The organism is Rheinheimera sp. EpRS3 (assembly GCF_001513785.1).
GTDB lineage: Bacteria > Pseudomonadota > Gammaproteobacteria > Enterobacterales > Alteromonadaceae > Alishewanella.
This window is the reverse complement of record NZ_LNQS01000007.1, coordinates 57,672-114,711: the sequence shown is the minus strand read 5'-3', so window position 1 is coordinate 114,711 and position 57,040 is coordinate 57,672. Positions and strand designations below refer to the sequence as shown.

Annotated in this window: 61 protein-coding genes (2 of these 61 only partly in view); 14 read left to right on the top strand and 47 right to left on the bottom strand. The window is 48.0% G+C overall.

Annotation, left to right across the window (positions count from 1 at the left end):
- The 6 genes from AR688_RS07785 to AR688_RS07760 all read right to left on the bottom strand — a co-directional run.
- On the bottom strand, positions 1–30 hold the beginning of the coding sequence (locus tag AR688_RS07785; RefSeq protein ID WP_156420251.1) for a hypothetical protein. It extends 315 nt beyond the left edge of the window; 30 of the gene's 345 nt are visible here — the first part of the coding sequence; the start codon lies at positions 28–30; its stop codon lies off the left edge, out of view.
- Positions 31–123: 93 nt separating this feature from the next.
- Entirely contained in the window at positions 124–534 is a 411-nt protein-coding gene (locus AR688_RS07780; RefSeq protein ID WP_068231624.1) for a hypothetical protein, read from the bottom strand.
- Positions 535–607: 73 nt separating this feature from the next.
- Positions 608–916 carry a hypothetical protein gene (locus tag AR688_RS07775; protein ID WP_156420250.1) on the bottom strand — a complete coding sequence of 103 codons (309 nt, stop codon included), beginning with the start codon at positions 914–916 and terminating at the stop codon, positions 608–610.
- 83 nt (positions 917–999) lie between these two features.
- Complete coding sequence (locus AR688_RS07770) at positions 1,000–1,557, bottom strand: GNAT family N-acetyltransferase (RefSeq protein ID WP_068231618.1); 558 nt, start codon at positions 1,555–1,557, stop codon at positions 1,000–1,002.
- Between the two features lie 99 nt (positions 1,558–1,656).
- Positions 1,657–1,962 (bottom strand): hypothetical protein, encoded by a 306-nt coding sequence (locus tag AR688_RS07765; RefSeq protein WP_068231615.1) that lies wholly within the window; start codon positions 1,960–1,962, stop codon positions 1,657–1,659.
- Positions 1,963–2,057: 95 nt separating this feature from the next.
- Entirely contained in the window at positions 2,058–2,867 is an 810-nt protein-coding gene (locus AR688_RS07760) for a hypothetical protein (RefSeq protein ID WP_197412164.1), read from the bottom strand.
- A gap of 262 nt (positions 2,868–3,129) precedes the next feature.
- On the opposite strand from AR688_RS07760, the gene AR688_RS07755 reads away from it, so the two are divergent.
- Positions 3,130–4,095: an integron integrase gene (locus AR688_RS07755; protein WP_068231611.1), complete on the top strand. Its 966-nt coding sequence runs from the start codon at positions 3,130–3,132 to the stop codon at positions 4,093–4,095.
- Positions 4,096–4,145: 50 nt separating this feature from the next.
- On the opposite strand, the gene prpF is transcribed toward AR688_RS07755, so the two are convergent.
- From prpF to yceD, 19 genes are all read right to left on the bottom strand, one after another.
- Positions 4,146–5,333: a 2-methylaconitate cis-trans isomerase PrpF gene (gene prpF, locus AR688_RS07750; RefSeq protein ID WP_068231608.1), complete on the bottom strand. Its 1,188-nt coding sequence runs from the start codon at positions 5,331–5,333 to the stop codon at positions 4,146–4,148.
- Between the two features lie 342 nt (positions 5,334–5,675).
- The gene (acnD, locus tag AR688_RS07745) at positions 5,676–8,264 is read right to left on the bottom strand and encodes a Fe/S-dependent 2-methylisocitrate dehydratase AcnD (RefSeq protein ID WP_068231605.1); all 2,589 of its coding nucleotides are present in this window, start codon (positions 8,262–8,264) and stop codon (positions 5,676–5,678) included.
- Between the two features lie 299 nt (positions 8,265–8,563).
- On the bottom strand, positions 8,564–9,691 hold the full coding sequence (gene prpC / locus AR688_RS07740; protein ID WP_068231602.1) for a bifunctional 2-methylcitrate synthase/citrate synthase: 1,128 nt from the start codon (positions 9,689–9,691) through the stop codon (positions 8,564–8,566).
- 52 nt (positions 9,692–9,743) lie between these two features.
- Positions 9,744–10,628 carry a methylisocitrate lyase gene (gene prpB / locus AR688_RS07735; RefSeq protein WP_068231601.1) on the bottom strand — a complete coding sequence of 295 codons (885 nt, stop codon included), beginning with the start codon at positions 10,626–10,628 and terminating at the stop codon, positions 9,744–9,746.
- Between the two features lies 1 nt (position 10,629).
- On the bottom strand, positions 10,630–11,307 hold the full coding sequence (locus tag AR688_RS07730) for a GntR family transcriptional regulator (RefSeq protein WP_068231600.1): 678 nt from the start codon (positions 11,305–11,307) through the stop codon (positions 10,630–10,632).
- Between the two features lie 527 nt (positions 11,308–11,834).
- Positions 11,835–12,617, bottom strand: a complete 783-nt coding sequence (locus tag AR688_RS07725) for a TatD family hydrolase (RefSeq protein WP_068231599.1) — start codon at positions 12,615–12,617, stop codon at positions 11,835–11,837.
- Between the two features lie 15 nt (positions 12,618–12,632).
- Complete coding sequence (locus AR688_RS07720) at positions 12,633–12,959, bottom strand: PilZ domain-containing protein (protein ID WP_068231597.1); 327 nt, start codon at positions 12,957–12,959, stop codon at positions 12,633–12,635.
- An 11-nt stretch (positions 12,960–12,970) separates the two neighbouring features.
- On the bottom strand, positions 12,971–13,864 hold the full coding sequence (gene holB, locus AR688_RS07715) for a DNA polymerase III subunit delta' (protein ID WP_068231594.1): 894 nt from the start codon (positions 13,862–13,864) through the stop codon (positions 12,971–12,973).
- On the bottom strand, positions 13,865–14,494 hold the full coding sequence (gene tmk / locus AR688_RS07710) for a dTMP kinase (RefSeq protein WP_068231591.1): 630 nt from the start codon (positions 14,492–14,494) through the stop codon (positions 13,865–13,867).
- Positions 14,491–15,504, bottom strand: coding sequence for an endolytic transglycosylase MltG (gene mltG / locus AR688_RS07705; RefSeq protein WP_068231589.1), 1,014 nt, complete (start codon positions 15,502–15,504; stop codon positions 14,491–14,493). The genes tmk and mltG overlap by 4 nt, the downstream gene beginning before the upstream one ends.
- On the bottom strand, positions 15,498–16,256 hold the full coding sequence (gene pabC, locus AR688_RS07700; protein ID WP_068231586.1) for an aminodeoxychorismate lyase: 759 nt from the start codon (positions 16,254–16,256) through the stop codon (positions 15,498–15,500). The genes mltG and pabC overlap by 7 nt, the downstream gene beginning before the upstream one ends.
- Positions 16,257–16,375: 119 nt before the next feature.
- The gene (gene fabF, locus AR688_RS07695) at positions 16,376–17,614 is read right to left on the bottom strand and encodes a beta-ketoacyl-ACP synthase II (protein WP_068232090.1); all 1,239 of its coding nucleotides are present in this window, start codon (positions 17,612–17,614) and stop codon (positions 16,376–16,378) included.
- Positions 17,615–17,694: 80 nt separating this feature from the next.
- The gene (gene acpP, locus AR688_RS07690) at positions 17,695–17,931 is read right to left on the bottom strand and encodes an acyl carrier protein (RefSeq protein WP_068231583.1); all 237 of its coding nucleotides are present in this window, start codon (positions 17,929–17,931) and stop codon (positions 17,695–17,697) included.
- Positions 17,932–18,067: 136 nt separating this feature from the next.
- Positions 18,068–18,814 (bottom strand): 3-oxoacyl-ACP reductase FabG, encoded by a 747-nt coding sequence (gene fabG / locus AR688_RS07685; RefSeq protein ID WP_082694710.1) that lies wholly within the window; start codon positions 18,812–18,814, stop codon positions 18,068–18,070.
- Between the two features lie 9 nt (positions 18,815–18,823).
- Entirely contained in the window at positions 18,824–19,759 is a 936-nt protein-coding gene (gene fabD / locus AR688_RS07680; RefSeq protein WP_082694709.1) for an ACP S-malonyltransferase, read from the bottom strand.
- Between the two features lie 36 nt (positions 19,760–19,795).
- Positions 19,796–20,755: a beta-ketoacyl-ACP synthase III gene (locus AR688_RS07675; RefSeq protein ID WP_068231581.1), complete on the bottom strand. Its 960-nt coding sequence runs from the start codon at positions 20,753–20,755 to the stop codon at positions 19,796–19,798.
- A gap of 6 nt (positions 20,756–20,761) precedes the next feature.
- Positions 20,762–21,802: a phosphate acyltransferase PlsX gene (gene plsX / locus AR688_RS07670; RefSeq protein ID WP_197412163.1), complete on the bottom strand. Its 1,041-nt coding sequence runs from the start codon at positions 21,800–21,802 to the stop codon at positions 20,762–20,764.
- A gap of 6 nt (positions 21,803–21,808) precedes the next feature.
- A complete protein-coding gene (gene rpmF, locus AR688_RS07665; RefSeq protein WP_008223049.1) occupies positions 21,809–21,973 on the bottom strand; it encodes a 50S ribosomal protein L32 in 165 nt (54 codons plus the stop codon).
- A gap of 16 nt (positions 21,974–21,989) precedes the next feature.
- On the bottom strand, positions 21,990–22,517 hold the full coding sequence (gene yceD / locus AR688_RS07660) for a 23S rRNA accumulation protein YceD (protein WP_068232080.1): 528 nt from the start codon (positions 22,515–22,517) through the stop codon (positions 21,990–21,992).
- A 129-nt stretch (positions 22,518–22,646) separates the two neighbouring features.
- Between yceD and AR688_RS07655 the strand changes: the two genes are divergently transcribed.
- Positions 22,647–23,246: a Maf family protein gene (locus tag AR688_RS07655; protein ID WP_068231578.1), complete on the top strand. Its 600-nt coding sequence runs from the start codon at positions 22,647–22,649 to the stop codon at positions 23,244–23,246.
- 204 nt (positions 23,247–23,450) lie between these two features.
- Here the strand turns inward: AR688_RS07655 and AR688_RS07650 are convergent, their stop codons facing one another.
- From AR688_RS07650 to AR688_RS20165, 3 genes are read right to left on the bottom strand one after another with little or no spacing between them, the layout of a single operon-like run.
- Positions 23,451–24,110 carry an HAD-IA family hydrolase gene (locus AR688_RS07650; RefSeq protein ID WP_068231575.1) on the bottom strand — a complete coding sequence of 220 codons (660 nt, stop codon included), beginning with the start codon at positions 24,108–24,110 and terminating at the stop codon, positions 23,451–23,453.
- 4 nt (positions 24,111–24,114) lie between these two features.
- On the bottom strand, positions 24,115–25,068 hold the full coding sequence (gene rluC, locus AR688_RS07645) for a 23S rRNA pseudouridine(955/2504/2580) synthase RluC (RefSeq protein ID WP_068231573.1): 954 nt from the start codon (positions 25,066–25,068) through the stop codon (positions 24,115–24,117).
- Positions 25,069–25,119: 51 nt separating this feature from the next.
- On the bottom strand, positions 25,120–25,518 hold the full coding sequence (locus AR688_RS20165) for a hypothetical protein (RefSeq protein ID WP_156420249.1): 399 nt from the start codon (positions 25,516–25,518) through the stop codon (positions 25,120–25,122).
- 50 nt (positions 25,519–25,568) lie between these two features.
- On the opposite strand from AR688_RS20165, the gene rne reads away from it, so the two are divergent.
- Positions 25,569–28,679: a ribonuclease E gene (gene rne / locus AR688_RS07640; RefSeq protein WP_197412162.1), complete on the top strand. Its 3,111-nt coding sequence runs from the start codon at positions 25,569–25,571 to the stop codon at positions 28,677–28,679.
- Between the two features lie 131 nt (positions 28,680–28,810).
- Here the strand turns inward: rne and AR688_RS07635 are convergent, their stop codons facing one another.
- Complete coding sequence (locus AR688_RS07635) at positions 28,811–29,962, bottom strand: DcaP family trimeric outer membrane transporter (RefSeq protein ID WP_068231568.1); 1,152 nt, start codon at positions 29,960–29,962, stop codon at positions 28,811–28,813.
- A 232-nt stretch (positions 29,963–30,194) separates the two neighbouring features.
- Between AR688_RS07635 and acs the strand changes: the two genes are divergently transcribed.
- Together acs and AR688_RS07625 are read left to right on the top strand one after the other, a co-directional pair.
- Positions 30,195–32,159, top strand: coding sequence for an acetate--CoA ligase (gene acs, locus AR688_RS07630; protein WP_068231565.1), 1,965 nt, complete (start codon positions 30,195–30,197; stop codon positions 32,157–32,159).
- Positions 32,160–32,279: 120 nt separating this feature from the next.
- Complete coding sequence (locus tag AR688_RS07625) at positions 32,280–32,960, top strand: LuxR C-terminal-related transcriptional regulator (protein WP_068231562.1); 681 nt, start codon at positions 32,280–32,282, stop codon at positions 32,958–32,960.
- A gap of 18 nt (positions 32,961–32,978) precedes the next feature.
- Here AR688_RS07625 and AR688_RS07620 read toward each other — a convergent pair whose 3' ends face one another.
- Entirely contained in the window at positions 32,979–36,545 is a 3,567-nt protein-coding gene (locus AR688_RS07620; protein WP_068231559.1) for a PAS domain-containing hybrid sensor histidine kinase/response regulator, read from the bottom strand.
- Between the two features lie 160 nt (positions 36,546–36,705).
- Between AR688_RS07620 and AR688_RS07615 the strand changes: the two genes are divergently transcribed.
- The 5 genes from AR688_RS07615 (at position 36,706) to AR688_RS07595 (ending at position 41,905) form a co-directional block, all read left to right on the top strand.
- Complete coding sequence (locus AR688_RS07615; RefSeq protein WP_068231556.1) at positions 36,706–36,969, top strand: DUF4212 domain-containing protein; 264 nt, start codon at positions 36,706–36,708, stop codon at positions 36,967–36,969.
- A 7-nt stretch (positions 36,970–36,976) separates the two neighbouring features.
- Positions 36,977–38,743: a sodium:solute symporter family protein gene (locus tag AR688_RS07610; protein WP_068231553.1), complete on the top strand. Its 1,767-nt coding sequence runs from the start codon at positions 36,977–36,979 to the stop codon at positions 38,741–38,743.
- A gap of 111 nt (positions 38,744–38,854) precedes the next feature.
- A complete protein-coding gene (locus tag AR688_RS07605; protein WP_068231550.1) occupies positions 38,855–39,373 on the top strand; it encodes a hypothetical protein in 519 nt (172 codons plus the stop codon).
- A gap of 41 nt (positions 39,374–39,414) precedes the next feature.
- Positions 39,415–41,241, top strand: coding sequence for a DUF294 nucleotidyltransferase-like domain-containing protein (locus tag AR688_RS07600; RefSeq protein ID WP_068231548.1), 1,827 nt, complete (start codon positions 39,415–39,417; stop codon positions 41,239–41,241).
- Between the two features lies 1 nt (position 41,242).
- A complete protein-coding gene (locus AR688_RS07595) occupies positions 41,243–41,905 on the top strand; it encodes an exonuclease domain-containing protein (protein WP_068231546.1) in 663 nt (220 codons plus the stop codon).
- A gap of 21 nt (positions 41,906–41,926) precedes the next feature.
- Here the strand turns inward: AR688_RS07595 and AR688_RS07590 are convergent, their stop codons facing one another.
- The 15 genes from AR688_RS07590 to AR688_RS07525 all read right to left on the bottom strand — a co-directional run bounded on the left by AR688_RS07590 (position 41,927) and on the right by AR688_RS07525 (position 51,346).
- Positions 41,927–42,751 (bottom strand): hypothetical protein, encoded by an 825-nt coding sequence (locus tag AR688_RS07590; RefSeq protein ID WP_068231543.1) that lies wholly within the window; start codon positions 42,749–42,751, stop codon positions 41,927–41,929.
- Positions 42,752–42,857: 106 nt separating this feature from the next.
- The gene (locus tag AR688_RS07585; protein ID WP_068231540.1) at positions 42,858–43,172 is read right to left on the bottom strand and encodes a hypothetical protein; all 315 of its coding nucleotides are present in this window, start codon (positions 43,170–43,172) and stop codon (positions 42,858–42,860) included.
- Between the two features lie 88 nt (positions 43,173–43,260).
- On the bottom strand, positions 43,261–43,773 hold the full coding sequence (locus tag AR688_RS07580; RefSeq protein WP_068231538.1) for a GNAT family N-acetyltransferase: 513 nt from the start codon (positions 43,771–43,773) through the stop codon (positions 43,261–43,263).
- Between the two features lie 48 nt (positions 43,774–43,821).
- Entirely contained in the window at positions 43,822–44,385 is a 564-nt protein-coding gene (locus AR688_RS07575; protein WP_068231531.1) for a sugar O-acetyltransferase, read from the bottom strand.
- Between the two features lie 74 nt (positions 44,386–44,459).
- Positions 44,460–44,603 (bottom strand): hypothetical protein, encoded by a 144-nt coding sequence (locus tag AR688_RS20160; RefSeq protein WP_156420248.1) that lies wholly within the window; start codon positions 44,601–44,603, stop codon positions 44,460–44,462.
- Positions 44,604–44,626: 23 nt separating this feature from the next.
- The gene (locus AR688_RS07570; protein ID WP_068231529.1) at positions 44,627–45,322 is read right to left on the bottom strand and encodes a hypothetical protein; all 696 of its coding nucleotides are present in this window, start codon (positions 45,320–45,322) and stop codon (positions 44,627–44,629) included.
- Positions 45,323–45,441: 119 nt separating this feature from the next.
- On the bottom strand, positions 45,442–45,948 hold the full coding sequence (locus AR688_RS07565; RefSeq protein WP_068231527.1) for a hypothetical protein: 507 nt from the start codon (positions 45,946–45,948) through the stop codon (positions 45,442–45,444).
- 127 nt (positions 45,949–46,075) lie between these two features.
- The gene (locus AR688_RS07560) at positions 46,076–46,396 is read right to left on the bottom strand and encodes a hypothetical protein (RefSeq protein WP_068231524.1); all 321 of its coding nucleotides are present in this window, start codon (positions 46,394–46,396) and stop codon (positions 46,076–46,078) included.
- Between the two features lie 103 nt (positions 46,397–46,499).
- Positions 46,500–46,931, bottom strand: a complete 432-nt coding sequence (locus AR688_RS07555) for a hypothetical protein (protein ID WP_068231521.1) — start codon at positions 46,929–46,931, stop codon at positions 46,500–46,502.
- Between the two features lie 226 nt (positions 46,932–47,157).
- Positions 47,158–47,718: an elongation factor P gene (gene efp / locus AR688_RS07550; RefSeq protein WP_218141359.1), complete on the bottom strand. Its 561-nt coding sequence runs from the start codon at positions 47,716–47,718 to the stop codon at positions 47,158–47,160.
- Between the two features lie 18 nt (positions 47,719–47,736).
- Entirely contained in the window at positions 47,737–48,906 is a 1,170-nt protein-coding gene (earP, locus tag AR688_RS07545) for an elongation factor P maturation arginine rhamnosyltransferase EarP (protein WP_068231515.1), read from the bottom strand.
- A gap of 11 nt (positions 48,907–48,917) precedes the next feature.
- Positions 48,918–49,292 (bottom strand): hypothetical protein, encoded by a 375-nt coding sequence (locus tag AR688_RS07540; protein ID WP_068231512.1) that lies wholly within the window; start codon positions 49,290–49,292, stop codon positions 48,918–48,920.
- Positions 49,292–49,849 (bottom strand): hypothetical protein, encoded by a 558-nt coding sequence (locus AR688_RS07535; RefSeq protein WP_231732017.1) that lies wholly within the window; start codon positions 49,847–49,849, stop codon positions 49,292–49,294. Before AR688_RS07535 ends, AR688_RS07540 begins: the two co-directional genes overlap by 1 nt.
- Positions 49,850–50,476, bottom strand: a complete 627-nt coding sequence (locus AR688_RS07530; RefSeq protein WP_231732016.1) for a LysE family translocator — start codon at positions 50,474–50,476, stop codon at positions 49,850–49,852.
- Between the two features lie 30 nt (positions 50,477–50,506).
- Positions 50,507–51,346 (bottom strand): transporter substrate-binding domain-containing protein, encoded by an 840-nt coding sequence (locus AR688_RS07525; protein WP_068231506.1) that lies wholly within the window; start codon positions 51,344–51,346, stop codon positions 50,507–50,509.
- A 138-nt stretch (positions 51,347–51,484) separates the two neighbouring features.
- Between AR688_RS07525 and AR688_RS07520 the strand changes: the two genes are divergently transcribed.
- Entirely contained in the window at positions 51,485–51,679 is a 195-nt protein-coding gene (locus AR688_RS07520) for a DUF3185 family protein (RefSeq protein ID WP_068231502.1), read from the top strand.
- Positions 51,680–51,739: 60 nt separating this feature from the next.
- Here the strand turns inward: AR688_RS07520 and glnS are convergent, their stop codons facing one another.
- Positions 51,740–53,407, bottom strand: a complete 1,668-nt coding sequence (glnS, locus tag AR688_RS07515; RefSeq protein WP_068232077.1) for a glutamine--tRNA ligase — start codon at positions 53,405–53,407, stop codon at positions 51,740–51,742.
- Between the two features lie 175 nt (positions 53,408–53,582).
- Complete coding sequence (locus AR688_RS07510) at positions 53,583–55,583, bottom strand: LTA synthase family protein (protein WP_068231499.1); 2,001 nt, start codon at positions 55,581–55,583, stop codon at positions 53,583–53,585.
- A gap of 365 nt (positions 55,584–55,948) precedes the next feature.
- Between AR688_RS07510 and AR688_RS07505 the strand changes: the two genes are divergently transcribed.
- The 3 genes in view from AR688_RS07505 to AR688_RS07495 are tightly spaced (at most 49 nt apart) and all read left to right on the top strand, a layout consistent with a single transcriptional unit that may run on beyond the window.
- Positions 55,949–56,266: a PepSY domain-containing protein gene (locus tag AR688_RS07505; RefSeq protein WP_197412161.1), complete on the top strand. Its 318-nt coding sequence runs from the start codon at positions 55,949–55,951 to the stop codon at positions 56,264–56,266.
- A gap of 49 nt (positions 56,267–56,315) precedes the next feature.
- Positions 56,316–56,786, top strand: coding sequence for a DUF2271 domain-containing protein (locus AR688_RS07500; RefSeq protein ID WP_068231497.1), 471 nt, complete (start codon positions 56,316–56,318; stop codon positions 56,784–56,786).
- 27 nt (positions 56,787–56,813) lie between these two features.
- Positions 56,814–57,040, top strand: the beginning of a protein-coding gene (locus AR688_RS07495; protein ID WP_068231494.1) for a PepSY domain-containing protein. Its footprint extends 1,975 nt past the window's final position; only the first 227 of its 2,202 coding nucleotides appear in the window; it begins with the start codon at positions 56,814–56,816; its stop codon lies beyond the right edge, outside the window.

Genomic DNA, 57,040 nt, shown 5'->3' with positions numbered 1-57,040 from the left:
GCATGCATAGCCAATTGTGATATCTTTCATGTGCATACTAGTGCCTAACGCTCGCAGCACAGGCCGAAACCCGCGCAGCGGGTGAGGTCCAGGCCACGCAGTGGCCGTTTGTGACTGCGCTTGTTAAATGTTTTGGCACCAAACATCTAATACCCCTTTTGTATATAAGCCTGAGTCGTTGGAGTAAATGCCATTGACCACCTCGCTCAAATTAGTTGAGTTTAGCTTGCAGGAAAAAGGCAATTTGCTATGAACCTGACTGACTGCCGATATTCGGACTTGCCCTGCTTGCTCATCGAACCATGAATAGAACACCATTTTTAGATCGTTGCTCTTTCGCTGGTAAAGGTTAGCGCAGCTATGCAAAAATCCTGTTAGTGACTCTTTGCCCCACTCTTGAAGCAAACCGCCGTTAACACCGAATGAAACCATATTTGCTCGAGCTCCATCATTGATCTGATCTGAGGTAGAAATCTTTGTTTCCTCGAGCTCTTCGAGCCACTTACTCAATGTGGAATGCATATTCTCTGACATTTAACGCCCGCCACAAACGCGAGCAACTTGTTGCGAGTCGAGCGCCCAAAGGGCGCGTTTTTGATGGCGATTGTTAGGCGATATCAAAACCCAAGCCACCGCTGAAAAAAAACAGAAATAGGGCTGTAAAATAGAAAACAGGCAACACATCCCAGTACCCGTAACTACCGCACAACTTCAGCCGTTTAAGTGCAAACCGAATAGATAAAATATATACGGCAAAATAAGACAAAATTAATAGTGCCACTAAAACCGCATTTATGGATTGTTCACGAGCAAAACCATAACCAAAAGCTAACCACATAAATAGAGCATATGTGGCAGCTGGTAGTAAGATGAAACCGCTAATCAGAAAAACTGCATTTCTTCCTAACCATGCCATAGCACTGACCTGCCTAACGACCCGCGCAAGCGCGCGAACTTGTGAGCGTCGCAGGGGCCGAAGGCTGCGATTGACGCGGCTTGTTATGTTGTACTGAACTCAGGTTGGAGCAAGCCGAAACACTTGAGATCATGAAACTTATTCTTCCAGTATCCACACTCACGCCGAAGCCCTTCTTCTTTAAACCCAAGCCGACGAAGCAATGATTCAGAGGCGTAATTGCCTGGCACTGTATCAGCTTGAATTCGATGTAACTCACCGCAAGCTAAGGCTCCGGAAAAACCAACACCAATAATGGCTCGCACGGCTTCTGAGGAATAACCTTGCCGCCAAAATTCGGGAAGCAGATCATAACCAATAACGGCATGACGCATTTTGCTGCTCCACGAGTTAAAACCGCAGGTGCCTATTAGTTGTTTAGATGACTTTAACCGGATCGCCCATCGAATGCCTTGCTGTTCCTCATATCTTGACTTAAAAAGATTAATTAAATGAGTCGCTTGGCTGTGTTCTCGAAACACATCTAAATCGTAGTACTCGACTACCGCTGGGTTGGAAAACAAATTGAACAAACCAGCGGCATCATCAACATGAAGTTCGGTAAGCAACAGCCGTTCAGTTTCTAATAATGGAAATGCCATCTAAATTCCTTTTTCAACATAACGCCCGCCACAAACGCGAGCAACTTGTTGCGAGTCGAGCGCCCATAGGGCGCGTTTTTGATGGCGCTTGTTAGGGCCTTACTGCTTTGGCGCATAAATAAAAACATAGCTGTGGATACCATTGCGTACAGTTTTGTTTCTTGGCGCTGGGTATATTTTAAAATCTTGGATTTTTAGCTCTGGTGTCCCTGTGCTATCAACAGCTCGTTGATGCAATGGAATTGTTGTCGCTAATCCCTTTAAATTTATAGCGTCCAGAGCTTCGATAAGCTTTTCATTCTGCGCTACTTCAAGAACAAAATCTCGCCCGTTGTCTGAAATGTGGTATTTCGCGGTACCATCACTTAGCCCGGCATCAAGCAGAATTTGACTTTCTACACTCATGTTTGACTCCTTAGCCCTAACGCAAAGCACACGGGCGACGAGCCGCGCAGCGGGTTGGCGTCCCAGCGACCAACGGGAGCGAGTGATGCGCCTTGTTAGCCATTAACTTGTTCATAACCATCACCGCTTTTTATAAATGTTCGCCTTTTAACACAAAGCGGCTCATCGATAAGCGCTTGAACCGGAATGATGCTACTTATGTCAGAAATATCACCAATTTCTAATTCAAATGCACCTTTGGAATTTAGACAATGATCTTCAACACCAAAAGAAATTCTAAACTCCATTTGCCAGGAGTATTTTGTGTCTTTTAGATATAAGCCAATTGGGCCAGAGTAATTTTCTAGTGACTTATAACCAACCAACCCATAGCCATCATGCAAAAGCTTAGAGCTAAAGGCACCAGAGACTTTTTTAAGTGCTTTGTTTATTCTTTCTGAAAAATCCCTAGGCTTGTTTATGAGAAGAATATGTGAGCCAAACTCAAGAAATCGTTCATCAAAATATATCTTATTGTCCACTTCGCCAGGTATTAAGCCATCTTCACCGTCAGAAAAAGCTCCCATACAAAATAACATTGTATTCTTAGCTCTTGGAAAATGAGCTGTAAGAACCGCTTCGGGACCCATATCTATTTCTTCATCATCAACTTTCAAAGATAACGTGGTGTGGCCCGTTGGGGTTTTGCCTGCTCGAAGTATCCCATAAACTTTCTCAAGCTCATCAGCTCGCAAAGCCAGAGTTCCCTCATCTTTTAAACTTGAAAAGTACTCGAGACTATTCATGTAGATAAGTCCCTTCTGCATTTGCACTAACCTGTCATATGAAGCAACTTTAAAAAGTAGCCAAAAATTCGTGCCAGGTTTGCTTGCAATAAAGCTTTTAAATTTATTTTCAGTTTCCATACAACCAACGAATCTATGTTTATAGAACCGGCTAACAGCTTTATAGTTTGGAGCGCACACGCTTTCACGCAGCGTTTGCTCCCTTCTATCTTTAATAATGAACAACAAGCTATCCAATAAAACCAATTAAATCAACAGATTTTTAACTTTAATATTGGCATTCGCTGTGGAAAGCGTGGCAAAACCTCGCGATTAATTTGCTAACAACGAATTAACCAACTACTGTTTATTTATCCATGTGAATTATTTAAAGGTGTTGGTTATGGCCTCGCCGTTTTTACAGTATATCGCTGAGTTTATGTATGCCCGCCGTTATGCCAAAAGAACGGTTGAAGGCTATGTGTACTGGATAAAAATGTATATCTTGTTCAACAAAAAACAGCATCCGGCACAGTTAACCGAACAGGATGTCGAGCGTTTTTTAACGTATTTGACTAATCAGCGTAATGTTGCACCACGCACTCAAGCATCGGCACTTAATGCCCTGAGCTTTCTGTATAAAGCCGTATTGCAAAAACCTTTGTCTTTAAACCTTAACTTTAATCGCTCACAGCTTGCACCCAAGCTGCCGGTAGTGCTAACCCGTAGCGAAATTGCGGCACTGCTAAGGGTTATTGAGCCACGTTATAAACTGCTGGCGCAGTTAATGTACGGTAGTGGTTTACGGTTAATGGAGGCTGTTAGGTTGCGCGTGCATGATATTGATTACGACTACCTGTCTGTAATGGTATGGCAGGGTAAAGGCAATAAAAACCGACGTACTACTCTGGCGCCGGAATTAGTTGTTTCGCTAAAACAGCAAAGCCAGCATGTGCTGCAGTATTTTCAGGCCGATTTGGCAAACCCTAATTATGCGGGTGTCTGGTTGCCTTATGCGCTGGGACGTAAGTACCCAAATGCGTCCAAAGAGCTCGGCTGGCAGTATTTGTTTCCGTCAATGCAGTTAAGCGTCGACCCCGACACTAAGCTACTGCGCCGCCACCATCTGGACGAGAGTTGCGTCAGGTGCGAAATTAAATTGGCAGCAAAAAAGGCAAGGATCTGCAAAAATGTTACCTGCCATATACTACGCCATTCCTTTGCTACACATTTATTGGAATCTGGCGCCGATATCCGCACTGTGCAAGAGCAATTAGGCCATACCGATGTGCGTACTACACAAATTTACACTCATGTACTAAACCGCGGTGCTGCTGGCGTAAAAAGCCCGCTGTCACAACTGCTGTAAAAAAGGGCGCCGAAGCGCCCTGATAACTTGCTAAATACTCACAGCATCAACTAGAAGCAATCGCCGGGCACCCGCACAAAACCTTCCATTAATACCCGCGCACTGCGGCTCATTATGGCTTTGGTTACTGTCCACTGCCCGTTTACCTGTGTTGCTGCTGCGCCTACCCGCAAGGTGCCGGACGGATGGCCAAAGCGCACGGCTTCACGCGCTGCGCCACCGGCAGCCAGGTTTACCAAGGTGCCGGGTATTGCTGCTGCAGTGCCAATGGCCACTGCGGCAGTGCCCATCATGGCGTGGTGCAGTTTGCCCATCGACAGCGCCCGTACCAAAAGATCGATATCATTGGCATTTACCTGCTTGCCGCTGGATGATACATAGCTTGCAGGAGGTGCCACAAAAGCAATTTTCGGCGTGTGCGCCCGGGCGGCAGCTTCACTAATATCGCTTATCAGGCCCATTTTTACCGCACCGTAGGCGCGGATGGTTTCAAAGCGTGTCAGTGCGGCGGCATCGCCGTTTATCGCATCTTGCAGCTCGGTGCCGCTGTAACCGATATCGGCGGCGTTCACAAAAATAGTCGGGATGCCGGCGTTAATCAGCGTAGCTTTAAAAGTGCCGATACCGGGCACTTCTAACTCATCTACCCGGTTGCCGGTGGGGAACATGGCACCACCGCCCTCGCCTGCATCGGCGGCCGGGTCTAAAAACTCAATTTGCACTTCTGCCGCAGGGAAAGTAACACCGTCCAGTTCAAAGTCACCGGTTTCCTGCACTTCGCCGTTGGTTATCGGTACATGAGCAATAATGGTTTTGTTGATATTCGCCTGCCAGATGCGCACCGTGCAGATGCCATTTTGTGGGATACACCCTTTGGCCACCAGGCCGTTGCTGATAGCAAATGACCCCACCGCCGCCGTTAAGTTGCCGCAGTTGCCGCTCCAGTCAATAAACGGCTTGTCTATCGCTACCTGGCCAAACAGGTAGTCAACGTCATGCTCAGGCTTGCTGCTTTGGCTTAAAATTACGGTTTTGCTGGTGCTGGAGGTAGCGCCGCCCATACCGTCGGTATGTTTACCATACGGATCGGGGCTGCCAATAACCCGTAGCAGCAGGTTGTCACGCGATGTGCCGGGCACTTGGGCGGCGGCTGGTAAGTCGTCCAGTTTAAAAAATACGCCTTTGCTGGTGCCGCCACGCATATAAGTAGCAGCGATTTTTATTTGTGGAGCTGTCATAGTTTTTGCCCAATGAAGTTTATGTTTATCGCGTGGAGTACGAGCCGAAAATCTCTTTCTACTCACCACAGCAACTCAGTCGTGCCAGCAGCACTCCTTCAAACACTCTGTGATGACATAAAGAGACATCGGCTCTCCCTCATCAAATTCGGAGTATAAATCCCTACTAGATTTCCGCTCTTTCTGGTCGATATCAGCTGAACGTGAAAGCGAAGGTTGGAATCCCCGAAAAGTCGACACAGAGTGTCTGAACGAGCGAGCCAGCAGCGAGAGAGTTGCTGTGGCGAGCTTTTCGGGGAGTTGCAACCGAAGCCCCAAAAGGACTCTGGCTATCCGTTACAGTTAAACCGCGCCCTGCAAAAAATCCTGCGCAAAGCGCTGCAGCACGCCGCCGGCTTCATAAATCGACAACTCTTCGGCTGTATCCAACCGGCATCTTACCGGCACCTCCAGCTTTTCGCCGTTCGTGCGGTGAATAACCAGCGTTAATGTGCTGCGTGGCGTACGCTCACCTGTTACATCGTAGGTTTCAGTGCCATCCAGCTGCAGCGTTTTGCGGTTAGTGCCCGGCATAAACTCCAGCGGCAGTACCCCCATGCCCACCAGGTTAGTACGGTGAATACGCTCAAAGCCTTCCGCTGCTATGGCTTCCACCCCGGCCAGCCGCACACCTTTTGCCGCCCAGTCTCGTGACGAGCCCTGGCCGTAATCGGCACCTGCAATAATAATTAACGGCTGCTTGCGCTGCATATAAGTTTCTATCGCTTCCCACATGCGGGTCACTTTGCCTTCCGGCTCCAGCCGTGCCAGCGAGCCTTGTTTTACCTTGCCATCAACCACAGCCATTTCATTAATCAGCTTGGGGTTGGCAAAAGTAGCGCGCTGCGCGGTTAAGTGATCGCCGCGATGGGTCGCGTAAGAGTTAAAATCTTCCTCCGGCAGGCCCATCTTGTGCAGGTATTCGCCGGCGGCGCTGTCTAGCATAATGGCGTTCGACGGTGATAAATGGTCGGTAGTAATGTTATCCGGCAACAGCGCCAGTGGCCGCATACCGGTTAAGCTGCGCTCGCCGGCCAGTACGCCTTCCCAATAAGGCGGGCGTCGGATATAAGTGCTTTGTGGTCGCCAGTCATAAAGTGGCGATACTTTGTCGCCGTAATCTACTTCTACGGCAAACATTGGCTCGTACACTTTACGGAACTGCTCCGGTTTTACGCTTTTGGCAACTACTGCATCGATTTCTGCATCGTCCGGCCAAATGTCTTTTAAGGTGATAGCATTGCCGGCGGCATCATAGCCTAATACATCTTTTTCGATATCAAAACGGATAGTACCGGCAATAGCATAAGCAACTACCAATGCAGGAGATGCCAAAAACGCTTGCTTGGCATACGGGTGAATACGGCCGTCAAAGTTACGGTTACCGGATAGCACTGCCGTAGCGTATAAGTCGCGTTCTATTACTTCTTTTTGAATAACCGGATCCAGTGCACCACTCATGCCGTTGCAGGTAGTACAGGCAAAGCCGACAATACCAAAACCCAGTTGCTCCAACTCGCTAAGCAAATGGCCTTCTTCTAAGTAAAGTTGTACGGCTTTGGAACCTGGCGCCAGTGAGGTTTTAACCCAGGGCTTACGTGTTAACCCCAACTTATTGGCGTTGCGGGCTAATAAGCCAGCAGCAATAACATTGCGCGGATTAGAGGTATTGGTGCAACTGGTAATAGCGGCAATGATCACCGCGCCGTCGGGCATTTTACCCTCTTCCAATACGTATTTACCGGCAATGCCTTTGGCAGTTAAGTCACTGGTCGACAACCGTGCATGCGGGTTAGATGGCCCGGCCATAGTGCGGCCAACGCCGGATAAATCAAACTTCAGCACCCGCTCGTACTCGGCAGTTATTAAGCTGTCGCTCCACAAACCGGCTTCTTTGGCGTAGGTTTCAACCAGCTTAACCTGCTCTGGCTCGCGGCCGGTTAAGGTTAAATAGTCCAGCGTTTGCTGGTCAATGCTAAACATCGCCGCTGTGGCACCGTATTCCGGCGTCATATTAGAGATAGTGGCCCTGTCGCCCAGGCTTAAGCTGCTGGCGCCTTCGCCATAAAACTCTAAATAGGCCGACACCACTTTTTCTTTGCGTAAAAACTCCGTCAGCGCCAGCACTATGTCGGTAGCCATTATGCCAGGCTGAGCTTTGCCAGTTAGCTCTACGCCGATAATATCCGGCAGGCGCATCCAGCTGGCACGGCCTAACATTACGCTTTCCGCTTCCAGGCCACCTACGCCAATAGCGATAACGCCCAGCGCATCGACATGCGGCGTATGGCTGTCGGTACCCACTAAGGTATCAGGGAAAGCAACGCCGTTTAAGGCGTGTACCACCGGCGACATCCGCTCTAAATTAATCTGGTGCATAATGCCGTTGCCAGGCGGTATAACATCGACATTTTTAAAGGCTTTTTTGGTCCAATTGATAAAGTGAAAACGATCGTCATTGCGTCTGTCTTCTATGGCACGGTTTTTTGCAAAGGCATCTTTTTCAAAGCCGCCATGCTCTACTGCTAAGGAGTGATCCACGATTAACTGGGTGGGCACTACCGGGTTTACTTTGGCCGGGTCGCCGCCTTTTTCGGCGATGGCATCACGCAGACCGGCTAAGTCGACCAGTGCGGTTTGGCCTAAAATATCGTGGCACACTACCCGGGCCGGGAACCACGGAAAGTCTAAATCACGTTTGCGGTAAATCAGCTGCTTTAAGGCATCAGTAAGCATGGCCGGGTCGCAGCGGCGCACTAAGTTTTCGGCATGCACGCGCGAGGTATAAGGCAGTTTGGCATAAGCGCCCGGTTCTATCGCATCGACAGCGGCCCGGGTGTCGAAGTAATCCAGCGCTGTGCCGGGCAGTTTTTTACGGTATTGGCTGTTCATAGTGTTTACCTGTTTGTCTTGGTTATGACCAGACTGTGGTGTAACGCACAAACCGGCTTGACCACACCAACACGCCGTAAACCCATCCCTGGGGGCTCGTCTCAGCCCGTCCGGGGCTTCAACGGTTGGTTTAGATCAAGCCGATTTGGCTTTATCACTTGTTGCTGATGCATTCTGCAATGTGAGGTTGGAACCCCGCTAGCGCAGCCACAGAGTGTCTGAGTCCTGCCGTAGGCATAAGGACGAGTTGCTGTGGCGAGCATGGCGGGTGTTGCAACCGATCACAGTTGCAACTTCACTTACCGTTGCGCTATCGGCTTTACGCTACGCGGCTCTACACCAACATAATCAGCACTTGGCCGGATAATACGGTTATCTGCGCGCTGCTCCATCACATGCGCGGCCCAGCCGGTTAAACGGCTGCAAACAAAAATTGGTGTAAACAGCTTAGTCGGAATACCCATATAGTTGTAGGCCGAGGCATGGAAGAAGTCGGCATTACAAAACAGCTTTTTCTCACGCCACATTACAGCTTCACAACGCTCAGACACATCATATAAGCGCGTATCGCCATTGGCCTTGGCTAACTTTTCTGACCAGGCTTTAATTACTGCATTACGAGGATCGGAATCGGAGTACACCGCATGGCCAAAGCCCATAATTTTTTCTTTGCGCTCCAGCATGCCCAGCAGTTTTTGCTCGGCATCATCCGGGTTGGCCATTTTTTCAATCAGCTCCATCGCCGCTTCGTTAGCACCACCGTGCAACGGGCCGCGCAGTGAACCTATAGCGCCGGTAACACAGGAATGCATGTCGCTTAAGGTTGAAGCACAAACGCGGGCGGTAAAGGTAGACGCATTAAACTCATGCTCGGCGTATAAAATCAGCGAGGCTTGCATCACTTCAACATGCAGCGCGCTTGGTTTTTTGCCGTGTAAGGTCCACAAGAATTGCTCTGCAACAGAATCGGCGTCGGTTTCTACCTCAACGCGCTTACCATGGTGGCTGTAGTTGTACCAGTAGTTCACCAGGCCTGGGAAAATCGCTAACATCCGATCGCTGGCATCTTGTTGTTGGGCAAAACTGGCTTCAGTTTCCAGGTTACCCAGCATAGAGCAACCGGTACGCATGACATCCATCGGGTGGGCGCTGGCCGGAATACGCTCCAGCACATCTTTTAATGCCTGTGGCAGTGCCCGCAGGCTTTTCAGTTTGGCTTTGTAGGCATTGAGCTCTGCTACTGTTGGCAACTCACCTTTTAAAATTAAGTGCGCTACTTCTTCAAAGCTGCAGCTGGCGGCTAAATCTTTTACATCATAACCACGGTAGGTTAAGCCAGAGCCGCTTTTACCGACAGTCGACAGTGCCGTTTTACCGGCCACCTGACCGCGCAGACCCGCGCCTGAAAGTACTTTACCTGTTGACATGGTGTTCTCCCCGTTGTCTTTAAATTAAAAACTCAAAATTCAAAACTAACAATTAAGATTTCTTGCTGCTAAACAGCTGATCCAGTTTTTGCTCAAAGCTATGGTAGTTTAAAAAGTCGTACAGCTCGGCGCGGGTTTGCATGCTGTCGACCACGGCCTTTTGATCGCCATTGACTAATATAGACTGGTACACATTCAACGCAGCCTTGTTCATCGCCCGAAACGCACTGAGCGGATACAGCACCATCGCTACCCCTACAGCATCCAGCTCGGCTTTATTGAACAGCGGCGTTTGACCAAATTCAGTAATATTGGCCAGTACCGGCACTTTTAATGCTTTGGTAAAAGCCTGATATTGTTCCAGTGTGTACACCGCTTCAGCAAAAATGGCATCGGCCCCGGCGGCTTCACAGGCCAGGGCGCGCTCAATGGCCGCGTCCAGCCCCTGCTGAGCCAACGCATCGGTACGCGCCATAATAAAAAAGCTCTCATCGCTGCGCGCATCCACACTGGCTTTTACGCGGTCGACCATTTCATCTAAAGATACAATCTCTTTATTTGGCCGGTGGCCACAGCGCTTTTGCGCCACCTGATCTTCAATATGAAAACCGGCTGCACCGGCGCGGGTCATCTCTTTTACCGTGCGGGCAATATTAAAAGCCCCGCCCCAACCGGTATCGGCATCAACCAATAATGGCAAGCTGGTAGCGGCAGTAATGCGGCGGATATCTTCACAAACATCGTTTAATGACGTCATACCCAAATCCGGCAAGCCAAAAGAGGCATTCGCCACACCCGCGCCAGACAGGTATAGCGCCTGATGGCCGGTGCGCTCTGCCATCATTGCCGTATAAGCATTAATAGTACCGACGATTTGCAGCGGTTGGTTCGCCTTAATCGCGGCGCGGAATTTTTGTCCGGCAGTAACTGTGCTCATGTTAAGTCCCCGTTTGTTCCAGTTGTTTTTCAATATTGCGCCGGGATGCTGCTATATGGCGGCGCATCAATAAATCGGCCAGTTCACCATCGCGGTTGGCAATGGCATTAAGAATAGCTTTATGTTCGTCAAATGCCCGTGATACCCGAGGCCCGTTCATGCCCAATTGCACGCGGTACATCCGTACCAGATAGTACAGCTCGTCGCAGAGAATATTAATCAAATAAGCATTTTTACTGCCCAGGATGACACGGTAATGAAAGTCCAGATCGCCGGCTTCCTGATAATAGCTTTCGCCTTCGCGTACCCGCTGGGTGTTCAGATGTTGATCAAGCAAAGCGCGCAGCTCAGCTATTTCGCTGTCGGCCATATGTTCAGCTGCCAGCCGGCAGGCTAAGCCTTCTAAGGTTTCGCGCAGTTGATACAAAGACAACAGCCCTTGTGTCGACAATTTCACTACTCGGGCACCGGCATTAGGGATACGTTCTATTAAGTGGCAGCGCTCTAACCGTGCTAAAGCCTCACGCAGCGGCGCGCGGCTCAAATCAAAGCGTTTTGCCAGCTCCGGCTCACTGATTTTACTGCCTGGCGCTATCTCGCCTTCAACAATAGCACGCTGAATTTCCAGCAAAACCCGATCGGCGGCAGTAATAGGAGAACGTAAGGATGGATGCTGCATAAAGCTTAATTGTCGACATAAAAATAAATTAAGACTGTTTTAACGGCTTTAAACCGCTAAGTCAAGCCTGAAGACAACCACATTGTCGACAATCAGTCGAAATTTTGTCTTTATCAGTTTACAGAATGTAAGATAACCGGTCACCTGGCTTTGAAATACAGCTGAAAATAATTTTTTAGACTTTTTACTTATAAAGTAACCAATGTTAATACAATGATGTACTAAAAATAGTCGCGACTAATATTGCACCGAAATCAGGGGCAACACAGTCATCTTGCCTGTTTCACTGCATAAGCTGGGGATAACTTTCGTATAAGCTGGGCATAAATGCATAAAAAAGGATAGCTATCAGTACCTTTGTTTCAAATGTACTAACAAGCAAAAATTTGTGTATTAACTAAACTGGAACTTACCTTGTGAACATTAGCAGTTGTAACGATAGCGCACGGCTCATTCCCTATGAGCCATTCCCCTAAGCCCGGAACAATGCGGATTGGTTCCGGGCTTCTTTTATCAGACTGTTGAAATTAAGCGACTTTTTTTACCAATTTGAACAGGTTATAAAAGTTCTCTGTAGTGACCTGTGCCAGTTGCTCCAGGCTAACGTCCTTCAAATGCGCAATAGCTTCGGCTACGGCAGTAACATAAGCAGGTTGGTTGGTTTTACCGCGAAACGGCACTGGCGCCAGATAAGGCGAGTCGGTTTCTATTAATAACCGGTCCAGTGGTAGCTTTTTTACCACATCGCGTAGTTCATCAGCATTGCGAAAGGTCATAATGCCGGAAATAGAGATATAAAATCCCATGTCCAACGCGGCTTTGGCCATTTCCCAGTTTTCAGTGAAACAATGCAATACACCACCGGCCTGCTCTGCATTATGGCTGCGCATTAAGGCTAAGGTATCTTGGCGCGCGTCACGTGTGTGAATGATAAGCGGCTTATTTACCTTGTTCGCCACCTGTATATGGCTTACAAAAGCCGCTTGCTGGCTTAGTTTAGAGTCTGGTGAATAAAAATAATCCAGCCCGGTTTCGCCTACTGCAACCACGTGTTCCAGGTTACATTTTTGCAGTAATAATGCGGCATCAACCTGATCATGCTGGTGTAAAGGGTGCTCACCACAGGATACCGACACCATTGGATACTCAGCTACCAGCGCTGACATTTGCTCAAATTCGGCCAGACTGACGCAAACGCATAACATATGCTGCACCTGTTTAGCCTGAGCGGCAGTAATCACCTGATCTAAGTTAAGACCCAGTTTTTCCAGCTCTAGCCGGTCTAAATGACAATGAGAATCTACAAACACAACGCTGATTACCTGTTAAATAGTATAAGTGGCTTCAGCAGAGTTTTGCAGGCCACCTAATAGTTTTTCAATCCGGGTGCCCAATTGCGCTTTATCATCGATAAAGCCAACACCAATACCTGCCGGGCTGGAGCTTTGCGAGCCATGCGGCGTTATCCAGGCAACCTTACCAGACACGACAATGGTTTCCAGCGCATCAGGCAGGGTAACATTTAACGCCAGTGACTGGCCCATTTTGTACTGGCGGGAAGTGCGCACAAAAAGCCCGCCGTTTTTCAGAAATGGCATATAACTGCGGTACAGCTCTTTAACATCGGTGAATCCTAACGACAGCTCTTCCATATGTCCTCCGGCTAGCCGTGCAACCGTTTTAATTCAGCAAGAAATGCACTTAGCGCAAGTGCTTTATTCTGCCCTAAAATTTGCATTTCGTCACGACACCAACGGCTGTACAGCTGATGAATGGCTAATAACCGGTGCGGCTCCTGCCCTGCCATAGCCGGTAGCAGCTGCCGGGTTAAAAACCAGCCCAATAACTGACGTAATTCGCTGACGCTATCGAGCTGTTTAACTATATCCTGCAGTGTCAGTTTATCTGTCAGAAACTGGCTCAGGCTATGCAACGTGAGTTGTAGCTGATCTGCTTCGCCGGATTCAAGCATACTCAGCGCTTTTAACGGCCCACCGGCACAATATGTCAGTAAAAATTCGGGCACGGCTCTGTTACTGTGCTGGGCAAGCCATTGTTGTGTATCGGCGCCAAATTCGGCAGCTAATGTCCAGTGCTGGCAGCGGCTTAGCAAGGTTGCCGCTAAGGTATTGCTGGCCCGGCTTTGTAATAACAAAAAACTGTTTTGCGGCGGCTCTTCCAGTGTTTTTAGCAGCGCATTAGCCGCTGCCTCAGTTAATTTCTCTGCATCGGCCAACAGTACAACTTTATTCAGTTGCTGCTGCGCCCGGCCATACATAAACTGGCTGAGCTGGCGCACGCTGTCTATACCAATACTACTGCCTGAACTGTCAATAATCAGCAGATCTGAATGGCTGCCTGCCAGACGCAGTAAGCAACTTTTACACTGGCCACAGGGTTTTGACTGCTCTGTACACAACAATGATGCCGCCAGCCAATTTGCCAGTACACTTTTACCAATACCTGCCGGGCCCGATATTAACAAGCCGTGTGCCAGCTGATTATTCTGCAATAAGGTGGTTAACTGTTGCTGATAAGGTATAAGCCAGGGCTGCATTTACTGCCCCAAAGCGTTATCAAGCGCAGTGGTAAGTTGCTGCTGCACGCTGGCTACTGGCTGGCTGGCGTCAATGACAACAATATTAGCTTCACTGGCAGCAATTTGCAGGTACTTCTGCCGGGTGCGCTGGAAAAACGCCAATTGTTCCTGCTCTATACGATCCAGCTCGCCGCGCTGGCGGGCACGCTCCAACCCGATGGCCGGATCAATATCCAGATACAGGGTTAAATCCGGTCGTAAATCGCCCAGTACCGCCTGGCGTAACTGATTAATAAATTGCTCATCTAACTGACGGCCACCGCCCTGATAAGCGCGCGATGACATATCATGCCGATCAGCTAATACCCACTTTCCCTGCGCTAAAGCCGGCTTAATAACGTTAGAGACCAATTGCATCCGCGCGGCATACATTAGCAGAAGCTCAGTTTGTGGTGCCACGGTTTCTGTAGTTTGCACCTGTTTTACCAGGCTGCGTAAACTTTCAGCCAACGGTGTACCGCCCGGCTCACGGGTGCAGATCACTTCTTTGCCCAATTGCTGCAAATAACGTTGGATATGGCTGATCGCGGTACTTTTACCAGCACCTTCCAGGCCTTCTACCACAATAAATTTAGCTGTTGCCGTCATGGCGTCGATCCCAGAATATATTTTTGAACGGCGGCATTATGCTGCTCTAGGGTTGATGAAAATTGATGTGTACCATCGCCTTTGCTGACAAAGTAATACAGCTCTGTTTCAGCAGGCTGTGCTGCTGCCAACATAGCAGCGCGGCTCACCAGGCTGATTGGCCCGGGAGGCAGGCCATGATGACGGTAAGTATTATACGGATGCGGATTATTTAAATCTGCCCGGGTGATATTGCCATTAAAATCTTCCAGCCCGTAAATAACGGTAGGATCGGTTTGCAAACGCATATTTTTGCGTAACCTGTTAACAAACACCGACGCGACCAGGGTTTTCTCCGGTGGATAGCTGCTCTCTTTCTCAATAATAGAAGCCAGGATCAGCAGTTGATATGGGTTTTGTAATGGTAAGTCAGGGTGGCGCTGCTGCCAGGCTTTGTCCAGTTCGGCCAGCAAAGAGCGCTGCGCGCGTTTAACTAATGCACTGGCCTTACTGTTTGCGGTGTAATAGTAAGTATCCGGGTACAATAACGCTTCACTGCTCTGCGGTTGCTCGCCCCACTCTTGTGGCCATACCATCGTCTGCGTTACCTGCTCTGCTGTTGTAACATCCTGCAGTAAATACTCGGCTTTATTTATCCGGTCCAGGCTTTGTTGCAGGGTTTCACCTTCAATCAGCGTTATGGCAAATTGCGCTTCTTTGCCACTGCGAAACAACGCCAGCACCTGTAGTAATAAAGTCTGCTCTGCAGATACGCGGTACACACCTTGCTGCACGCCGGCCTCTTCAGGATGTAATTTCAGGTAAAGCCGCAGCATCAGGCATTGGCTATCACTTAGCAGCGCCTGTTGCTGCCATTGCCGGCATAGTCTGGCGGCTGAGCTGCCGGGGGCCACAGTGTGAATACCGTCAGGTAAGTTAAGCGAAATTTGCTGCACATAACGTACACCAAAGTAATAACCCAGCCCCAGCAATGCACCCAACAGCAGAATAATTTTTAGTGTTTTTAACATAGTACCTGCTTTGAAAACTGTTGTACCTTACTGACAGATAAAGCTCTGCCTTCTATACTGCGTACCGGCACTATACCCATTAAAGCATTACAAATGAAAATAGCGTCAACCGACGCAAGTTCAGTAATACTCCAGTTAATCAGGGCGATATCTGCCTGCTGCAAAATATGCTGGCGCATCACGCCTGCCACTCCGGCACGCCGCAGCTCTGGTGTATGCCAGACGCCGTTGCGATGTAAAAACACATTGGCGGCACTGACTTCAGTAATAAAACCCTGCTGATCCAGCACCAGGACATCATCCACATCCATGCTTGCCAGCTCTTGCTTTAGCAACACCTGTTCCAGCCGGTTATTATGCTTAAGCCCGGCCAACAGCGGCTGTACTGCCAGCTTTAATGTCGCCATGCCTAAACTGATGCCTTGCTGTTGTGCAAGGCGGTAATCCGGCATGGCGCTAACAGAAATATAAATGCCTGGTGCTGCGACCTCTGCTGTAGCATAACCGCGGCCACCTTCACCACGCGAAATCAATATCTTAATGACCTGCTCTGGTGCTGTTATTGCGGCTTGCGCTTGTTGCTGTACACTTTGCCAGTCAATTGCGCCAAACCCCAACTGTGCTGCAGAACGCTGCAAGCGCTGCAAATGCAAAGGCCACAGCTGTATACTGCCACCGCGTACCTGCATAGTAGTAAAAATACCATCGCCATAATTAAAACTGCGATCTCTGGCACTGATAAGGGTTTGCATGGCCGCTACCGGAAAAGTCAAACTAGCGGCAGTATGCCTTAAAATGCAGATAAAACAAAGGCTGCACTATGGCAGCCTTCATCATTAACACGGCAGATTATGTGTGTTAAAACAGCAGATTATACACGTTTAAACAGTATAGAGCCGTTAGTTCCACCAAAACCGAACGAATTACACAAGGCATATTCCATTGATACCTGGCGTGCTTCGTGAGGCACATAATCCAGATCACAACCATCATCCGGGTTATCCAGATTAATGGTCGGTGTAACCAGTTGATCCTGCAGCGACAGCACGGTAATAATAGATTCTACCGAACCAGCAGCACCCAATAGATGGCCAATCATCGACTTGGATGAGCTAACCATCAGTTTATCCAGATTATTAGTAAATACCGATTTAATTGCTCTGGTTTCAGCAATATCACCGGCTGGTGTTGAGGTACCATGCGCATTAATGTAGGCAACCTGCTCTGAGCTTACCTGTGCATCTTTTAGCGCATTTTTCATCGCTAAGGCTGCACCGGCACCGTTCTCTGGTGGCGAAGTCATATGGTAAGCGTCACCGCTCATACCAAAACCTACCAGCTCAGCATAGATTTTAGCGCCACGCGCCTTGGCGTGTTCATATTCTTCCAACACCATAACACCGGCACCATCACCCAGCACAAAACCATCACGGCCTTTGTCCCAGGGGCGGCTGGCTTGCTCTGGTGCCTCATTACGGGTAGATAATGCCCTTGCAGCACCAAAACCACCCATGCCCAAAGGCGTAGAGGCTTTTTCAGCACCACCGGCTATCATTACATCCGCATCACCGTACACTATCATCCGTGCCGCATGGCCAATGTTGTGTACACCTGTAGTACAGGCAGTAACAATACTGATATTCGGCCCTTGCAACCCAAGTAAAATGGATAGCTGACCAGCAATCATATTAATAATGGTAGATGGCACAAAAAACGGCGATAACCGTTTAGGGCCACTATTAATCAGTTTAGTGTGGTTTTCTTCAATTAAACCCAAACCACCAATACCTGAGCCAATTGCCGCCCCAATACGCGGCGCATTGTGCTCAGTAATTTCGATGCCGGAGTCACGAAATGCCTGAATACCGGCAGCCACACCATACTGAATAAACAGATCCATTTTTTTCGCATCTTTAGCTGAAAAAAACGGTTCTACATCAAAGTTTTTTACCAAACCAGCAAATTTGGTGGTGTAAGCACTGGTGTCGAAATGCTCGATCAGCGATATGCCACTTTTACCTTGCTGTAAGCCTTGCCAGCTTGAGGCAACATCATTACCCAGCGGCGTAAGCATGCCTAAACCGGTAACAACCACACGACGTTTTGCCACAAAACCCTCCGCCATGGAAATTTTCATCGATCTTAAAACGAAAACGGGTAGCTTAGCTACCCGTTCTGTAAGCTGATAACTTACTCAGCGTGTGCTTTGATGTAATCAATAGCAGACTGAACAGTCGTGATTTTCTCAGCTTCTTCGTCTGGAATCTCAGTATCGAACTCTTCTTCCAGCGCCATAACCAGCTCAACAGTATCCAGTGAGTCTGCGCCCAGATCGTCAACAAAAGAAGCTTCGTGTTTCACTTCGTCTTCTTTAACGCCCAGCTGTTCAATAATGATTTTCTTAACGCGTTCTTCGATGTTGCTCATCTTTTCTTCCTTTTTCTCATATAAATCGCAACAGTTCGTGCAATTTTGTGTGGCGCTAGTTTATGCGTAAGCTTATTGGGTTGCAAGTGATGCGACTAGCATTTTACGCTGGTCAAACCTGCTTTTAAACCCCGGCTTACACCATATACATACCGCCGTTAACGTGAATTGTTTCACCGGTAATGTAGGCAGCCTGATTTGATGCCAAAAATGCTACGGTGGCAGCAATTTCGTCCGGCTGGCCTAAACGATTAGCCGGTACCTGAGCAAAAATAGCTTGTTTTTGTTCATCCGACAGCTCTTTGGTCATATCAGTATCAATAAAACCCGGCGCAATAGCATTAACAGTAATACCGCGTGATGCTACTTCGCGTGCCAGTGATTTAGTAAAACCTAACACACCGGCTTTCGCTGCTGCATAATTTGTCTGGCCTGCGTTACCCATAGAGCCCACTACCGACCCTATGCTGATAATACGACCAAAGCGTTTTTTCATCATAGTGCGCATAACGGCTTTACTTAAGCGGTACACCGATGTCAGGTTGGTTTGCATAATGTCAAACCACTCTTCATCTTTCATGCGCATCAGCAAGTTATCGCGTGTAATGCCGGCATTATTAACCAGAATATCAATATCTCCAAACTGGTTTTTAATTTGTTCTAAACATTGTTCAATTGATGTGGTGTCGGCCACATTTAACACCAGTCCGCAGCCTTTGTCACCTAAATAACCACTGATATCTGCAGCACCTTTTTCAGAGGTAGCTGTGCCGACAACTTTGGCACCCAATGCCGCTAATTGCTCGGCAATAGCGCGGCCAATACCACGGCTGGCGCCGGTAACCAATGCCACTTTACCTTCCAGTGAAATAAAACTTGTCATGCTCAATCCTTATTCTGCAGCCAGCGCGGCCTGTAGTGAGGCGATATCGCCAACCGAAGCTACAGCCAAATTCTTGTCAATACGTTTAATCAGGCCGCTTAATACTTTACCTGCACCCAGTTCCAACACATCAGTAACACCTTGCGCAGCAAGCCATTCGATGGTTTCGGTCCAGCGCACCGGGCTGTGTAACTGCCGTACCAAAGCGTCTTTTACTGCGGTGGCGTTGGCAGCAATAGCAACATCGACATTATTCACCACCGGTATGACAGCATCGTTAAAATTAAGTGCCGTTAAATCTGTGGCTAATTTTTCTGCTGCCGGGCGCATTAAAGCGCAGTGAGATGGCACGCTTACCGGTAAAGGTAACGCGCGCTTGGCACCGGCTGCTTTACACAGCTCACCTGCCCGCTCAACGGCAGCTTTATGGCCTGCAATAACCACCTGGCCGGGAGAATTATAATTAACCGGTGACACGACTTCGCCTTGTGCCGCTTGCTCGCACGCGGTGGCAATAGCGGCATCGTCCAAACCGATAATGGCTGACATAGCGCCAACACCGGCCGGCACCGCCAGCTGCATATAATTACCGCGTTTTTCTACCAGCTTTACCGCATCGGCCAAAGATAGTACACCAGCACAGACCAGGGCGGAGTATTCACCCAGAGAGTGACCGGCAAAATAAGCAGGTTGCGCACCACCTTGCTGCTGCCATAAACGCCATACCGCAACCGAGGCGGTTAACAAGGCTGGTTGAGTACGGTGTGTTTCGTTCAGATCGGCTTCCGGGCCATTGGCTACCAACGCCCATAAGTCATAACCCAGTGCCGCAGATGCTTCAGCAAAGGTGTTTTTTACCACATCATATTGCTGATGCAATTCGCTCAGCATACCAACACTTTGCGAGCCCTGCCCCGGAAATACGATTGCAAGTTTTGTTGTCATGTTCAGTCCTGCAAAAAATAATTATACTGCTGTAGTTTAGTAACGCACCAGCGCCGAAGCCCAGGCGAAACCGCCACCAAAAGCTTCCAGTAATAAGGTTTGCCCCCGCTGAATACGACCGTCACGGATGGCTTCATCCAATGCGGTCGGTACAGTAGCTGCTGAGGTATTGCCGTAACGATCAAGGTTAATAACAACCTGCTCCATCGACATATCAAGTTTACGCGCTACGGCCGAAATAATACGCAGGTTAGCCTGATGCGGCACCAGCCAGTCAATCTGCGATTTATCCAGATTATTTGCAGCCAGTGTTTGTTCTACGACTTCAGAGAGTTTGGTCACCGCAACTTTAAATACGTCGTTGCCTTTCATTGAACCCCAGGACTGGTGCACCGATTGCTCATCACCGCGAATAGGGTTATCGACATACAGCAGTTCTGAATATTTGCCATCAGCATGAATATGGGTAGATAAAATACCCGGTTGCTCTGACGCTTCCAGTATCACCGCACCAGCGGCATCACCGAACAGGATCACCATGCTTCTGTCTTCCGGTGATATTAAACGCGATAAACAATCTGAGCCAATCACCAGAATGCGTTTGGCAATACCGCTTTTAATGTACTGATCTGCTACGCTCAGGCCATAGCAGAAGCCAGCACAGGCGGCGGCGATATCAAAGGCAGGAATAGCAGGAATTTCCAGCTCGCGCTGAATTTCACAAGCAGAACTGGGTAAGGCGCGTGATGCGCTAGTGGTAGCACAGATGATCATATCTATGCTGTTTTTATCAATATCGGCCGCTTCGATGGCTTTTAATGCCGCCTGGGCGCCCATCGTTGCCACGGTTTCGTTGTCACCGATAATACGGCGCTCTCTGATCCCGGTGCGTTCAATAATCCATTCGTCGGTAGTTTCTACCATTGATTCCAGATCAGCGTTACTGCGAACCTGCGACGGGAAATAGCTCCCGGTACCTATAATGCGTGAATACATGAGGACCTACGCTTTATCAATTAATACGTGTTCCAACCGGTCTTTAATTTTTGCGGGCACCTGGCGTTCAACCTCACGCACCGCTTGCCGGATGGCACTGAGAAATGCATCTTTAGTCGCATTTCCATGACTTTTCACTACAATTCCGCGCAATCCTATCAGACTTGCACCATTATAGTGGTCGGGGTTCACGCCCTGATAAAGGTTTTTTATAAAAGGTTTGATTAACCAGCCGAATAATTGCGCAGTTACCCTGTCTTTAATGCTGGACTCGAAGCGGCGCAAAATAAGTTTAGCTACGCCTTCACAGGTTTTAAGCGCGACATTACCGACAAAACCGTCACAGACAATAACATCCGCTTTGCCGGTAAAAATATCATTACCTTCGATATAGCCGATGTAATTAATATCGTTACAGTCAGACAACAGCATAGACGCGCGCTTTATCTGATCTGAACCTTTAATTTCTTCTTCGCCCATATTCAGTAACGCAACTTTAGGCTGGCTGATACCGATCACTTCTTCAGCCATCACCGCGCCCATTACGGCAAACTGAAATAAGGTATCGGCATCACAGTTTACTGTAGCGCCTAAATCCAGCATATAAATAGGGTGCCCCTCAACTGCAGGCAATGCACTGATCAATGCCGGGCGGTCTACACCGTTGAGCATTTTCAGCACAAAATGCGCCATAGCAATTAATGCGCCGGTATTACCGGCACTGACACAGGCCTGAACCTCACCTTTATCAACCAAATCAAGCGCCACCCGCATAGACGAGTCGCGTTTTGAGCGTAGCGCAACGGAAGGCTTATCAGCCATGGAAACGATTTGAGTACTGTGACGGATATGAAGCTGAGGATGAGGAAATACACCGTGCAACTTTAGTTGCTCAGTGAGCATGGCTTCATCACCACATAAAACGAGATTTAGTTCCGGGAACTCACAAATCGCTGCCAGCGCGGCAGGAATGGTAGAATGGGGGCCGTGATCGCCCCCCATCATGTCTAATGCAAGTGTCAGCTTAGTTGGCTGCACCAGGTGCACCCAGACTTATTTTACTTTACGGCCTTTGTAGTAACCATCGGCAGTAATGTGGTGACGACGATGCGTTTCACCGGTAGTAGAATCAACTGACAGCGTTGGGCCAGTTAATGCATCGTGTGAGCGACGCATATCGCGACGTGCACGTGATTTTTTGTTTTGCTGAACAGCCATGGTATTTCTCCTAAACTCACTTTTTCTTTAATTCTGCCAGTACAGCAAAAGGATTGGGTTTTTCCGGTTCCGGACCTATATCGCCAAAGCTCATCGATGCCGCACTAACGGCGCAAACCGCTTCGTCGTGCATCGGGAACAGTGGCAGAGCCAGAATCAACTCATCTTCCACTAACTGTCGTAAATTTATTTCGCCGTGTTCGTCTTTCTCGATCACGTCGTAACGCTCAGGAATTAACTCCAAAGCACTGTCATCACCCGGCTTAACCGGAGTGTATGCAAAATTGCAGTCCAGCGACACCATCATGGCTTCACCACAACGTTCGCAGGTTACACTCACTTCGCAAGAAGCGCCACCCTGTATTACAGTCAGGCCTTGCTGGTCAGTACCGCATTCAACTCGTACCGTTACCTCGCCCTGCGGATTAAGCAAGCTTTGTGTTAACCGGGTTAAATTTACTAGTGGCACGAAGCCTTCGTAATCAGAGCGCTTTTGCGCTGCTTTAACCGGATCTATAGTAACGGGTATTTTTACTTTTTGCATAAGGCGCGCATCATATAGAAGCGCCCCATTGCTGTCAAAGGGATCTGGCAGATATTTATGGTTTTTCTCGCGCATTTTTATCATTCTGATTATAGTGCCGCACATTCTGCATAAAAAGGCTATTTATCAATGACTGAGCCCACTTTGCCAGCGCTGTATCTGGCTTCTACCTCAACCTATCGCCGCCAGTTGTTGGCGAAGTTAACGCCACAGTTTCACACCGCTAAACCGGACGTTGACGAAACGCCGTTAGCAAACGAGAGTGCAGAACAATTGGTGCGTCGTTTAGCCGTTGCCAAGGCACAGGCTGTAGCCGCAGGTTTAAGCACAGGTTTGGTTATTGGCTCTGATCAGGTGGCGGTTTTTAATCATGATATTATCGGCAAACCCCACACCGCAGCAAACGCGCGTACACAATTACGCCGTTTTAGCGGCAACTGCGTCACTTTTCTTACCGGGCTGGCACTGGTTAATGCACAAACCGGCAATGTACAGATTATTGTTGAACCGTTTAACGTTAGCTTTCGCACTTTAACCGATGCAGAAATTATCGCTTATATCGACAAAGAGCAGCCACTGGACTGTGCCGGCAGCTTTAAAAGCGAAGGCCTGGGCATTAGCCTGTTTAGCAAACTCAGCGGTGATGACCCCAATAGCCTGATTGGCCTGCCGCTAATCCGGCTAAACCGGATGCTGTTAAATGAAGGCGTTAATGTGCTGCTTAGCTGACAAGTTCGGTGTAAAGGTGAGTTCGGTTTGCCCACAGCAACACGCCGTGAACCCATCCATGGGGGCTCGATTATAAACTTCATCCTTGAAGTTTATCCTACGGACCAGCAGAGCTGTTCAAATCCGCTCCCTGCGGATTTGTCAGCATCCTGGCCTGCAACGGTTGCCTTAGAGCAAGCCGAACTCACCCGGCATTATCTGGTTTTACAATACATGCAGTAGTTCCGGTATCGTATCGATAATGGCTTTGGGCGCAAACTGGCTTAGTACATCGCGGCCATGCACGCCATGGGTTACACCAATTCGCGGCATTGCTATCGCCTGAGCCATTTTCATATCATGGCTGGTATCACCCACCATGATAGCATGCTCAGCTTTTATATTCAGTTCCAGCAAAATTTGCTGCAGCATATCCGGATGCGGCTTCGATTGAGCTTCATCAGCACAGCGGCTGGTATCAAAATATTTTGCCAACCCGGTTTCATCGAACATACGCTGTAAGCCTTTACGCGCTTTACCGGTAGCCACGGCTAACAGCACATTTTGTGCCTTTAACTGTTGCAACACCTGTTCTACACCATCAAACAACGGCGTTGGTGTAGTGTCGTGAATCACATAATGGTCACGGTAATGCGTAAATAACTGCAGACGTTTATCAGCCGTTACGCCGGGAAATAACACATCTAAGGCCGGGTCCAGGCTTAGACCGATAATTTGTTTAACGGCAAAATCACTGGGTACTACTAAATCTGAATGCCTTGCAGCAGCCTGCATTGACGACACGATACGGCCGATAGAATCCATTACGGTGCCATCCCAATCGAACACCACCAGAGATACTTTGTCTGTTACAGCATTTTGCATTGAATTATTTTCTCGTCAGTTTTGCCAGCGCCTGTTCCAGGCTGGGGTCCAGCGGCGCTTCTACCCGCATGGTTGTTTCGGTCATCGGATGGATAAAACTCAGGGTTTTAGCATGTAAAAACAAGCGGTTTAAGCCAACCTGTTGCATCTGTGAGGTAAAGGTGTTGTCACCGTATTTATCATCACAAGCGATCGGGTGGCCTTTACAAGCGGTATGCACGCGAATTTGGTGCGTACGGCCGGTTACCGGAAAAGCTTCTACCAAAGTGCCCTGCTGATAACGTTGTAAAATACGAAACCGCGTTTCTGAAGGTTTACCTTCAGCTTCATCTACCCGCACTACCCGTTCACCAGATTGCAGCGTATTCTTTTTCAGTGGCTCGGTAACTTTACGAACCTTGTTGTCCCAGTCGCCAGCGACCAGTGCCCAGTATTTTTTTTCTACGGTTTTATTGCGCAGCTGTTCGTGCAGATGGGTCAGCACCGAGCGCTTTTTTGCAATCAGCAAACAACCTGAAGTATCGCGGTCAAGCCGGTGTACCAGCTCCAGATGTTTCGCCAGTGGTCGCAGTGCCCGCAGTGCTTCAATCACACCAAACTGCAACCCACTGCCACCATGCACCGCCATGCCAGATGGTTTATTAAGTACAATCAGGTCGTTGTCTTCAAATAAAATATGCTGTTCGAGGTTTTTCACCATCGACAATTTTACCGACACCGGTTCGCCTTCAGCGGCAACGGTTAATGGTGGTATACGCACCACATCATCCTGCTGCAGTTTATATTCAGGTTTGATGCGTTTTTTGTTCACTCGCACCTCTCCTTTTCGCAAAACCCGATAAATAACACTTTTTGGTACGCCTTTTAGCCGTGCCAGTAAAAAATTGTCTATGCGCTGACCAATAAAATCAGGTTCTATTTCAATTAATTGCACAGGTAACTTGATTTCATCGCTCATGGGTTTTGAATACTCTGCTAATATTAGATTTCAGTTGCTATCGGCTGCGCATTAGTGGGATAATCCCCCCGCTAATTCTGCCAAAAACTGGCAATTAGGGCGCTCAAAGTGACGTAAGAGAATTTGTGCGGCAGCGCTTGGGGGAGTGATCATACCGAAATCGTGGTGAAAACCAACGTTTTTTATACCCCCGGCGTAAACCAAACGCCATTTGCCTGAGATAATGTTGCGTAATCTGTTATCAATAGCGGCAAAACATGAGTTCCGGTCAACCAGAGCATAAAAGATATTGCTATAACGCAGCGCCACAAGGCGGTGTGTTTCAGATCCAAAAACGAAAACAGCATAAACTGCGAAGCCATCACAAAAGCCCACGCAGTGACAATTTGGTTTCTTCAGACATTCCAGTCGTGAGACTGCACCCATTAGTGTTTGATAACGTCTGAACACGCAGGTGCCCGTTGGGCTGCGTTGTGGCTGCAAAATGCGAGTCACTAACGATGAAAAGAATGTTAATTAACGCCACGCAGGAAGAAGAAATCCGCGTTGCGCTGGTCGATGGCCAGAAACTGTACGACCTGGATATTGAAAGCCCGGGCCATGAACAAAAGAAAGCTAATATTTACAAAGGCAAAATCACCCGGGTCGAACCCAGCTTAGAAGCTGCTTTTGTTGACTACGGTGCTGATCGCCACGGCTTTTTACCTCTGAAAGAAATTTCCCGCGAATACTTCCCTTCTGGTTACAGCTTTGATGGTCGCCCCAATATTAAAGAAGTGGTTAAAGAAGGCCAGGAAGTAATTATCCAGATTGATAAAGAAGAACGTGGCCAAAAAGGCGCTGCGTTAACTACCTTTATCAGCCTTGCCGGCTCTTACTTAGTTTTAATGCCGAATAACCCGCGCGCGGGTGGTATTTCACGCCGTATAGAAGGCGACGAACGTCAGGAACTAAAAGACTCTTTAGGCCAGTTAGAAATGCCGGACGGCATGGGCTTAATTGTACGCACTGCTGGCGTAGGTAAATCCTATGAAGAGCTGGACTACGATTTAAAAGCGCTGTTAAAACACTGGTCTGCTATTACCGAAGAAGCGCAAAAGCGCGCTTCGCCGTTTTTAATCCATCAGGAAAGTAACGTAGTGTTTCGCGCCATCCGCGATTACCTGCGTCGCGATGTTGGCGAAATCCTGATCGATAATCCGCGTATTTTTGAAGAAGCCAAAGTGTATATTCAGCAGTTCAGGCCAGACTTTGCCCACCGCGTTAAGCTGTATCAGGGCGAAGTACCACTGTTTATGCACTTTCAGATTGAAACCCAGATTGAATCAGCGTTTCGCCGCGAAGTACGCCTGCCATCAGGCGGCTCTATCGTAATCGACAGCACTGAAGCCTTAACCGCCATTGATATCAACTCGTCTAAAGCTACCAAAGGCGGCGATATTGAAGAAACGGCGTTTAACACCAACTTAGAAGCGGCCGATGAAATTGCCCGTCAGTTACGTTTACGTGACTTAGGCGGCTTGATTGTAATTGACTTTATCGACATGACACCGGTACGCCACCAGCGCGAAGTAGAAAACCGCTTAAAAGATGCGGTAAAACACGACCGTGCCCGGGTGCAAATTGGCCGTATTTCACGTTTTGGTTTGCTGGAAATGTCACGCCAGCGTCTGCGCCCATCGCTGGGTGAGTCAGCTACGCATGTGTGCCCACGTTGTCACGGTCGCGGTACTATTCGTAGCACCGAGTCATCTGCACTGTCTATCCTGCGTTTAATTGAAGAAGAGTCAATTAAAGACAATACCAGTCAAATTCATGCTCAGGTGCCGGTATCTGTTGCTACCTACCTGATGAACGAAAAGCGTGATGCGATACGCCGTATCGAAAAACGCCATGGTATCCGCGTGTTTGTTATTCCTAACGAGCATATGGAAACACCAAACCATGAAGTTATCCGCATTCGTATTGATGAAGAAATTGATGATGCCAGCTACAACATGGTGAAAGTGCCAGAGGCCACATCAACGCTGTATCATCCGGCTTCTGATGCAGTAAAAGAAAAGCCTGCTATTTCGGCAATTAACATTGCAGATAGCACTGCCGCGCGTCCGGCAGCCGCTGTCACCGTGGCAGAGAAAGCCCCAGTACAAAGTACCGGCTTATTTCAGGCAATCAGTAGCTGGTTTGGCAAGTTGTTTGCCCCGGCAGAAACCCAGGCCGAAGTTAAGCCTGTCGCTAAGCCAAATGAGCGCAGCAATCCGCGTAATGGCAATCGTGAAAATGGTCGTGATGGTAATCGCGACAACAGCCGTGATGCCAACCGCGACAACAACCGTCGCCGCAATAAGCCACGCCGCCGTAATGAAGGTGACGACAAAGCGTTAGCGCCACAACTAAAAGATGAAGCTGTTCAGAAACCTGAGCGTCAGCAACGCCCGCCACAAGAGCCGCGTGCACCACGCCCACAGCAGGAAGCCAGAAAACCTGTGGAGAAAGCGCCAGTTGTCAATAAAGAGCCTGAAGATGACAATGCACCGCAGCGTATAGTTGAACGCCGGCAACGTCGTAACACGCGCCGCTCTGTACGTATGGATAAAGCGCCTGCAGCAGAAACCACTCAAGTGGTAACAGCAGCAGCCGTTACCGATACTACGTCTGCAGTAATACCTGAAACACCGGTTCAAATGACAACTGCCGAACCTGTTACTGACGCCGTGACTGCTACTAAAGAACATACTGAAGCAGCAGTTGTAGTCGAATCAGCAGTGGCACAGCCGAAAGATGACGTTACAGCAGCTATAACGACTGACACTACTGTTGACGCAACCGAAGAGGCTACTGCTGAAACTAGCGAGCAGGAAACCGCAGAGCCACGCAGCCGTAACCGCCGTTCACCACGTCATTTAAGGGCTGCAGGCCAGAAACGTAAAAAAGAGCAGGAACAAACTGACGCCGATGCCGCGCAAGCAGAAGCTGACGCTACACCTGCAGATACTGTTGCGGTAGCCGAAGAGCCAAAAGCTGTGCCAGCACAGGTTGAGCAAGCACAACCCGAAGTAACACACGCAGATACTGCAGCGGTGGTTGATGCTGACAACACTGAGCAGGCAGAGCAAGCTGTAGCAGAAAAACCGAAAACGCGCAGCCGCCGTAAACCTGCGGCCAAAAAAGCGGATAAAGACGTTACTGATACAGCAAGCGCAAGCGAAGCCGCACCAGCGACTGAAAAAACCGTGGGTAGTGTTGTAGCTGAAAAAGCTGAAGTTGCAGAGCCTGTTGCACCTAAAACAGAAGCTGTTGCAACTGAAGTTGTTAAAACAGAAGTCGTGAAAGCAGAAGCGGCTCCTGCAGTAGCACCTTCTAACCCTGCAGCAGAAGCAGCTAAGCCGGTAGCAGCGAAACCTGCAGGCGGGCGTTATGCCCAGATGGTAGTTGCTACCATGACCAAACCGGAAGCCAGCAAACAGGACAGCAATGCTGAAGTAGCAACGCCTGTGGTAATGCCAGCACAAGAAAGGCCGGTTGTAGCCAGCTCTGAGCGTCCTGCCGGTTCTGCGTTTGCCCGTCAGGCAGTAAGCGCACCAATGACCAAGCCAAAATCTGATGAGTAAGCTTATCAGTTGACACTGCAAAGTGTCAGACACAAAAAAGCCAGACAATGTCTGGCTTTTTTTTATTAGCTGGCTTTAATCAAGAACCTGTTTAAATCATAACGCGTAGTTATTTAAGGGGCGTAGCCGAATTAGAAATCGTATTTGGCACTGAACTGAACACGGTTCATATCGCCATCCAGGCCCGACTCTACTTCGCGGTTAGCAAACTTATACTCAATACCTACCATCAGCTTTTTCGTCGCCTGATACAACAAGTTAGCGCTGTAACTCTGAGTGGTTTTAGTGGCGCCAACTCCGGTCAAATCTGTATCGTTATCCGCCATCAGGGTTGAATACAGGAAGGTAGAACGCCATTGATCATTCCAAAGGTGACGATACGCCACTGAGAATGCGGTAACATCGATAGCTTCCAGATTACCGTCAGCATCCAACACTGCGCCATTTATCGTATTTAAACCTACATAGCGGCCCAGACCTTTACCGGTATTCAAAGTGATACGAATATCGTCTTTATTAGCTAAATCAATTTTGGTGCTGACCGATAAACCGTAAGATGTCACTTCATCATCAAAAGTACCGTCATCAATCGCGATTTGGCGCAATAAACCAGCCACTTTCACCACACCCCAATCCGTTTTCAGATTGTAGCTGGCAGTGAAATCCGGCGTAGCATTGTCATCTGTGGTAATACGGGCACCACCGCCGAAAGGCGTAACGGTACTTTCAGGGTTTTCCACTGCAAAAGAAAAATTGCCATGGGTATAACGTACCTGCGCCTGACGGATAAAGATAGCGGCATCCGGGTTACCAACAAAGTCTAATGTATCCGGAAGCGAGGCTACATCCATAAAGTTTGACCAGGTTTGGCCTAAAGTCCAGTTTTTGTATTTAATAAAAGCATGACGCATAACCGGGCTATAACCATTAGTGGTACGTTCGTCGTTGCCATTATTACTGGTCATAAAATCAAACTCAAGATGGCCGGTAATTTTACTGCCATCTTCAAGCTCTGTTGCCGTAGAAAAGAAGAAGCGTGACTGGCGAGCATGCATATCAAAACGTGTGGTACTCTCTCCGCCAATGGGAGTTAGCGAAGGTACATAAAACTCCCGCCCCAGAGCTGCAACTTCGCCATCAGCATCAGTTACCATGGCATCCAGCTTTACATAGCCGCCAAAAGTGACATTGGTGCCGCCGATATCAAACCCAGCAGCTTGTACACTGCCAGCTCCTAGTGCCACGCAGGCTGCAAGGTAAGATATTGTTGTTATTTTTTTCATTTTCTCGTCTCTCCATCTTCGTTCTTGTAATGGTAATTTTTCGATTCAACTGTGGTTCAGACTGGCCGTTACTGCAATTAGCCTTTAGTCGCAGTTATGCTGCATATTAAAGCGAACAGTATCAGGTTGGCTACAACACGCGGATTTGGCTAGACTAAGGTCTAATTTCAAATAACACGCGGCTTCGATAGAAAGATAACAGTAAATTTATGAAGCTCTCACAGGGGAAGTTATGTCACATCCATTAGTTTATCCGGTACCCGCCAGTGCAGCCAAGCGCTCACTTTTAACTAACGAGCAATATATGCAGATGTATCAGCAGTCTGTTAGCTCTCCGGAAGCATTCTGGGCGGAACACGGTAAACGTCTGCACTGGTTTACCCCTTTTACCAAGGTTAAAAATACCAGCTTTGACAGCGGTAAAGTGAATATTAACTGGTTTAGCGATGGTGAACTCAACGCCAGTTATAACTGTCTGGACCGGCATTTGCCTGAGCGCGCCAATCAGGTTGCCTATTATTGGGAAGGCGACTCACCAGACGTACAAAAATCGGTTACTTATGCGCAGTTGCATCAGCAAGTATGTAAACTGGCCAATGGTATGAAAGATCTGGGTGTTAAAAAAGGCGATCGGGTAACTATTTATCTGCCAATGATCCCGGAAGCCACCGTAGCACTGCTCGCATGTGCCCGCATTGGCGCTGTGCACTCTGTGGTGTTTGCCGGCTTTTCGCCGGATGCACTGGGCAGCCGTATTGTCGACTGTGACTCTAAACTGGTTATTACCGCAGATCAGGCATTACGCGGCAGCCGGGTGACCAACTTAAAAGATAACACTGATATGGCGCTGGCTCACCTAGGAGCAGACTCACCGGTTAAACATGTATTGGTGGTTAAACATGTAGGCAAAAATGTTGATATGCAGGCCGGACAAGATGGCCGTGATGTTTGGTATCACGACTTATTAAACCGGCAAAGTGCAGACTGCCCTGCCGAGCCCATGAACGCTGAAGATCCGCTATTTATTTTGTATACCTCTGGCTCTACCGGCAAACCCAAAGGCGTATTGCACACCACAGGCGGTTATATGGTGTGGGCGTCGATGACTCACCAGTATGTATTTGACTATCACGATGGCGACATCTACTGGTGTGCTGCCGATATCGGCTGGGTAACCGGACATACGTATATTGTTTATGGCCCGCTGGCCAATGGTGCTACCAGCGTGTTGTTTGAAGGTGTACCTAACTACCCCAGCGTTAAACGTATGGCGCAAATTGTCGACAAGTATAAAGTAAACATCCTTTATACCGCACCTACTGCTATTCGCGCGCTGATGGCGCATGGTGATGCGCCGGTAGAAGGTGCCAACCTTGCATCTTTGCAAACACTTGGCAGTGTGGGTGAACCGATTAACCCTGAAGCATGGAACTGGTATCATGAGAAATTCGGTAACGGTAATTGCCCTATTGTGGATACCTGGTGGCAAACCGAAACCGGCGGCATTTTGATCACACCTCTGCCAGGTTGTACTGAACTTAAACCCGGCTCTGCCACCCGGCCATTCTTTGGCGTTAAACCAGCGATTGTGGATAACGAAGGTAAAGAATTAAGCGGCGAGTGTGAGGGCAATCTGGTCATTAAAGACAGCTGGCCGGGGCAAATGCGCACCGTGTACGGCGATCACGAGCGCTTTGAACAAACTTATTTCAGCACTTACCCAGGCTTATACTTTACCGGTGATGGCGCCAAACGCGATGCAGATGGTTATTACTGGTTAACGGGCCGGGTAGATGACGTACTGAATATTTCCGGCCACCGCTTAGGCACGGCCGAAATTGAAAGTTGTCTGGTTGCCCATGATGCGGTGGCAGAAGCTGCTGTGGTGGGTTACCCGCATGATATTAAGGGCCAAGGCATTTATGTTTACGTTACACCAAGGGTGGGTATTGAACCCAGCGCAGAGCTCACCAAGGCATTGCGTGACTGGGTGCGGGAAGAAATATCCCCTATTGCCACACCAGATTTAATTCAGTGGGCACCTACCGGTTTACCGAAAACCCGCTCAGGCAAAATTATGCGGCGTATTCTACGTAAAATTGCCGCTAATGAGCATGATCAGTTAGGTGATATTTCCACACTGGCTGATCCATCTGTTGTTGAAACTCTGGTGACAAACCGGTTAAACCGTAAATAAGCTATCGGGCAAGTACGCGCTTGACACGACGCCCTGCTAACCTCAGTATAAAAGGCCGCATTCGCGGCCTTTCTCACAAGAATGGCATAATAATTAAAATACCCTTCGCTGGAGGACAAGATGGCAAAACTGATCGTCGCTGACGACCACCCGCTGTTTCGCAATGCGCTGATAAACGCCATCAGCAGCACTTTTGCCACTAAAGCTACTATTGAAACAGATAGCTTTGAAAGCACCTGTGTTGCACTGGAACAACACCCTGATACCGATTTACTGCTACTTGATCTGCATATGCCGGGGAACTGCGGTTTTCTCGGCTTAATACAGTTACGCAAAAACTACCCTGCCCTGCCAATAGTCGTAATCTCAGCCAGTGAAGAGCTGGATGTTATTCGCCGGGTTATGGCCTTTGGCGCTTCAGCTTACGTGCCTAAATCAGCTAACCCGCTGGATATCAGTGCAGCACTAAACGCTGTTATGGCCGGGGAGTTATGGGTACCGCTGCGACTGAAAAATCAGGTGCTGGATATCCACAGCCGCGAAGCAGAAGATGATTTGGATCTGGCAGCCCGCGTAGCTCAGTTAACTCAGCAGCAATACAAGGTTCTGTACTATCTGACCGAAGGCTGGCTTAACAAGCAAATCGCATACGATTTACATATCTCAGAAGCCACAGTAAAAGCGCACATTACTGCCATATTTCGCAAGCTTGGCGTTACTAACCGTACTCAGGTGGTTATTCAGGCTCAGCGCCTGACGCTGGAACCACCTGTTGACAGAGCCATGGCGCAGCCGCACTAAAAACTCAGAATGAAACGATTAGGCTACCGGGTTATTTTGCTCCTGAGCACGTTTTAGCATTCTGAGGTGGTTAAGGCTGGCGCGAAGTGCCGCCGGCTTAATAGGTTTAGCCAGAAACATCAGCCCGTGCTGTCTGGCTTTAAGTGCCAGGCCGGTCTCCGGCGACGCCGACACTAAAATGCCATTCACCTGCCCCCATACCGGTTTAATTTTCTCGTACAACTGCAGGCCATTTAAATTCTGCCCCAGCTGATAATCTATTAGTAAGGCATCAGGTGCACGATGCTGCTGCGCATAATCCAGTAAGCTCTGTTCATCATAAAAACACTGCACATCCTGCACCTGCCATTGTTCCAGCAGCACTTTTAGCGCCGCCAGGTTTGCCGCATCATCATCGACACATACCACAGACAAGCCCAGCACCGGACGGTGTACTGCAACAACCGGCAACGGAAATTCAACCTTTTGCGCTATATCAACCAGCGGCAAACTGATGCTGAAGACACTGCCTTTACCCGGCCACGACGCTACTGCCAATGTATGGCCAAGTAATTTTGCCATACGATTGACAACACCAAGCCCCAGGCCGACCCCCTGCTCGCCTTTTGCCGTTGCGTCAATACGATAAAAATCTTCGAAAATACGCTGCAAATCAGCTTCGCCAATGCCCGGGCCGGTATCCCATACCTGAATTAATAGCTGGTTTTTCCGCTTTCTGCACCCCAGCACAATACGGCCTTTTTTCGTATACTTTATCGCATTTGACAGCATATTCTGCAAAATACGCCTTAAGTACATAGGATCAGTTTGCACCTGGTAATCGGCCGCTTTTACTGCCAACCCCAGGCCTTTTTGCTGTGCCAGTAAATTAAATTCATCGGATAACTGCGACAGCAGCTCTTTTAATGAGACGGTTTGCACATCGGGAGACAGCTTACCATCGTCCAGCTTGGCAATTTCCAGCAAGGTTGAGATCAACTCTTCAGACGCTTTTAACGAGTTATCCAACTGGCCAATTATATGCTGCTGTTGCTGAGTGTCTTTACTGCCTGCCAACGCCGCGGTAAACAACCTGGCTGCATTCAGCGGCTGCAAGATATCGTGGCTGGCCAAAGCCAGAAAACGGGTTTTAGACGCATTAGCGGCCTCAGCTTCCGCTTTGGCCTGCAACAATTGCAGCTCAGTTTCACGCCGCCGGCGCACCTCGCCCAGCAATTCATGGTTAATTTCAGAAATGGTCTGGGTGCGCTCCTGTACCCTGTCTTCCAAGTGTTGCTTCGCCTCAGCCAGCCCCTGCACAGCTTTAACATGGTCAGAAATATCGGTAAAGCTGGTAACAAAGCCGCCGCCCGGTATCGGGTTGCCGCGCATTTCTATTACCTTACCGTCCGGGCGTACCCGCTGAAACACATGTGCCGTACCGTTTTGCATATGGCCAATACGTTTTTCTACATGCTCGTCTGCCGTACCTGGCCCGCACAGGCCGCGCTCGGCGTTAAAGCGCACTATATCGGCAATTGGCCGGCCTACCCGCACCATGGCTTCGGGGTAATCAAACATATCCAGATAAGCCCGGTTCCAGGCTACCAGCTTTAACTCCCGGTCTACTACGCTAACGCCCTGGCTTAAGTGCTCCAGGGTAGAAAACAGAATTTTACGTGAAAACTGAATCGCCTGCGTTGTGTCATCAAATAAGGTGACCACATCTTCAAAGCCAAGCTGGCGGCCTTCCAGTACAGCATTAACCATCGCCGATGCTGAAGAGGCGCCTATAACACCGGCTAACTCGCGCTCGACATGCTCGACCAGGCCGACACTGGGTAAATCATCCAGTTGCAGCGCGGTGTCCTGGCGGCGGCCGTATTCCAACAAACACTCGCTCGCCCGGCTAGCACCGACAAAACGCTCCAGCAGAATTTTTAAGTCTTTATTGCGAATACGAATGCGCCGCGCGGGCGTGTCCTGATGATTTACCGGTAAATTAGGCTTAACAAAGGCAACGGCCTGCAACCTGTCTTGCAGGTTAACCTGCATCATTAACGAGCCCAGAATATAAAACAGCAGGTTAAAGCCTAACGAGAACAGCACGCCATGGCTTAAGCTATCCAGTTGTGTACCAAATAACGCTGTGGGCACCAGCCAGGGCCAGCCAAACAAACCAGTTTGCATAATGTTGCTGTCTATAGCACCGGTGCTGACTAACTGCGGCAGCATCAGCGTGAAAAACCACAGTGAAAAACCCACAGCCAGGCCCAGATATACGCCCCAGGCATTACCGCGGCGCCAGTATAAGCCGCCGATCACCGCCGGAGCTAACTGGATCACCAGCGCGAAGGCCAGCAAGCCGGTTTCCGCCAGCTCATAATTACGGGCAAACACACGGTAATACAGATAAGACAGCGCCATCACCAGAATGATCATACTGCGCCTTACCAGCAGGATCAGCAGGCTGTAATCGTGCGGTAAGCCCTGCTTTTTACTGCTGCGCAACAAGCCGGGCATAATCACATCGTTGCTTATCATTGTCGACAGCGCCAGCGTAGCGATAATAATCATCGATGTTGCTGCTGAAAAACCGCCGATAAATACCAGCACACTTAACGTACTCCAGCCAGACTGCGCCGGAATAAGCAATACAAAGCTGTCAGCAGAATTAAGTGCATTTGGAAATAGCTGCATACCGCCAATGGCGATTGGAATAACCACTATGGTGACTAAAAACAAATACAGTGAAAACCAGCGCCGTGCATGGCGTAAATGGTGGTGCGACACGTTTTCGACAAAAGCGACGTGAAACTGCCGCGGTAGTAAAAACACCGCTGCCATGGCCAAGATGGTTTTGGTAAAAAACTCTACCACGCCGTGGCCATTGCTGCTTTGCTGCTGGGCCATGGCATGCTCAGCAAAACGCTCAAACACGCTAATGTCATCTGCCAGCACAAAAACATACACTGCCAGCCCAAGCATCAGTAAAGCAAATAACTTTACTACCGACTCAAAAGCAATAGCCACCATCACGCCACGGCTTTGCTCGGTAAGGTGCAACTTGCGCGTGCCAAACAAAATAGCAAAAAAAGCCATTGCCAGAGCACTTAAAAACGCACTGTCCTGCCACCAGTTGGCAGCCTCATCGCTAAAATCGCCGCCCAGCAACACATGATAAGAACTGGCTACGGCTTTTAGCTGCAGTGCAATATAGGGCACCACTACCACCAGACAAATTAATGATGTCAGCAGCGCAATATTTTTGCGTTTACCGTAGCGGGCAGAGATAAAATCGGCGACAGAGGTAACGTTTTGTTTTTTTGCCACATACAGCAGTTTAAATAAAAACGGCTGGGCAAACATAAACAGCAAAATGGGCCCCAGATAAATGGGAATATAATCCCAGCCCTGGGTAACCGCCGTCCCTACAGCACCATAGTAAGTCCAGGAGGTGCAATACACGGCTAACGCCAGGCTGTAGATCAGCCCCCCATACTTTCGTATTAGTTTGTCATCGGCATGGCGCTCGCCCCAGTTGGCAATAAGGAACAAACCACCGACATATAACAACGCCAATAAGGCAACTACCCACGCGGCCACTGCATTCTCCCGTTATTATTCTGTTTTACTTTTGGCTCAGCGCGGGCCACAAGTCAACTATCTGCGCTACGGCTTCGACTAAAGTCGGGCTTTCACTTGTGTTAACTACTGCTAGATTAACTTTGCGAGATAAAAATAACAAAGGAAAGGAGTGTTAATTATGACAGAGCACGATCGCAACGCGGCGGCTTACTGGTCAGCGAATCTTCGCCTGATCATTGGCAGCCTCATCGTCTGGGCTTTGGTGTCATATGGTTTTGGGATCCTGTTACGTCCCATGCTGTCAGGCATCACAGTAGGCGGCACCGACATTGGTTTCTGGTTTGCACAACAGGGGTCTATCTTAACCTTTATCGTCTTAATCTTCTTCTATGCCTGGAGAATGAATAAGCTTGATGAAGAATTTGGCTTAAGCGAGGAGTAAACCCGTCATGAGTCAATTTGCAATTAACCTTATTTTTGTTGGCGGCTCATTCGCGCTCTATATCGCCATTGCGATTTGGGCCCGGGCTGGCTCCACCAAAGAGTTCTATGTAGCCGGTGGTGGCGTACACCCGGTAATGAATGGTATGGCAACAGCCGCTGACTGGATGTCTGCTGCATCGTTTATTTCTATGGCAGGCTTAATTGCCGCCGGTGGTTATGCTAACTCTACTTATCTGATGGGCTGGACCGGCGGTTATGTGTTGCTGGCTATGTTACTTGCGCCCTACCTGCGTAAGTTTGGTAAATTCACCGTGCCGGAATTTATCGGTGACCGTTTTTACAGTAAAAATGCCCGTTTTGTCGCAGTAGCCTGTTTAATCATTGCTTCGGTAACTTACGTTATCGGCCAGATGACCGGTGCCGGTGTAGCGTTTTCACGCTTTCTGGAAGTAGAAAGTAATACCGGCCTTATCATAGCGGGTGTTATTGTTTTCCTGTATGCGGTAATGGGCGGTATGAAAGGTATTACCTATACTCAGGTAGCACAGTATGTGGTACTGATTATTGCTTATACTATCCCTGCCGTGTTTATTTCATTACAACTGACCGGCAACTTCCTGCCACCGCTGGGGTTATTCTCAGACCATATTGAATCTGGCGTGCCGTTGCTGCAAAAGCTGGATATGGTTGTACGTGATCTGGGCTTTGTTGATTACACGGCTGATGTGGATAACAAACTGAATATGGTGTTATTTACGCTGTCACTGATGATTGGTACAGCCGGTTTACCACACGTTATTATTCGTTTCTTCACTGTGCCTAAAGTGTCTGACGCACGCTGGTCAGCCGGTTGGGCACTGGTGTTTATCGCCCTGCTGTATTTAACAGCGCCAGCTGTTGCTTCTATGGCACGGTTAAACCTGTTAACCACAATTTACCCTGCAGGCCCTACTGCTGACGCTATAGAATATGCAGAACGCCCGGACTGGATTAAAAACTGGGAGCAAACCGGTTTAATTAAGTTTGAAGATAAAAATAACGATGGCCGTATTCAGCTTTATAACGACAGCGCCGCCTTTAAAGCAACCGCTGACGAACGTGGCTGGAATGGTAACGAGTTAACCGTTAATAATGACATTCTGGTATTAGCTAACCCTGAAATTGCTAATTTACCTGGCTGGGTTGTAGGTTTAATTGCAGCGGGTGGTTTAGCAGCAGCATTATCTACCGCTGCAGGCTTATTGCTGGCCATTTCGTCAGCTATCAGCCATGACTTAATTAAAGGCTCGATTAATCCCAATATCAGTGAAAAAGGTGAATTGCTGGCTGCAAGGATCTCTATGGCTGTAGCCATATTGGTGGCCACCTGGCTGGGGATGAACCCGCCTGGTTTCGCAGCGCAGGTAGTAGCACTGGCATTTGGTATTGCCGCGGCGTCTATCTTCCCGGCGCTGATGATGGGTATATTCTCCAAACGGGTAAATAACAAAGGCGCTATTGCAGGTATGCTGGCAGGCTTGCTGTCAACTGTGATCTACATCTTCCTGTTCCTGGGTTGGTTCTTTATTCCTGGCACAGCAATGCTGGCGAACACACCTGACAACTGGCTGTTTGGCATATCGCCACTGTCATTCGGAGCTGTAGGTGCAATGATTAACTTTATTGTTGCCTTTGCCGTATCGTCTGCCACAGAAGCACCGCCAGCACGCATTCAGGAACTGGTTGAAAGCGTACGTTATCCAAAAGGTGCAGGTTCAGCTACCGGCCACTAAGCAACACAGTAAACTTGGTAACACAGTAAACTTGCTTTAGAAGTCAGAGCAAGGCAAAAATAATAAAGCGGGCTTTCATGGTGAAAGCCCGTCTTTTTCAGGGATAACACTATGCTATGGGAACTGATTGCAACGGTATTCGCAGGGCTTGGCGCTGCAGGTATTGCACTGTTACTACGTAAGTTAAGCAAAAACCGTGCTCCACGCTGGCTAATACCGGTATTTGCCGGAGCTGCCATGCTGGGGTTTCAGATCCAAAGTGAATACACCTGGTATCAGCATACGGCCAGCCGCTTACCCGCTGGTGTGGTAGTAATAAAAAAGATTGAGCAACAAACTGCGTTGCGGCCCTGGAGCTACCTGTATCCGCAAACGCTACGATTTATCGCAGCTGACGTGAGTAATGCCTCGGCAAATAATATTAACCCGCAAGTAAAACTGGTTGATTTGTACTTCTTTGAACGGCGTGCTCAGGCCCGGCGCGTACCTCAGGTTGTGCATTGTCAACAGTATGCCCAGGCTGATTTTAACGCCGAGCTGCAGATCCCCGAAGGTGATACAGCCTTGAACGGCAACTGGAAAAAACTTAGTAGTGAAGATCCTCTGATTAGCGCGCTTTGTCGCAGCTGAGGATATTATTAATACTTTGATTCGGTTTAACCGGAGAAAAAATGGAAGTTGCTGACGTTACAAAATTTCTTGCCGAAACTACGCCATTCGATCAACTCGACGCCGCAGCGCTTGGCCAGTTGTCAGCCCATATCAACGTTTATTATTATCAGGCGCAGGATAGCGTAAAAATTAACACCGATCGCTTGCTGATAGTCCGCACCGGAATTTTTACGCTGTACAGCGATCAGCAGCAGTTGCTGACTAAACTGCAAAGTGGCGATTTTTATGGTTATCAGCAGCTGCTCACCGGCCTGACTGACAGCGACACCCTGCTCTGTGAAGAAGATGGTCTGGTGTATTGGCTGGAGGCAGAAGCGTTTCATCAATGCCGTTATCAGTACAAAAATATCGATATTTTCTTCCAGCGCCTGTTTAGCCGACGGCTGCACCAATACCGTGAACAACAGCAGGCCTCGCGCTTTACCTTAAAAATAAGTGATGTTGTACAACAACGTAAAATTGCCATCCGGCCGGAACAAACAGCACAGGATGCAGCAAAACTGATGTCTGACAGCCGCGTATCATCGTTGTTGGTAGAGGAAAACAATAAACTGGTCGGCATTCTGACAGATCGCGATTTGCGCAGCAGAGTGTTAGCACATGCCTTACCCTCAAGCACTCAGGTAAGCCAGGTGATGACGCGTCAGCCACAAAGCATCGATCGCCATGCTTACCTGTATGAAGCCGTACAGCAGATGAGCCAGCATAATATTCACCATCTGCCAGTAACAGATCAAGGTGTGTGCTGCGGCATGCTGACCGCAACAGATATTATCCGCAGCCAGCAGGATCATCCGGTATATCTGATTGGCGAAATACACCGGCAGCTGTCCACAGATGGCCTGGAGCGTTGCAGCCAGCAAATAGCTGCACTGGCTATTACACTAAGTAAACAACAGGTGCCGGCATATGAAGCCGGACATATTATTACCACAATTACAGATGCACTTACCCAACGCCTGATTTATCTGGCACAGCAGAAACTGGGCGAACCGCCCTGTGTATTCAGCTGGCTGGCTTTTGGCTCTCAGGCACGGATGGACCAAAGCCTTAACGCCGATCAGGACAACGCACTGCTGCTGGAAAAAGAACCCGTTGGTGCGGTTGGTGAATATTTCAGTGCACTAGCCGAATTCGTTTGTCAGGGGTTAGCACAATGCGGCATTACACTTTGCCCTGGTAATATTATGGCAACCAACCCCGAACTACGGTTAAGTTTAAAAGGCTGGTCTGGCCGCTTTGCCCGCTGGATTGCCACCCCAACGCCGGAAGCACTGCTCAAAGCCAGTATTTTCTTTGACTTACGGGTTATTGACGGCAGCAAAGGCCTGTTTAATGCTCTACAAGAAGATGTGTTGCAACGCACAACTGAAGCTCCGTTATTTTTGTATCATCTGGCGCAGGCAGCTCTACAGCGCACTGCTCCGCTGGGTTTCTTTAAAAATTTTATCCTTGAACAGGATGGTAAGCATAAAAAAGGCCTGGATTTAAAAAAACGGGGTATCAGCCTGATCACCGACTTAGTTAGAGTGTATGCACTCTACGCCGGGATCCATGAGGTTAACACCCGTAGCCGTCTGCAACAGCTTGCAGCTCAAGGTATTATCGATAGTAAAGACGGTCAGAATTTAAACGATGCTTTTGATCTGTTAGCACAACTACGCTGGGAAAAACATCAGCATGACCTGCAAAACAGTCATGATGTTACTAACCTGCTAAACCCGGCTGAAGTGTCCGGCCTCGCACGGCACCAGTTAAAAGACAGTTTTGCCGTAATAAACGAAGCACAAAGCCGGGTAAAACATCGTTTCTGCCGGGAGCTGTAAGGTGTTCGGCTGGTTATTGCGTAAAAACACCGCCTTAAGTGAAGTGGTAAACCATTTTATTAATACCCCATTCCCTGCGTCTTCAACCCCGATAGAGCAGGCTAATTTTCTGGTGTTGGATCTTGAACTTACCGGGCTTAATCCGCGCAAAGACCATATCGTCAGCATTGGTTGGGTGCCCATCAGAGGGCAGGAAATTGTGCTGGCTGAAGCAAAGCATTATCTGATAAATAGCCCGGTCAGTGTCGGCCAGAGTGCGGTATATCATGGCTTACACGATCATCAGTTAAAAAATGCCCATGATCTGGCACAGATACTCACTGAGTTGTTATCGCACTACGCCGGCTACATATTTGTCGCCCACCACAGTGGGCTGGACGAGCAATGTCTGCGTTTTGCCTGCCAGCGCTGTTTTGGCAAAGCGCCGCGCTTTCGTTTTATTGACACCATGCAAATGGAATGGCAGCGCCTGCTGCGCCAGGGTAAGGTAGTAAAACATGATGCACTTAAGCTACCCAACTGCCTTAAGCGTCACGGCCTGCCCGATATGGCAAATCACCACGCACTGGAAGATGCCTACAGCAGCGCCCTGCTGCTGCTTAGCCAGTTAAAACTCGGCGGTAATACGATGACCCTAAGCGACTTATACTTATTGTCACGTTAAACCATTTGTGCAGATGATCCGCTAGTAAGTACAACCAGAGTATTGCTGTAAAGTAGCAGATGCAATTTGTCTTAACTGAGCCTGAAGCTGCTCCGCTAATGCGATCTGTGGCATGTAAGGTAACTCATCAGCTGATTCACCACTAATAATCTCGTAAAACACCAGCGCTGTTAGTAAAGTTCCGGCCAGTGACGCATGATTGCCATCAGTATGAAAAGATGTCTGAGGTAGCATGCCTACTGCATTATTCCAGGCAGGTCCAATGGGTGCCACACAACTTGCTTCCCTACCAGCAATACCCAAATGCAGCAAATAAACCCGCATGCCTTCTTCAGCGTTGCCTCTTTGTGGATGCTCCGGAAACATAATAGGAGTAGCCGATAACTGTTTACTTAGCGCAACCCAGTATTCTGACGCCGCTGTAGAATAAGAGTACTGACCGGTGGTTGAGTATTTCTGCGCTTGCCATATTACATGGCTCCAGTCTTGGGATTGCAGCGCAGCCAGCGTAACACCATCGCTCAACCTTTCATCAAGATATGCCCATCCCGGTGCCACAGTAGCAACGGTGGTTTTACCAGTACCTTGTTCCAGTAAAGCGCTTAACACTGACGACAGATTATTTGAACTGACATGACTATTACCAACAAGCAGTATCTGGTATTGGTCTACGTAGCGGTTATCCGGTATAGGCAGCATTTCATCTACTGGTGGTGGTGAGATAACAACAGGTGGTGGAGTAACTATACCTCCCTGATCGTTTGCTGTATCGCCACCGCTACCGCAAGCCGTGAGCAAAGAAAAAAGTAAACCAGTGCTTATACTGTTAAAAAAAAGCCCACGCATAACCGTACCTTATAAAAAGTTAAGCACTCTTTCTAAACCAACCTCACTAACAATACAAGCACATTACACTTACCTTTAAACATAACAAGCCAAACAATGTAACAATTTAAATACGATTCAGTTGCCTGGAGTTTATCGCAGATACTTTGCCACCTTTTAGTGTAAGCGACACCAGGTATTCCCCGCCGATATCGCCTTTTAGCCGGTAAGACCAGGTTTCAACAGTAGTGCCTTTTACCGGCTCGCCAATATCTACGCCCAACGTCTCCACATCTTTTGCTACCGGCTCGCCAGCCAGCGACAGCACATCAATTCGTGTCATGCCGCAGCGTAACAATTTACCATCGCTTAATCTGAAACCGCAGGCACTGGCTTGTGCGGCAAATAGCAACACGACAATAGCAGCATAAAATAATTTCATCGCAACATCCTGATAACATGAATTGTGTTCAGTATAGTGACAAATCCGCATTAGATACCAGATACAATACGGACAAATTACATAACATTTACACCTTTAGTTGCTTTTGCATATAAACCGCATTCTGGCCGGTGTAACTTGCCAGTGCCTGCAAAGCGGCAGTGTCGGTAAGAGTTAATACTTCAAAGCCCTGCTTTTGCCAGTACGGCACAGAGCCCTGCACAGCAACCAACGCCAGAGTGTTAAAACCCAAATCAGCTGCATACTGCTCGGCATACGCCAACAGCTGCGGTGCCAGGCGCATTCCTCTGGCGTTATGGCTTACCGCCATATCATGCAGGTACAACAGTTCGGCATCAGTGTAGCAGCCAAAGTCACTGCCAAGCGGCGCTACCTGCCTATTACGCGACGGATAGCTGAACAAATACGCCAGCACCTCACGTTTATTATTTTCGGCCAGCCAGCAGCTTTGCGGCTGTGATGCCAAACGCCTACTGATAAGGCCGGCATCTTCAAACAGTTCATCGGCGTAACAGCTATCTTGTATCGCCACTATGGCGCCAAGATCTGCCTCGTTAATCAAACGAATATATATCGACATAACTTCTACTACTTACTTATTAAATTTTACTTAACTGATCGCTGCACCTTACTCATCAGATACAGCTTTAATTACCCGGCACGGGTTACCGCCTGCGACCACCCCTGCAGGCACATCTTTAGTTACCACACTACCGGCGGCCACCACACTGCCCTTACCAATCGTCACGCCGGGCAACAGTATCGCCCCGCCGCCAATCCAGACATCGTCTTCTATTGTTACAGGCAAAGCCCGCTCTATTAATGTGCGCCGTTCTGCTGCATTTAGCGGGTGGTTTACGGTATAAATTTGTACTGCCGGGCCAAAAAATACGTTATTGCCAATATTCACCGGCGCGACATCCAGCACTACGCAGTTAAAATTAAAAAACACCTTAGCACCGGTTTTAATGTTATAGCCGTAATCGCAGTAAAACGGCGGTTCAGCATAAAAATGTTTACCGGTATTGGGCAACCACTGCTTTAACAATTGTTTACGTAATGCTTCATCATCCGGCAAGCTGTGGTTAAACTGATGCTGTAACTTACGTGCAGCCATACGCTCAGCACTAAGTTCTCTATCCAGCGGGTTATACCAGTCTCCCGATAGCATTTTGTGTTTTTCTAATGGCATAAAAAGACCTGATTAAAAGCAAATAAAGCGGCTAAGGGTAACAAAAAGCAAAGCTTGAAACACCGGCAATAACTTTAGAGTACTTTGCCCAGCGAGGCGCCGATAGTAACGCCAAAGCTCATAATAAGCACGGCGGCGACAAAAACGCCTAACACCATCAGGCCTTTTTTCTGGCGTTCCGGCACAGAGCGCCACCAATTTTTCACTTCGTTATTCATGTATCGTCCTTAAAAGTAACTTGTTAAGTTTTTTTATACCAATATTCTGGTGGCTTTGTAAGAATGTCATCTTTTAACAGCTTTTCGTTTAAAGTATCAACCTTGAGATCAACGAATTCCTTAACATGCAAAGCCAAAGCTATAAACTCTAAAGTACTATCAAGATTGTAAGAATCTGGCTGACCAAGTTCTCTTGTTATAAAAGGAACCGCTCCTTTTCGCTTCTTACTGTCAAGGGCCAGAACGACATGAACTTTCTCAACCTGCTTAGCACCGCTGTGTGCTGCAAAGTTGTGTCTCATCTCCATGATAGAGTCGTGGTCCTTTTGAAAGTCGTCAGATAGATTTTTCTTTTCCAGCTTAATTCTTCGTCCTTCACAGCTTGTAAAGCATTTAGCATAAAATGTGAGAGACGCAACAAAAAGACCTTTTATCAAATTGTACCTAGTTCGATCATGTGCCGTTTTCTGCGATCCTTTTTTACCAGCTATAACCTTGTCGTCAGCAAGTAGCCCTCTAATCTCATAAAGCCAAACTAATACGCTTCGGAGATCTTTTTCAATCAAAGTATACGCAGCTAAAGCTTTCGCCTTTGGGGTATCAATTACAACCCTATGGGCTAAGATTCGTTTGTAATAATAGCGGTTGTAGAATGTTTGGGTTTCTGGTTCAAGAACTGTAAATTTTGACCATCCGCCACCTAAGTTATCTGTCTTCATCAGGTTTCTCAAAAATATTTAACACCGCGGTAAGATGCAATTTCAAAGCTGTGCTTTTACCATAAATGAGTGGAGCAGTAGCATAATTCAACTTACAAACCATCAGCTTGATTGTTTTATTATGCGCTTTTTTTTGTAATATGGTCGAATGCCGCGAGCTTAGCCTCTTCAATAGTTTTAAAATATCTACGAGAGTGTTGAACTGCACCGCTGACAAGACCGGCTAAAGTACATGCCCAACCATTGCCTCTAGGATAAACCGTAATTCTGTATCCATCTGCGGTTATGTGTGGATTGCCTTTAGCTGAAATTTTCCATGCTCGCGTAACCCAGCGCTTTCGCTTTGCCGCCCTGCTTTTCATAGATGCTTCGCGAGCCTGTGACGCGGCAAGGTTTCCTTCCATATGCCCTGCACAAACACAACCAACCTGAAGGACCTCAGGATAATTACTATGCTCCATAAAATGTACGAAGCGAATTTCTTGTGATTCACACATACCACAAGTAGTAGAAGGCTCACCGAGATCTTCAATATCGACGCAACGCCAACCTCTATGAGGAACGCCAGATTTAGACCACTTTCCACGTTTACTTTTTACAAACTCAGACTCTTCGATATTGCTCATAAGCTTCCTTCAATCACGTATCAACTAAGAGAGCGGCACTGATAATCGCCATTTACTCAAGCCACTGACTGGATATAGCGGGTTAATCTTAAGTGCCTTTAATTGCCTCCAACTCCTTTTTCTCATGTTAGGCCGTTTCTGACTCATCAATAATTTCAAAATCTGCTCCCAGTTGTTCACGAAGACTAGCCAGAAATCGCTGCGCAGCAAGATTGAAGTTAGTGCGCTCTCGCACGTCCCATGGCGAAGGGTTTGGTGGATAGCTCCAATCAATGCTCGTGTCGTACCAAGCGCAAAGGTGGAACGAAAACCGCCATGTGTTTTCAGGCAACGGCAGACGCTGCGCATCTATTGGATAGTCCCACTTCTGGCGCGCAGCTTCATTCTCAGCCCAAAGACAAACGTTGCTCCCCGCAGAAAAGAAATACCTGAGTCTATACAGATGCATTACAGAGCAGCCTCACGCATCGCTAATGGGTTGCCACAACTCAGCGTAAACAAACCCGTGGAGGCCAATTTGTTTTGTAATCGGAGCGAAAGTAAGCAAGCTGTTATAGCCTTTTACTATAAACATGCCATTGCTCAAAGTAAGCTCTGCTTTTTTTGCCCATGAACCCCTTTGCATACTCACCTGCATTTGTTTGAGAAATATTTTCGAGAAAACATGTGCATATAGCATTTGATAGCGAGCCTTCCGGCGTTTTCAACGATTCTTTTGTCTCGATATTTTCTATATTCGATTCAAACAAACTGAACAAATAAATTAGCTTAGAATCTGCAATCGTGGGATTCCACATGACGTCATTTCTTGAGGCATATTTGTGCTTTTCCTGAGTAATAAAATAGTGAGAAAACTTACTGCAAACAGAATGAAAGTTATAACTACCATCGTCTCGTACAAATAAATTATCTTCACTCTCCCATTCGGCTCTGAAAGCCGGGGCTATTTCGAATATGAGCTCTAAAAAATCACCAGGACTCAATTAACAACTCCATAGCTATAACAGTTTAATCGTTTGGAACTCACACGCTTTCACACTGTATAAATTCATTTCTATCTTTCGTTGATGAAAACAAGCTATCGAACAAGGTTCAGTAAATCAACAGGTTTTTAAGAGCGAGGAAGGGTTGGGCTGTAGGCGGTATGGTAAAACCACGGGCATTAAAAAAGGCGCCTGAGCGCCTTCTTTTTCATTTAACCTGCCAGTATTACTTGGCGCGGCTGCGGTACTCGTCGGTACGGGTATCGATTTCGATTTTGTCGCCTTCTTCCACGAACGCCGGTACCATTAGCTCAAAACCAGTTTCAATTTTAGCTGGTTTTAATACTTTACCTGAAGTATCACCACGGGCTGCTGGTTCAGTGTAAGTGACAGTGCGTACTACAACCGTTGGCAGGTCAACAGAAATTGGCCGCTCGTTATAGAACACCACTGAGCACTCCATACCATCTACCAGGTACTTCAGTGCTTCGGTCATGTTTTCTGCTTCAACTTCGAACTGGTTGTATTCCTGATCCATAAAGACATACATAGGATCAGAGAAGTAAGAATAAGTTACTTCTTTAGTTTCCAGCAGAACCTGTTCAAATTTGTCATCAGCACGGTATACCGTTTCCATGCCCTGCGCATTCAGCAGGTTTTTCATTTTCATTTTAACCACGGCAGAGTTACGGCCGGATTTGTTAAACTCGGCTTTTAAAATTACCATTGGTTCTGTGCCAACCATAATCACCTGGCCAGCACGCAGTTCTTGAGCTGTCTTCATCATGACTGAAATATCTTCTCGTTAGGAAAAATTGCGTCGCATTATAAATTTTTTTTCAACAAAGTGCACGAGGTTGCTGGCAAGATCTCCGTTTGCCGTTAACGCTGTGCGCCAATACCGGTTATATTCGGCGATTTGCGCCAGCTTTGCACTACATTTTTGCCAGCGCTCGCCAAGCGCACTGTCGGTATTCCAGGCCAGCCAGAATTCTTGCAAGTTATCAGCAACATCTTCAGGCATTTGCTCACAGTAACGCTGCATAAAAGCCTGCAGCTTATCCAGATGGGCCTGCTCTGCCTGGCGATAAATTTGCCAGATAAAAGGCTTAGCTGCCCAGTGCGCGCGGATAACCGAATCTTCACCGCGAACAAAGTTAATATCACAGGCAAAGAGCAGCTTGTCGTAATCGTCTTGTGGCATAAAAGGCAATACCTTTAATGTCAGCGTATTTATTACCAGCTCGCCGTGCTGTTTTAGCTGCGGGTAAAACTGCATTAACTGGTTGGCTAGCGCGCCTTCAGGCACCAGACACAAAGTGTTGATATCCGGTTGTTGCCAGCAGGCCAGTAAACTTTCAATTTTCGGATGATCATAAGCAAACAGCGAAATTTTTTGCTGGTAATACCCGTGGTTATCAACCCCTAACTGCTGCCAGAACTGTTGCTGCGCTGAGGCATCAGCCAGAAACTGCGCGCCAAGCTGTTGCACATTCGCCTCTTGCAGCAAACCACCAGTGCCAGCAGTAAAACCGGGGAAAAAGAAATATTTATCCAGTGCTAAATGTGGCTGCGGCGACGGCAGCGCATGGCAGCCCTCTACCCAGGCTTCTGCCGATAAGTATTCCAGATTCAGCCATAACGGCTTTACATCTTGCTGTGCCATTAATTGCTGATAAGGCATTGGCACATTACACGCCAACGCCTCCACCACTACGCTGGCGATACCATTTGCCTGCCAGTCGGTATTGTCAGACCACAGCGTAATAGTAACACCGGCAATATTCTGCTGTGTCTGGTTAATATCCACCTGTGGGCAAATTTTGTTAAAGCTGGCTAAATCATCCACCCACAACCGCACTGCAATACCCTGTTCGGCAGCCAGTTGCCGGCTTAGCCGCCAGCAAATACCGATATCACCAAAGTTATCTATAACAGCGCAGAAAATATCCCAGCGGCGGGCAGTTGCAGGCATCAAATATATCGTCAGCTAAAAAACAGGGTGGCTATTATACCTTTAAGTACACGCAGGCCAAGGTATGTTGTCGCCAGCAGTAACACTGTTACCAGCATAGCCAACAGGTAATAACATAGCCGTTGCAGGCGTATTTTAATTTTATGTAGCGTGGCAGCGTTGTGATCTGCCGTTGGTAATTCAGGATAAAACACTACTGCCCACAGCCAGAGCAGTAAACTGCTGACACCGCATAATACCGCAGTAAGCTGCCAGCGCTGAGCAAACTCCGGTGTTGCGCTAAACAGCAGCCAGCCAAAGGCGCTAACTGCCAGTAAAAACAGTACAACAAACAAGGCCCTCGCCGGATACATGCGCCGCGCCCAGCGTTGATAAAATGCCAGCATCAGCCAAGCTCCAGTGCGGTCAGACTTGCAGGGTACAGTGCCATTATGCCGCTTTGCCCCTGCATATCACCAATTAACCAGATTTGTTCAAACGGATGCCGTTTTGGCATATGCAGTTGTTTGTAATACTGCAAAATATCGCGCCGGGTCCATAACGGGTTGGCATTACGGATCACCAGCCAGACCCGTTCAGTATGGTAGTTTTTTTCGGCTTTATTGCTGATCAGGCGATTAAGTGCGGTTAGCAACCGATGCTGCGCCGGTGTGCGCAGCAGCGCCATTAGCTCTTTGTGGGTATTAGTGCCCAGCTCGCGCCCCAGAATATGCATGGCTTCTGCTTCGCTACCATAAAGATGAGCAATTTCTAAATCCAGCTTTTGCGCATCGTAATAACAGGATACATCCGGCCGGGCCGGCTCGTTATGCCAGATATGGCGCATAGCAATACCAAAGCGCTGCTCGTACAGGCGCATAAACAGCCTTGCCGCTTCATGCTCCAGCTTTATTTTTTCCTCACTGCCATTCATCTGTGCAAAACCCAAACTATCAAACCACAATTATGTTGCTGGCATAAAATAATAATGCCAGATTTCGATCACCACCGGCACTACTGATAACAGCAAAATAATGGCCATGCAAATATTAAATATACGCTGAAACAAAGGTTTAGTTAGCACCGCTCTGAGGGCTGCACCAAATACCAGCCAGGCCCCCACACAAGGAAAAGCGACCAATAAAAAAGCGGCGGTAATTACGCTCACTTCCAGCCAATACACGCCCCCTACCGTAGTAAAGGCGGCGACAGCACCACTGGCCATCACCCACGCCTTGCCATTAACCCATTGAAATAATGCAGCCTGTATAAAGCTGAATGGCTTACTTTTGCCTTTTTCTATTGCTTTTGGTTCAGCGCTGGCAATGTGCCAGGCCAGCCAGATAAGATAAACCACCCCAACCACTTTAATCAGTTGATGCAGATGCGGATAACGCTCAAACACAGCACCAAACCCCAGCCCCACCAGCAGTACCATTAGCGGGAAACCCAAACATATTCCCAACCAGTGTGGCACGCTGGCCTTGACACCATAATTAACGCCGGATGACATAATCATTACGTTGTTAGGGCCAGGTGTGATAGTGGTAGAAAAGGCAAAAAACAGCACCGCTAAGAATAGGTCCATCATACATCCAGAGGTTGGGTAAAAATACGATACTTACTGCGGATAATACCAGAGTCGGCCGTCTTTAATAGGCGTTTGTGCAGGTAAAAGCGGATTATCCAGCTTTATTATTTGCCGCTTATCCAGTTTTAGCTCTGCCAGATGATTGGCGAAAAACTGATAAAAAAGCTGATCAAAAGTGCCATCGGCAACCATTTTGTGCAGCCCGTTTTCAATATCCTTTGCCAGTTGCTCGTTAGCATAATTAACAAAAAAATAGCTGGCGGTAGGATAATAAAGCACCCAGTTTTGCTCTGTCACTATATTACGCTCTGTAAGCAGTGCGGCTTCATCAGCAATTTCCAGCGCGTTGCGTGGCACCGCATCCACCCGGCCTTTTTCCAGCATGGAGAATAAATTGTCATAGCCGGCAGCGCCAATTACCGAAAAGCCGTTAAGCTGCAGTACTTTGGCATCTACCCAGTCATGGCCCTGCGCATACACCAGACGGCGGATTTGCGCAGGTTTAGCGCTGGCTGAAAATTTAGCCTGCTGGTCGTTGCGGATCAACATAATACGATAACCGCTAAGGCCTTTAAAAATGGGAATGCGAATAGGCCGTAAATCCAGCTCGCGCTCAACAGACGTCATCGTCCACAGTACATCCAGCTCGGCCTGCTCTTTTAAAAAAACTATACTGCGTGATTTAGACATCCGCTCAGACGAGCTTTGCAGCTGATACTGCCGCTCCGATTGTGCCAATGCCAGTTCCAGCAAGGCTAATGGATAAACAGACCGTGGATCTTCAACGTGCGCAATCGCAGGATAGCGCACCAATTCCGCAGCACCGCTAGCCGTAAACAGGCAAAAATAAAGTAAAATTATACGTATCACTATTTTTCACCGAATAACTGTGCCATGTTATCAATGAAGTATTATCTAATTTGCTGAAAATAGTCAGCCTAAACCTGATATTTACTTTATAAAAATACAGAACAACAGCCTGATTAAGAGAGAAGACAGGAGATAAACATGAATAAAATTCTGGGTTTGGCAATTTTGGTCGCCGGTGTCATTTTATTATACTTTGGTTACACCGAATACAATTCAGCCGCGTCTCAGGTAACTGAGGTAGTAACAGGCAATCCAACAGACAACTCTATTTGGTTTCTGGTGGGTGGTGCCATAGCTGCGATTGTAGGTCTGGGTGTTTTGCTGAAGAAATAAACTGCTTAACATGCATAAAGGCCGCAATGCGGCCTTTATTTATCTGGTTACAGAGGATTATTATTCCTCTTCTTTACCCCAGCTGTCCCGCAGCCCTACTGTACGGTTAAATACCAGTTTGTTGGCACTACTGTCTTTATTATCTGCGCAGTAATAACCTTCACGTTCAAACTGATAAGCCTGTTCAGCTTTAGCTGTTTGTAATGACGGCTCAACCAAACCTTGTTTAATCACTAACGACTGCGCATTAATCACCTGCAGGAAGTCTTCCTCTGCTGCAGGGTTAGCCACGCTGAATAAACGATCATAAACGCGGAACTCGGCTGGCACTGCGTGTTTGGCTTCAACCCAATGAATTACGCCACGCACTTTACGGCCATCTGCCGGGTTTTCACCCAGTGTTTCTGGTAAATAGCTGCATTTTAATTCAACAATATTACCTTCGCTGTCTTTTACCACTTCATCTGCATGGATAACATAAGCATTGCGTAAACGCACATCACCATTAAGCACTAAACGCTTATACTTTTTGTTAGCCTCTTCGCGAAAATCGGCGCGGTCGATATACACCACAGGCCCGAACGGCAGTTTGCGGCTGCCCATGCTGTCATCTTTCGGATGATTTGGCGCCTCAACCCACTGCACGCCATCGGCCGGGTAGTTAGTAATAGTTACTTTAAGCGGGTCAAGCACCGCCATAGCACGTGGTGCAGCTGCATCTAAATCTTCGCGGATACAGGCTTCCAGTGCGCTCATTTCAATGACATTGTCTTGCTTGGTCACACCAATGCGTTTAGCAAACTCTCGAATAGCTGATGCCGTATAACCACGACGGCGTAAACCGGCAATGGTTGGCATACGCGGGTCGTCCCAACCGGATACAACCTGTTTTTCTACCAGCGTTTGCAGTTTACGCTTGCTCATTACCGCATATTCAAGATTTAAGCGTGAGAACTCAATCTGCTGTGGGTGGCAGGCAATAGTAATGTTATCCAAAATCCAGTCATATAAACGGCGGTTATCCTGAAATTCCAGTGTACACAGCGAGTGCGTAACACCTTCCAGTGCATCAGAAATACAGTGGGTAAAGTCGTACATCGGGTAGATGCACCACTTGTCACCGGTTTGATGGTGATGGGCAAACTTAACACGGTAAATAACCGGGTCGCGCATAACCATAAAGCTGGATGTCATATCAATTTTGGCGCGCAGCGAACACTCGCCTTCTTTAAAACCACCGGCACGCATTTTTTCAAACAACGCCAGGTTTTCTGCCGGGCTGGTATCGCGCGTCGGGCTGGGTTTACCCGGTTGGGTTAAATTGCCACGGTACTCGCGCATTTGCTCGCCATTTAAAAAGCAAACATAAGCTAGGCCTTTATTAATTAATTCAACCGCATAACCATACAGGGCATCAAAGTAATCTGAAGAGTAACGTACCTCGCCATCCCACTGAAAGCCGAGCCAGTTCACGTCTTGTGAAATAGAATTTACAAACTCGACGTTTTCTTTTTCCGGGTTAGTATCATCAAACCGCAGGTTACATTTACCCTGGTAATCCTGGGCAATACCAAAGTTCAGGCAGATAGATTTAGCATGACCAATGTGTAAGTAACCATTAGGCTCAGGCGGAAAACGGGTTTGCACAGCACTGTGTTTACCTGAGGCTAAATCAGTATCAATGATCTGACGAATAAAATTAGTTGGGCGATGTTCAACGTCCGCCATAGAATTCAAATCCCTATCTGAAAAACCAGTGCGGCTGCACTGGCTAAAATTACTGAAATATGGCGGCATTATAACAGCAGAAATGCTTCTGACTACCGCCTGGCGGGGCTAATTATTCTGGCTGAATAAAAATACCGGCGGGTATGGTCTAAGAGCATAAAAATCCCACCACAGATTAGTTTGCTGGCAATTTCTCTGGGCATAGTGCCGTGCTGACATTTTTTTGCTCGCGATATAAATAGGATGGTAATTGCACCAGCGCCAACGCTTCATCTTTATCTGCCTGCGGCACAGCATGTCTGCTTAAACTAAGTTTTTGCTGTCCTGGCTGATACCTTGCTTCGACACTGTTTCCATCAGGCTTGAGGATCACCAGTTTGTCGCTCTGCATCAGAGCAAAGTAATCCTCAAACTGCAATAAAGCCCGGCCGGGGCTGGTGTTATCCAGAGTAAAGTCCCGTCCTGTCATGGTATGGCAACTGGATATACCCATCATAGATAATAAGGTGGGTGCTAAATCAATCTGACTGGCAAGGGTTTTTAGCAGTTCTGGCTTTGTATCCGCACCTAAAATCAGCCCTGGAATATGGAACTTTTCGACCGGGATCAGGTTGTCGCCGTACACTCTGTTATCATGATCGGCCACTATTAAAAACAAGGTATCTTGCCAATAGTCGCTTTGTTTTGCCTTTTGGAAAAACTGCCCCATGGCCCAGTCGGCATATTTCACCGCGTTATTGGCGGTATCTTTGGGCTCTTCATATAACTCAATACGGCCATCAGGAAACTCAAAAGGCTCATGATTGCTGGAGGTGAAAATCAGGCTAAAAAATGGCTTATCCTGCTGATGCAAAGCCGTTAATTGTTGGTGCGCAGCAGTAAACACATCCTCATCACTGGCGCCCCAACTGCCGGTAAACAAAGGGTTTTGCATCTGGCTTTGATCGACAATCTGATCCACACCATTGCCGGTAAAAAAACTGCGCATATTGTCAAAATGTGCTTCACCACCATAGATAAACTGGGTTTGGTAGCCTTGATTTTTAAGGATTGATGCAAGGGTAGTGAAATGCTGCTGGCTATTGGATAACTTCACTGTGCTTTGTGCTGGTGTCGGCGGAAAACCAGCCACGACCGCTTCAATACCACGTACAGAGCGGGTGCCTGTGGCATACAAATTTTCAAACCAGATGCCCTGTTGTTTTAACTTTTCAAGCTCCGGCGTGACAGCCAAACCACCTAAAGATTGCACAAAAGTAGCACCCAGGCTTTCCTGCAACACTATCACCAAATTCAGTGGCCGCGCGCGCTTGATCGCCTGTTGCCAATGTGCTGTTGGGTACTCTTGATTAGTAAAGCTGTAGGACTGTAGCCAGGGCCAGTCCAGGCTTAACTTCAGCATCTGCTCTGTAGGCAAGCGGCCATAGATTTCGCTCGAGTGAGCTTCATGCTTTAAATTATAAATGGCATAAAGTACTGAATAAGCAGAATTTAAAACCAACGAGTTGACCATGGCATCGGCAGTAATTGCAAACATTGCCGGATTAGCAGGCCGATGAGCTGTGGTAGAACGGATACCGGCAAAAAGCAGCAGCAACGCCAGAGTCCATATACCAATAGTTTTAACAGCCGACCACTGCTTTACACTGCATTGCCCCAGCCGAAAAACATGCCGCATCAACCAGGCAAGAGCTACTGTAGCAACAATACCCAGAACTAAAGGCAAACGAAAACCAAACCATAAAGTCGACAACACTTCTTTGGGGTACTTCAGGTACTCGACAAAAAGCCGGTTTGGCCGCACATCATATTGCAAAATAAAAGCAGGTGACGCCAGTTCCATAAACACTAGCAGCACCAAAGCAGACAGACACCATAAATAACTAAACTGAAACCAGTACTTAGCCAGGCTGCGTACCGATGCCAGTGGAATAAGCAGCACAGGCACCAGCAGTAGCAATCCCACTAAAATAATGTCGGCTCTAATACCTTGCAGTAATACTTGCCACAGCATATCAGTTTGATCCACTCTGTCGTATTGCCACAACACTAACGCCCACCGGCTCAGACTAAGCAAGACTAAACCAAGTACCGCCGTACGGATTAAATAACGGTAAGGGCCAAGGCAAAATAAAGAGGAAAAAACAGTTACTTTTATCGTTTTTATTGCAGACATGAGCTGGCCTCAGTAACTAAACAAAAGCCAGCATAGGGATGAAAACTTAAGAAAAACTTAAATGGGACAGAGCGCCCTGCCCTTGTGAGCGCAAGCCACCCGATATTGAGCTGCTCTTACCTCCCTTAAGTCTGCCTTAAGCTTCGTCACTCAATCTGACGATATCACAGTTTCAGTCACGACAACTTATTCCATAGCCTTTTGGGTTTGTTCCGGATCAAAACCACGGTGTATCAGTCTGGCAAGGATATATTTCACCCTTGTTGAAACACCGCCACTAGATGTAGATCAAAGTTTGTATTTTCAAATCCCGGTTAAGATGAATTAACACAGGCACTTTAGTGTTTGTTTATGAGCAGAGCAATATGAACAAAATGCTATCCATTCTAAAAGTAGTCACTGTGTTCACCATTTTTTTTAGCCTCACCTTTTCTGCTGCGTCTGTGCTGGCAGACGATGAATGCAAGGACCCCATAGCCGACTGGCAGCCACGCGAAATGCTAAAACAAAAGCTGGAGCAGCAAGGCTGGCGGGTAAAACGTATTCGTATTGATGATGGCTGCTATGAAGTGCGCGCAATCGATGAACAAGGACGCCGGGTGAAAGCCACCTACGCGCCTGCATCATTTACGTTACTGGAACTTGAAGTGAAACACGACAAGCCTTCTGAACAGCAACACTAAGAAATTCGACATCAGTCTCAATAACCAATAGAGGCCAGGAGAAAGTGAAATGAAAAAATTATTCATCACCGCAGAGTTCATGCTGGGTCTGTGCCTGCCCAACGTTATTCAGGCAGCTGAAGTTACTATTACTACAACACTACATAGCTATCAGGGCGATGGTGCTTATCTGGCAATCTATCTTACCGATGCAAACGGCAAGTACAACAAAACGCTCTGGGTCGCGGGTGGTAAAGCTAAATATTACAAACACCTGCAAGATTGGGCACGCGGCAGTGGCTTAAAAAGTACCGAATATGATGGCAGCACCGGCGCCAGTGTCACCTCCGGCGAGCAATTGACGTTTAAGGTCAACATTGAGGATGCGTTGATCGATGCTGGGTATTTGATTAGGGTCGATAGTGCGGTAGAAGATCAACGCGATCAAAGGGTTGATGCCGAGCTGCCGCTGACACGTCGGGGTGCTGGTACCTCAGTCGCTGGTCGCGGTTATGTCAAAACCATCAGTTATACCCTGTAACATCACCGCTTTAGAGGGTATAGCCAGATGCTACGTCGCTTTCATTCACTCGCTGGTCTTACTGCAGCGCTGTTTTTGCTGATCACAGCCACCACAGGGGCACTGCTAGCGTTAGATCCGGCATTACAGCGCGCAAATGCTTTAGTGCCCGCCAGAGGGGCTGTGAGCGTGGCTGACGTGGCAGAGAAAGTGTTGCTTGCGTATCCAGGTACGGAGCAAATTGAACGGCTGCCTTCCGGGGCTGTGGTGGTTTA

What these genes read in the sequence shown, in the direction of transcription:
- AR688_RS07780 (WP_068231624.1), bottom strand. Translation starts at nt 534, where the DNA reads ATGTCAGAGAATATGCATTCCACATTGAGTAAGTGGCTCGAAGAGCTC.
- AR688_RS07775 (WP_156420250.1), bottom strand. Translation starts at nt 916, where the DNA reads ATGGCATGGTTAGGAAGAAATGCAGTTTTTCTGATTAGCGGTTTCATC.
- AR688_RS07770 (WP_068231618.1), bottom strand. Translation starts at nt 1,557, where the DNA reads ATGGCATTTCCATTATTAGAAACTGAACGGCTGTTGCTTACCGAACTT.
- AR688_RS07765 (WP_068231615.1), bottom strand. Translation starts at nt 1,962, where the DNA reads ATGAGTGTAGAAAGTCAAATTCTGCTTGATGCCGGGCTAAGTGATGGT.
- AR688_RS07760 (WP_197412164.1), bottom strand. Translation starts at nt 2,867, where the DNA reads ATGGAAACTGAAAATAAATTTAAAAGCTTTATTGCAAGCAAACCTGGC.
- AR688_RS07755 (WP_068231611.1), top strand. Translation starts at nt 3,130, where the DNA reads ATGGCCTCGCCGTTTTTACAGTATATCGCTGAGTTTATGTATGCCCGC.
- prpF (WP_068231608.1), bottom strand. Translation starts at nt 5,333, where the DNA reads ATGACAGCTCCACAAATAAAAATCGCTGCTACTTATATGCGTGGCGGC.
- acnD (WP_068231605.1), bottom strand. Translation starts at nt 8,264, where the DNA reads ATGAACAGCCAATACCGTAAAAAACTGCCCGGCACAGCGCTGGATTAC.
- prpC (WP_068231602.1), bottom strand. Translation starts at nt 9,691, where the DNA reads ATGTCAACAGGTAAAGTACTTTCAGGCGCGGGTCTGCGCGGTCAGGTG.
- prpB (WP_068231601.1), bottom strand. Translation starts at nt 10,628, where the DNA reads ATGAGCACAGTTACTGCCGGACAAAAATTCCGCGCCGCGATTAAGGCG.
- AR688_RS07730 (WP_068231600.1), bottom strand. Translation starts at nt 11,307, where the DNA reads ATGCAGCATCCATCCTTACGTTCTCCTATTACTGCCGCCGATCGGGTT.
- AR688_RS07720 (WP_068231597.1), bottom strand. Translation starts at nt 12,959, where the DNA reads ATGGAAGAGCTGTCGTTAGGATTCACCGATGTTAAAGAGCTGTACCGC.
- holB (WP_068231594.1), bottom strand. Translation starts at nt 13,864, where the DNA reads ATGCAGCCCTGGCTTATACCTTATCAGCAACAGTTAACCACCTTATTG.
- tmk (WP_068231591.1), bottom strand. Translation starts at nt 14,494, where the DNA reads ATGACGGCAACAGCTAAATTTATTGTGGTAGAAGGCCTGGAAGGTGCT.
- mltG (WP_068231589.1), bottom strand. Translation starts at nt 15,504, where the DNA reads ATGTTAAAAACACTAAAAATTATTCTGCTGTTGGGTGCATTGCTGGGG.
- pabC (WP_068231586.1), bottom strand. Translation starts at nt 16,256, where the DNA reads ATGCAAACCCTTATCAGTGCCAGAGATCGCAGTTTTAATTATGGCGAT.
- acpP (WP_068231583.1), bottom strand. Translation starts at nt 17,931, where the DNA reads ATGAGCAACATCGAAGAACGCGTTAAGAAAATCATTATTGAACAGCTG.
- fabG (WP_082694710.1), bottom strand. Translation starts at nt 18,814, where the DNA reads ATGACAAGTTTTATTTCACTGGAAGGTAAAGTGGCATTGGTTACCGGC.
- fabD (WP_082694709.1), bottom strand. Translation starts at nt 19,759, where the DNA reads ATGACAACAAAACTTGCAATCGTATTTCCGGGGCAGGGCTCGCAAAGT.
- AR688_RS07675 (WP_068231581.1), bottom strand. Translation starts at nt 20,755, where the DNA reads ATGTATTCACGCATTATAGGTACCGGGAGCTATTTCCCGTCGCAGGTT.
- rpmF (WP_008223049.1), bottom strand. Translation starts at nt 21,973, where the DNA reads ATGGCTGTTCAGCAAAACAAAAAATCACGTGCACGTCGCGATATGCGT.
- yceD (WP_068232080.1), bottom strand. Translation starts at nt 22,517, where the DNA reads ATGCAAAAAGTAAAAATACCCGTTACTATAGATCCGGTTAAAGCAGCG.
- AR688_RS07655 (WP_068231578.1), top strand. Translation starts at nt 22,647, where the DNA reads ATGACTGAGCCCACTTTGCCAGCGCTGTATCTGGCTTCTACCTCAACC.
- AR688_RS07650 (WP_068231575.1), bottom strand. Translation starts at nt 24,110, where the DNA reads ATGCAAAATGCTGTAACAGACAAAGTATCTCTGGTGGTGTTCGATTGG.
- rluC (WP_068231573.1), bottom strand. Translation starts at nt 25,068, where the DNA reads ATGAGCGATGAAATCAAGTTACCTGTGCAATTAATTGAAATAGAACCT.
- rne (WP_197412162.1), top strand. Translation starts at nt 25,569, where the DNA reads ATGAAAAGAATGTTAATTAACGCCACGCAGGAAGAAGAAATCCGCGTT.
- AR688_RS07635 (WP_068231568.1), bottom strand. Translation starts at nt 29,962, where the DNA reads ATGAAAAAAATAACAACAATATCTTACCTTGCAGCCTGCGTGGCACTA.
- acs (WP_068231565.1), top strand. Translation starts at nt 30,195, where the DNA reads ATGTCACATCCATTAGTTTATCCGGTACCCGCCAGTGCAGCCAAGCGC.
- AR688_RS07625 (WP_068231562.1), top strand. Translation starts at nt 32,280, where the DNA reads ATGGCAAAACTGATCGTCGCTGACGACCACCCGCTGTTTCGCAATGCG.
- AR688_RS07615 (WP_068231556.1), top strand. Translation starts at nt 36,706, where the DNA reads ATGACAGAGCACGATCGCAACGCGGCGGCTTACTGGTCAGCGAATCTT.
- AR688_RS07610 (WP_068231553.1), top strand. Translation starts at nt 36,977, where the DNA reads ATGAGTCAATTTGCAATTAACCTTATTTTTGTTGGCGGCTCATTCGCG.
- AR688_RS07605 (WP_068231550.1), top strand. Translation starts at nt 38,855, where the DNA reads ATGCTATGGGAACTGATTGCAACGGTATTCGCAGGGCTTGGCGCTGCA.
- AR688_RS07600 (WP_068231548.1), top strand. Translation starts at nt 39,415, where the DNA reads ATGGAAGTTGCTGACGTTACAAAATTTCTTGCCGAAACTACGCCATTC.
- AR688_RS07590 (WP_068231543.1), bottom strand. Translation starts at nt 42,751, where the DNA reads ATGCGTGGGCTTTTTTTTAACAGTATAAGCACTGGTTTACTTTTTTCT.
- AR688_RS07585 (WP_068231540.1), bottom strand. Translation starts at nt 43,172, where the DNA reads ATGAAATTATTTTATGCTGCTATTGTCGTGTTGCTATTTGCCGCACAA.
- AR688_RS07580 (WP_068231538.1), bottom strand. Translation starts at nt 43,773, where the DNA reads ATGTCGATATATATTCGTTTGATTAACGAGGCAGATCTTGGCGCCATA.
- AR688_RS07575 (WP_068231531.1), bottom strand. Translation starts at nt 44,385, where the DNA reads ATGCCATTAGAAAAACACAAAATGCTATCGGGAGACTGGTATAACCCG.
- AR688_RS20160 (WP_156420248.1), bottom strand. Translation starts at nt 44,603, where the DNA reads ATGAATAACGAAGTGAAAAATTGGTGGCGCTCTGTGCCGGAACGCCAG.
- AR688_RS07570 (WP_068231529.1), bottom strand. Translation starts at nt 45,322, where the DNA reads ATGAAGACAGATAACTTAGGTGGCGGATGGTCAAAATTTACAGTTCTT.
- AR688_RS07565 (WP_068231527.1), bottom strand. Translation starts at nt 45,948, where the DNA reads ATGAGCAATATCGAAGAGTCTGAGTTTGTAAAAAGTAAACGTGGAAAG.
- AR688_RS07560 (WP_068231524.1), bottom strand. Translation starts at nt 46,396, where the DNA reads ATGCATCTGTATAGACTCAGGTATTTCTTTTCTGCGGGGAGCAACGTT.
- efp (WP_218141359.1), bottom strand. Translation starts at nt 47,718, where the DNA reads ATGATGAAGACAGCTCAAGAACTGCGTGCTGGCCAGGTGATTATGGTT.
- earP (WP_068231515.1), bottom strand. Translation starts at nt 48,906, where the DNA reads ATGCCTGCAACTGCCCGCCGCTGGGATATTTTCTGCGCTGTTATAGAT.
- AR688_RS07540 (WP_068231512.1), bottom strand. Translation starts at nt 49,292, where the DNA reads ATGCTGGCATTTTATCAACGCTGGGCGCGGCGCATGTATCCGGCGAGG.
- AR688_RS07530 (WP_231732016.1), bottom strand. Translation starts at nt 50,476, where the DNA reads ATGATGGACCTATTCTTAGCGGTGCTGTTTTTTGCCTTTTCTACCACT.
- AR688_RS07520 (WP_068231502.1), top strand. Translation starts at nt 51,485, where the DNA reads ATGAATAAAATTCTGGGTTTGGCAATTTTGGTCGCCGGTGTCATTTTA.
- glnS (WP_068232077.1), bottom strand. Translation starts at nt 53,407, where the DNA reads ATGGCGGACGTTGAACATCGCCCAACTAATTTTATTCGTCAGATCATT.
- AR688_RS07510 (WP_068231499.1), bottom strand. Translation starts at nt 55,583, where the DNA reads ATGTCTGCAATAAAAACGATAAAAGTAACTGTTTTTTCCTCTTTATTT.
- AR688_RS07505 (WP_197412161.1), top strand. Translation starts at nt 55,949, where the DNA reads ATGAACAAAATGCTATCCATTCTAAAAGTAGTCACTGTGTTCACCATT.
- AR688_RS07500 (WP_068231497.1), top strand. Translation starts at nt 56,316, where the DNA reads ATGAAAAAATTATTCATCACCGCAGAGTTCATGCTGGGTCTGTGCCTG.